Source organism: Rhodococcus sp. HM1 (assembly GCF_023218075.1).
Classification (GTDB): Bacteria; Actinomycetota; Actinomycetes; order Mycobacteriales; family Mycobacteriaceae; genus Rhodococcus.
The window spans coordinates 57,672-100,080 of record NZ_JALPTB010000019.1; the positions used below are offsets into that span (position 1 = coordinate 57,672).

General features: G+C 68.5%; 26 protein-coding genes (1 of these 26 running past the window's edge). 11 read left to right on the plus strand and 15 right to left on the minus strand.

The genetic code is table 11. The features are described 5' to 3' along the window. Nucleotides 1-9,296, minus strand: the start of a protein-coding gene (locus M1M07_RS12420) for a non-ribosomal peptide synthetase (RefSeq protein WP_248674345.1). The gene continues 9,559 nt to the left of window position 1, outside the view; the window shows 9,296 of its 18,855 coding nt (coding positions 1-9,296); it begins with the start codon at nt 9,294-9,296; the stop codon falls past the left edge of the window. A gap of 215 nt (nt 9,297-9,511) precedes the next feature. Between M1M07_RS12420 and M1M07_RS12425 the strand changes: the two genes are divergently transcribed. Continuing rightward, nucleotides 9,512-11,344: a DUF4012 domain-containing protein gene (locus M1M07_RS12425; protein ID WP_248674346.1), complete on the plus strand. Its 1,833-nt coding sequence runs from the start codon at nt 9,512-9,514 to the stop codon at nt 11,342-11,344. Nucleotides 11,345-11,462: 118 nt separating this feature from the next. Here M1M07_RS12425 and M1M07_RS12430 read toward each other — a convergent pair whose 3' ends face one another. From M1M07_RS12430 to M1M07_RS12470, 9 genes are read right to left on the minus strand one after another with little or no spacing between them, the layout of a single operon-like run. After that, nucleotides 11,463-12,611: a polysaccharide pyruvyl transferase family protein gene (locus tag M1M07_RS12430; RefSeq protein ID WP_248674347.1), complete on the minus strand. Its 1,149-nt coding sequence runs from the start codon at nt 12,609-12,611 to the stop codon at nt 11,463-11,465. Beyond that, on the minus strand, nt 12,608-13,663 hold the full coding sequence (locus tag M1M07_RS12435) for a nitroreductase family protein (protein ID WP_248674348.1): 1,056 nt from the start codon (nt 13,661-13,663) through the stop codon (nt 12,608-12,610). Before M1M07_RS12435 ends, M1M07_RS12430 begins: the two co-directional genes overlap by 4 nt. 1 nt (nt 13,664) lies before the next feature. Beyond that, nucleotides 13,665-15,047: a flippase gene (locus M1M07_RS12440; RefSeq protein WP_248674349.1), complete on the minus strand. Its 1,383-nt coding sequence runs from the start codon at nt 15,045-15,047 to the stop codon at nt 13,665-13,667. A 15-nt stretch (nt 15,048-15,062) separates the two neighbouring features. Beyond that, nucleotides 15,063-15,923, minus strand: a complete 861-nt coding sequence (locus M1M07_RS12445) for a glycosyltransferase (protein WP_248674372.1) — start codon at nt 15,921-15,923, stop codon at nt 15,063-15,065. A 2-nt stretch (nt 15,924-15,925) separates the two neighbouring features. Then, entirely contained in the window at nt 15,926-16,729 is an 804-nt protein-coding gene (locus M1M07_RS12450) for a WecB/TagA/CpsF family glycosyltransferase (protein WP_248674350.1), read from the minus strand. Beyond that, nucleotides 16,722-18,311, minus strand: coding sequence for a hypothetical protein (locus tag M1M07_RS12455; protein WP_248674351.1), 1,590 nt, complete (start codon nt 18,309-18,311; stop codon nt 16,722-16,724). Before M1M07_RS12455 ends, M1M07_RS12450 begins: the two co-directional genes overlap by 8 nt. A gap of 56 nt (nt 18,312-18,367) precedes the next feature. Next, complete coding sequence (locus tag M1M07_RS12460; protein ID WP_248674352.1) at nt 18,368-19,861, minus strand: right-handed parallel beta-helix repeat-containing protein; 1,494 nt, start codon at nt 19,859-19,861, stop codon at nt 18,368-18,370. A gap of 39 nt (nt 19,862-19,900) precedes the next feature. Then, the gene (locus M1M07_RS12465) at nt 19,901-21,250 is read right to left on the minus strand and encodes a UDP-glucose/GDP-mannose dehydrogenase family protein (protein WP_248674353.1); all 1,350 of its coding nucleotides are present in this window, start codon (nt 21,248-21,250) and stop codon (nt 19,901-19,903) included. 47 nt (nt 21,251-21,297) lie between these two features. Then, nucleotides 21,298-22,767 (minus strand): sugar transferase, encoded by a 1,470-nt coding sequence (locus M1M07_RS12470; RefSeq protein ID WP_248674354.1) that lies wholly within the window; start codon nt 22,765-22,767, stop codon nt 21,298-21,300. Between the two features lie 870 nt (nt 22,768-23,637). Between M1M07_RS12470 and M1M07_RS12475 the strand changes: the two genes are divergently transcribed. Then, complete coding sequence (locus tag M1M07_RS12475; protein WP_248674355.1) at nt 23,638-24,579, plus strand: UTP--glucose-1-phosphate uridylyltransferase; 942 nt, start codon at nt 23,638-23,640, stop codon at nt 24,577-24,579. Between the two features lie 292 nt (nt 24,580-24,871). On the opposite strand, the gene M1M07_RS12480 is transcribed toward M1M07_RS12475, so the two are convergent. Further along, entirely contained in the window at nt 24,872-25,048 is a 177-nt protein-coding gene (locus M1M07_RS12480) for a hypothetical protein (protein WP_248674356.1), read from the minus strand. Nucleotides 25,049-25,430: 382 nt separating this feature from the next. Between M1M07_RS12480 and M1M07_RS12485 the strand changes: the two genes are divergently transcribed. Continuing rightward, on the plus strand, nt 25,431-26,363 hold the full coding sequence (locus M1M07_RS12485) for a ScbA/BarX family gamma-butyrolactone biosynthesis protein (protein ID WP_248674357.1): 933 nt from the start codon (nt 25,431-25,433) through the stop codon (nt 26,361-26,363). A gap of 14 nt (nt 26,364-26,377) precedes the next feature. On the opposite strand, the gene M1M07_RS12490 is transcribed toward M1M07_RS12485, so the two are convergent. Continuing rightward, entirely contained in the window at nt 26,378-27,019 is a 642-nt protein-coding gene (locus tag M1M07_RS12490) for a ScbR family autoregulator-binding transcription factor (RefSeq protein ID WP_248674358.1), read from the minus strand. 129 nt (nt 27,020-27,148) lie between these two features. Between M1M07_RS12490 and M1M07_RS12495 the strand changes: the two genes are divergently transcribed. Continuing rightward, nucleotides 27,149-28,027, plus strand: coding sequence for an NAD(P)-dependent oxidoreductase (locus tag M1M07_RS12495; RefSeq protein WP_308200797.1), 879 nt, complete (start codon nt 27,149-27,151; stop codon nt 28,025-28,027). Nucleotides 28,028-28,110: 83 nt separating this feature from the next. Here the strand turns inward: M1M07_RS12495 and M1M07_RS12500 are convergent, their stop codons facing one another. Then, a complete protein-coding gene (locus M1M07_RS12500; RefSeq protein WP_248674359.1) occupies nt 28,111-29,643 on the minus strand; it encodes a sugar transferase in 1,533 nt (510 codons plus the stop codon). 673 nt (nt 29,644-30,316) lie between these two features. Beyond that, nucleotides 30,317-31,411 (minus strand): glycosyltransferase, encoded by a 1,095-nt coding sequence (locus M1M07_RS12505; RefSeq protein ID WP_248674360.1) that lies wholly within the window; start codon nt 31,409-31,411, stop codon nt 30,317-30,319. Between the two features lie 212 nt (nt 31,412-31,623). On the opposite strand from M1M07_RS12505, the gene M1M07_RS12510 reads away from it, so the two are divergent. From M1M07_RS12510 to M1M07_RS12535, 6 genes are read left to right on the plus strand one after another with little or no spacing between them, the layout of a single operon-like run. After that, on the plus strand, nt 31,624-33,345 hold the full coding sequence (locus tag M1M07_RS12510) for an alpha/beta hydrolase (RefSeq protein ID WP_248674361.1): 1,722 nt from the start codon (nt 31,624-31,626) through the stop codon (nt 33,343-33,345). Continuing rightward, on the plus strand, nt 33,342-34,733 hold the full coding sequence (locus tag M1M07_RS12515) for an O-antigen ligase domain-containing protein (RefSeq protein WP_248674362.1): 1,392 nt from the start codon (nt 33,342-33,344) through the stop codon (nt 34,731-34,733). Before M1M07_RS12510 ends, M1M07_RS12515 begins: the two co-directional genes overlap by 4 nt. Further along, a complete protein-coding gene (locus M1M07_RS12520) occupies nt 34,622-35,698 on the plus strand; it encodes a glycosyltransferase family 1 protein (RefSeq protein ID WP_248674363.1) in 1,077 nt (358 codons plus the stop codon). The genes M1M07_RS12515 and M1M07_RS12520 overlap by 112 nt, the downstream gene beginning before the upstream one ends. Before the next feature lie 7 nt (nt 35,699-35,705). Beyond that, the gene (locus M1M07_RS12525; protein ID WP_248674364.1) at nt 35,706-37,391 is read left to right on the plus strand and encodes a flippase; all 1,686 of its coding nucleotides are present in this window, start codon (nt 35,706-35,708) and stop codon (nt 37,389-37,391) included. Between the two features lie 5 nt (nt 37,392-37,396). Next, nucleotides 37,397-38,497 carry a glycosyltransferase family 4 protein gene (locus tag M1M07_RS12530; RefSeq protein WP_248674365.1) on the plus strand — a complete coding sequence of 367 codons (1,101 nt, stop codon included), beginning with the start codon at nt 37,397-37,399 and terminating at the stop codon, nt 38,495-38,497. After that, a complete protein-coding gene (locus M1M07_RS12535) occupies nt 38,490-39,578 on the plus strand; it encodes a cellulase family glycosylhydrolase (RefSeq protein ID WP_248674366.1) in 1,089 nt (362 codons plus the stop codon). The genes M1M07_RS12530 and M1M07_RS12535 overlap by 8 nt, the downstream gene beginning before the upstream one ends. Nucleotides 39,579-39,590: 12 nt before the next feature. Here M1M07_RS12535 and M1M07_RS12540 read toward each other — a convergent pair whose 3' ends face one another. After that, entirely contained in the window at nt 39,591-40,649 is a 1,059-nt protein-coding gene (locus M1M07_RS12540; protein ID WP_248674367.1) for a GNAT family N-acetyltransferase, read from the minus strand. A 291-nt stretch (nt 40,650-40,940) separates the two neighbouring features. Between M1M07_RS12540 and M1M07_RS12545 the strand changes: the two genes are divergently transcribed. Further along, nucleotides 40,941-42,068, plus strand: coding sequence for a cellulase family glycosylhydrolase (locus M1M07_RS12545; RefSeq protein ID WP_248674368.1), 1,128 nt, complete (start codon nt 40,941-40,943; stop codon nt 42,066-42,068). Nucleotides 42,069-42,409 lie beyond the last annotated feature (341 nt).

The following is a 42,409-nucleotide window of genomic DNA, read 5'->3' on the forward strand; positions in this document are numbered from 1 at the left end:
AACGGCAGGTTGTACGCCGCCGAAGCAGGATCGAACCGGTTGACGAACCACAGCCTCCGCTGCGCCGGTGAGAGAGGCGCCGGAGCGTCACCACCCGCAGTCATCGGGATCCGTGTGCGTCCCCGGCCGGCACGCTCGGCGACGCACTCGGCGAGACCCGCGACGGTCGGGTCGTCGAAGACGTCGCGGACGGTGACGTCGGCGTCGGCGATGCCGCTGAGGCGCCCGGCGAGACGGCTCGCGAGCAGGGAGTTGCCGCCGAGGTGGAAGAAGTTGTCGTCGGCGGCCGGGACGACCTCGGATCCGGTGTCGCGCAGCAGTTCCCGGATCACCCCTGCCACGAGTTCCTCGACCGGTCCGCGCACCGCCCGGCCGCAGGAAGAGGAAGCACCGGGTTCCGGCAGGGCCGCGCGATCGAGCTTCCCGTTTCCGGTGAGCGGCAGCGCGTCCAGCACGACCGCGGCGGACGGAACCAGGTACTCGGGCAGGGTGCGGCGGACCTCGCGCAGCGCATCGGCAGCGGATCCGCCGACCAGATAGGCGACGAGCCGATCGTCGCGCAGGATCACCGCGGCCGCCGTGACGCCCGGGCAGCGCAGCAGGGCCGCTTCGATCTCACCGGGTTCGATGCGGTAGCCGCGCAGCGTGATCTGCTGGTCGGCGCGTCCGAGGTGGTGCACGACGCTCCCGGTCCGGCGGGCCAGGTCTCCGGTCCGGTAACGGCGCGTGCCGCCGGGGCCGGCGACGAATCTGGCTGCGGTCGCTCCCGGACGGCCGCGATAGCCGCGTGCGAGCTGGTCACCGGCGATGTAGATCTCGCCGGCACTGCCGGGAAGTACCGGGCGCAGGGCCGCGTCGAGCAGGTGCATCCCGACCCCGGGCAGCGGTGCACCGACACCCGGCGTCACGGCCGGACCGCACGTGACGTGGACGGCGGTTTCGGTGATGCCGTACATGTTCACCATCACGAGTTCGGGCCGCTGCTGTTGCCAGGATCGGGGCAGCTCGGGGTCGAGCGGCTCCCCACCGAAGACGACCACGCGCAGCGATTCCGGAGGCGCGGTGGCCGCGCTCAGCTGAACGAAAGCCGTCGGTGTCTGGTTGAGCACGGTGACCCCGTGCCGCTCGAGCAGGGCCGCGAACACCGCGGGATCCCGGGCGGTGAGGTGGTCGACCACGACGAGACGTCCGCCGGTGATCAAAGCGCCCCACATCTCCCACACGGAGAAGTCGAAGGCCGGTGAGTGGAACATCGTCCACACGTCCGACTCGCCGAATCCGAAGCGGGAGATCGTCGCAGCGAACACGCTCAGCACGCTGCGGTGGGTGACGAGCACTCCCTTGGGGGCGCCGGTGGACCCGGAGGTGTAGATCAGGTAGGCGCCGTGGTCCGGATCCGCGGATGCGTCGTGGTCGCCGTCCTGCACGAGGGCGGCGGACGGGTCGAGCGTCGGAATGCCTCCGGCCGCGCGGAAATCACTGTCGCACACCACCAATTCGGGACGGGCATCGTCCAGCAGTGCGCGCAGCCGGGCGTCGGGATGGGTGACGTCGATCGGCAGGTACACCGCCCCGCACCGGGCGACCGCGACGATCGCGACGACCAGGTCGACGGTTCGGGGCAGGGCGACCGCGACCACGTCCTCCGGTCCGATGCCGCGCTCGGCGAGCAGCGCAGCCAGTGCACCGGATCGCGCCCGCAGTCGGGCGTAGGTCAGTGCGGCGCCCTCGTCCACGACCGCGACCGCCTCCGGTGTCGCGGCGGCACGGCGGAGGAAGAGTTCGGGCAGCGACCGGCCGTCCGGACGCGGAGCCCGTTCGCTCTCCGGTTCGGCGACCGGACCTCGCGGATCGACCGCTCCGACGGCCGTCGTCGGGTCCGCCGTCACGATCTCGAGGATGCACACCAACCACGCCGCCCACGCCGTGACGGTACCGGCGTCGAACAGGCCGGACGCGTAGGTGAGCGTGCCGTTCAACCCCGCGGGAGCCCCGGTCTCGGACGACGTCTCGCGCAGGGTGATCTCCACGTCCACCCGTGCGGTGTCGGGGGGGATCTCGCGCACGGTCGCGAGGCCCGGAACGGTGCGGGTTCCGGTGTCGAAGGACTCGTAGGCGAGGATCACCTGGATCAGGGGATGGTGGCCGGTCGCGGAGTGGCCGACCGTGTCGACGATGCGATCGAACGGGACGTCGGCGTGGGCGAATGCCTCCAGATCGACGCGGCGCACCTCGGTCAGCAACCCGGCGAACGTCTCCCGTGGATCGACGGTCAGCCGCAGTGGGACCGTGTTCACGAACATGCCGACGACGTCGTCGAGCGCCGCGTCGGTGCGGCCGGAGACAGGGGTGCCGACGACGACGTCGTCGGTGGCGGCGAGTGACGCCAGCAGCAGTGCCAGGGCCGCGTGCACGATCATGAAGGGCGTGACATCGTGGGCGCGAGCGAGTTTCGCCACCGCGGAATGCAATTCGAGGGGGACGTCGAATTCGATGTGGCCGGCACCGGTGTCGGCACCGATCCGAGGGCGGTCGGTGGGCAGTGGGAGCAGGGGCGGGACACCGCCGAGGATTCGCGCCCAGTAGGCGAGTTGTCGTGCGCCGAGGCCGTCCGGGTCCGTCGGTGCGCCCAGCGTCCGGTGCTGCCAGCGCGCGTAGTCGGCGTAGGTCACCGGTAGGGGCGTCCAGCCGGGGGCGACTCCCGCGCGGCGTGCCGTGTAGGCGGCGACGGCGTCGCGTCCCAGCGGTCGCAGGGACAGCCCGTCGCCGGCGATGTGGTGCAGCACCACGACCAGGCGATCCCGGGTGCCGGTGCGGTACAGGCGGATACGAACAGGCGGTTCGGTCGTCAGGTCGAAGGGGCGCCGCGCGAAGTCGGCGATCTCGTGGTCCGGGTCTGCCGCCTCCACGGGAGCGAGCTCGACCGGGATCTCGGGCAGCACGTGCATGCGCGGGCCGTCCGGTCCGTCGGGATGGACGGTCCGCAGGGTCGCGTGCCGGTCGACGACATCGGCGACGGCGGCCTGCAGGGCACCGAGGTCGACGTCGCCGTCGAGTTCGGCGACGAACGCTATGTGGTCGCCGCCGGCACCGGCTGCGGTGTCGACACGGTTGACCAGCCACATGCGTTGCTGTGCGGGGGCGAGTGGTTGTGGGGCGTCGTCGATCTCGCTGACCAGCGGGACGCGCTGTTCCGCTGCGGTGTTCGTGATCGCCTCGGCGAGGTCCGCGACGACCGGGTTCTCCAGGATCTCGCGTACTCCGATGCGCCGTCCGACGATGCCGGCGAGCCGCGCCGCCAACTGGGTCGCGATCAGCGAGTTCCCGCCGAGCGCGAAGAAGTCGTCGCCCGGTGCGACGGTCGGCACGTCGAGCACGTCCGCGACGACCGTCGCGACGAGATGCTCGGTGACCGTGCGGTATCCGTCGCCGTCGGATGTGACCGCGATGTCCGCGACCGGCAGAGCCGCGCGGTCGATCTTGCCGGTCGAGGTCAGCGGCATCGCGTCGAGGACGGTGACCGTGGTCGGCACCATGTGCCGCGGCAGCCGTGCCGCGACGTGCTTCCGGATCGCCTTCGGGTCGACGTCGCCGGAACCCGTCACGAATGCGGCGAGCCGTCCCTCGTGTGCGATCGTGACGGCTGTGGTGATCTGCGGATGCGCGGCCAGGACTGCGTCGATCTCGCCGGGTTCGATGCGGAATCCGCGGATCTTGATCTGCTGGTCGGCGCGCCCGACGAACTCCAGCACCGGTCCCGGGTCGCCGTGTGGGGACCAGCGGACGAGGTCACCGGTGCGATACATGCGTCCGCCGCCGAAGGGATCGGCCGTGAACCGTTCCGCCGTCAGGGCGGGCGCATCGAGATAGCCGCGGGCCAGGCCCGCCCCGACCAGGTACAGCTCGCCGGTGACACCGATCGGGACGGGCCGCAGACGCCGGTCCAGCACGATCGGGGTGACGCCTTCGAGCCCCGTCCCGAGGTTCAGCGGTTCACCGGGCGTCAGCGGCGGGCTGGCGGTGGCCAGCACGGTGGTCTCGGTCGGTCCGTAGACGTTCAGCACGGTGCGGCCCGGTGCCCAGCGCGCCGCGGTCTCCGTCTGCCACGCTTCGCCGCCGACGGCGAGGACCCGCAGGTCGTCGAGACCGGCCGGGTCGAGGCGGGCCGGCACGGACGGTGTCGTGAACCAGTGCGTGATCCGCTCTGCCCGAAGCAGTTCCAGGAGTTCGTCACCACCGAATACGTCGTCCGGTGCGACCACGAGGGTTCCGCCGGAGGCGAGCGCGAGAAGGTACTCGAGCACCGAGGCGTCGAATGCGGGGGCCGCGAAGTGCAGCACCCGTGCGTCCGGCGCCGGCCGGAACCGCTCGACCAGCGACCGTGCCAGCGGCGCCAGTCCGCGGTGGGTGATCACGACGCCTTTCGGCCGACCCGTGGACCCCGAGGTGTACACCAGGTAGGCGGCGTGGTCGGGATGCACGGGGCGTGTCCGGTCCGCGTCGGTGATCTCGCGCATGCATCCGTGCGTGACGAACGGGATCGATTCGATCCCCGCCGGGACCGGGGTGCCCGGGTCGCTGATCGCGTGCCGGACGCCGGAAGCGGCGAGGAGTTCGGCGATCCGCGGGGCGGGCTGGCCCGGGTCTACGGGTACGAACGCGGCACCCGTCAGCGCGATCGCGGCGATCGCGAGCACCGACTCGATCGAGCGGGGCAGCAGCACCGCCACACGGTCCTCCGGCCCGATTCCCCGGCCGAGCAGTTCCCATGCCAGCGGTCGTGCCGCGGAACGGATTTCGACCGGTACTCCACCGGGAGCTGCCACCCGCGCCGGGTTGTCGCCGAGCAGTTGCGCCAGGGTTGCGACGGGACCGGCCGGTGCGAGCACGACCGGTACGGCACCGAGGTCGATGTCGCCGACGGCCTCCGTGGGGTCGGCGGCCACTGCACTGATCACGGTGCCCAGTCGCTGCACCCATCGCGTGACCGTGTCCGGTTCGAACAAGGCGCTGTCGTACACGAGACGCCCGGCGAGCGCACCGTCGCCGGTTTCGCGGACGTCGAGTTCGATATCGAAACGTGCTCGTACGGAGGGGAATTCCTGCACTCTCACGTCGAGTCCGGGAAGCACCGGGTCGGTGTGCGGCAGACTGTCGTAGCTCAGCATCACCCCGAGCGGACCGAACCCGACACTCTCGACGACCTGATCGAACGGCACGTTCGCGTGGGTGAATGCCTCGACGTCGGTGGCACGGACATCGGCGAGCAGGGCGGTGAAGGGCGCCTCGGGGTCGACGGTGACGCGCAGGGCGACGGTACCGACGAACATCCCGACCAGACCGGCGAGGTCGGGATGATCGCGGCCGGCGACACCGGTACCGACGACGACTTCTCGCTCCCCCGTCCACGCGGACAACCACACGGCGACGGCGGCGTGCACGGCCATGAAGGTCGTCGCGTCGTACCGGGCCGCGAGCGTCCGGAGCGCGGCGACCCGGCGGGCGGGCACGGTGAACTCGACGGAGGCCGGAGCTCCGGGCGTTCCGGTACGGGGACGGTCGGTGGGCACCGAAGGCGCGGAATCGAGCCCGGCCAGAGCGTCTTTCCAGTACTCGAGTTCGCGATATGCGAGAGCGGCCGGGTCGGCGGGGTCTCCGAGCCGGTCCCGGTGCCGGCGCGCGTGGTCGTGGTAGTGCAGCGGCAACGGGGTCCACGGCGGGGCGTCACCGCAGCGCCGCGCGGAATACGCGGTGGCGAGATCCACCGTCAGGGGAAGGAACGATGCACCGTCCACCGCGACGTGGTGCGCGACGACGACGAGCACGTGCCGGTCCGGACCCGTTCGCAGCAACCGCATGCGCAGCGGCACGTCGCCGGCCAGGTCGAACGGCGCCGCGGTCCACTGCCGGACCAGCGCCTCCACGTGGTCCGGAGCCGCCTGGACCGGAACGATGCGGAAGGCGGCAAGCGCCTCGGCGATCGGCAGGACCCGCTGCACGGGCCCAGCCGACGACAGCGGCAGGACGGTGCGCAGCACCCGGTGGCGGATCACCACATCGGTCAGCGCGACCTGCAGGGCCGGGACGTCCAGATCCCCGTCGAGATGCAGAACGAACGGCAGGTGGTACGCGCCGGTGTCACCGTGTGCGCGGGCCTGCAGCCACAACCGGTACTGGGCGGGTGCGAGCGGCGCCGGCCCCGGTTCCTCGGACCGGACATCCGGATCGACCGCGCGCGGTCGCTCGGCGGCGGCCGCAGCGAGACGAGCGACGGTCGGATGGTCGAAGACGTCCCGCAACCGCACGTCGCGCCCCAGCGCGGAAGCCAGGTCCGCAGCGAGTTGTGTTGCGGTGAGCGAATGTCCGCCGACGACGAAGAAGTCGGTGTCGGCCCCCACGCCCTCGACCCCGGTGATCTCGGTGAACAACCGGGCGACGAGCGTCTCGTTCGGTCCGGCCGGGGGTCGATGTCCGATCGCGGGTTCGATGGTGGGGGCGGGCAGCGCACGCCGGTCGATCTTGCCGCCGGGCGTCAGCGGCAACGCCTCGAGGACCGTCGTCGTCGCCGGCCTGAGGTGGGCAGGCAGCCGCCGGGCGAGCCGTGCCGTCACCTCGGCCACGTCGACGACCGCCGATTCGGCAGGAACGACGTACGCGGCGAGGCGATCACCGTGCACGACGACCACTGCCGCGGTGATCTCGGCGAACGAGGTGAGCACCGCTTCGATCTCGCCGGGTTCGATCCGCCGACCGCGGATCTGCACCTGGCGATCGGCGCGTCCGAGGAAGTCGAGGCGTCGTTCGCCGGTGTCGGGGTCCCGGGTCCAGCGCACGAGGTCGCCGGTGCGGTAGACCCGCTCCCCCTGCGGTCCCGCGACGAACCGCTCGGCGGTGCGAGCCGGAGCATCCAGATAACCTCGGGCGACCCCCGGTCCCGCGACATACAGTTCGCCCACCACACCGGCAGGGACGGGGTGGAGCCTGGTGTCGAGCACGTAGGCGGCCGTGCCGGCGATCGGACGCCCGATCGGCACTCCGGAACCGGGTCGCAGCGGGTCACTGACCGTCGCCAGCACCGTGGTCTCCGTGGGGCCGTAGGCGTTGAGCAGGATCCGGCCGGGCGACCAGCGGTCGGCGACCGCCGCGGACAGGGCCTCGCCGCCCGAGTCGACGACCCGGAGGTGGGGCAGGTCCGCTTCCGGGGTGGCGGCCAGGATCGCGGGGGCCGTGATCGCGTGGGTGATCGCCTCCCGTCGGAGCAGATCTGCGAGCGCGGGACCGGCGACCGCGTCGGCCGGGCAGATCACCACGGTCGCGCCCGCGTCGAAGGCGAGCAGCAGTTCCTGCAGTGACGCGTCGACCGTGGGCGCGGCCAGGTGGAGCACGCGCGATTCGCGATCGGCGCAATACTTCTCGCGCAGGGTCGCGACGAGCGAGGCCACTCCCCTGTGGGTGACGGCGACCGCCTTCGGCACACCGGTGGACCCGGACGTGTGGATGACCCAGGCGGGATGGTCGAGGTGCAGGTCGCGGAGCCGGTCCGCCGGAGTGAAGGGAGCGGCGCGTCCGGTGGACGGCGCTACGAGGGTGACGTGCGCGGGCAGCACGACGTCCCGCCCGGCGACCACGATCTCGGCGGAACGCAGCAGTTCGTTCAGGCGCGCCCCGGGCAGATCCGGGTCGATCGGCGTATAGGCCGCGCCGGTCTTCGCAACGGCCCACAGTGCCACCACCGACTCCACCGAGCGGTGCAGGATCACCGCGACCCTGTCTTCGGGTCCGGCTCCGGCTGCGACGAGCCGTCGCGCCAGGTCGTTCGAACGGGCATCGAGCTCGCGATAGGTCAGGGACGACGTGGCATCGCGCACCGCGATCGCGTCGCTGTCGGCATGGGCTGTGAGCAGATCCGGCAGCAGTTCCGGTGCCGCTGCCTCGGGGCCGTGCGCGGGAACCAGCCCGGCCAGGTCCGCCGCATCCCCGAACGGTAGGTCGCCCAGTGCGCGATCGGGATTCGCGACGAACCGGGCCAGGTGATCGAGGAACAACCGGTGGTGCCGAGCGAGTGATTCCTCGCTGTAGAGCGCGGGATCGGCTTCGAAATCCACCCGGACGGTGCGGCCGGCGACGCCCGGATACACATTGACGGACAGATCCTCGATCGGCCCGGTGGACTGTACGTGGAAGTCGCCGACGATCTCACCGAAAGTGATCTGCGGGTGGAACATCATCAGGTTGACGACCGGGCCGAACGCGCTGCGGGTATCTCCGTGCTCCCGGCCGAGCTCTCGCAGGTCCGCGAGCATGTCCTCGTACCGGTAACGCTGGTGCCGCAGGGCTCCCGTCAGCTCCACCTGCACCCGCCGGATCAGCTCGGTGGGTGTCAGGCCGGGATCGACCTGCAGCCGCAGCGGCACGACGTTGGACAGCGTTCCACCGGACCGGCGCAGCGACGCGGTCGTCCGCGCCGAGACCGGAAGGCTCAGTACCACATCCGACGTTCCGGTGGTTCTCGCCAGATAGGCGGCGAAGGCGGAAACGACGACGGGCACATCCGTCGAGTTCACCTCGTGTGCAAGGGCGGCGACGGCCCGGGCCGTGGCGGGCTCGAGCAGTGCTCCGGTGTGCCGGCACGGCATCCGTGGCGGCGCCGATCCTTCCGGCCGAGACGACCCGTCCGCAAGCGACAGCGGATCGGGCAGATCGGCGAGTCGCTGCATCCAGTGCGCCCGGTCCCGCAGGCGCCGATCCGAAACCTCGTACGCGGCATCCATCTCGCGCAACCGGGCGACGGTGAGGCCGCGGAAAGGTGGTGGCTCGGCACCGTCGACCCAGGCCGTGTACAGCTCGGCGCTGCGCTCGAGCATCACCATGGCGCCGTGCCCGTCGAGTGCGATGTGGTGGGCGTAGCTCGACAGGAAGAACCTCTCGTCGGCCAACTGCAACAGTGTCGTTCCGATGAGCCTGTCGCGCAACGGATCGAGACGACGGGAGTACGTCCGGGTCATCCACCGGTGCGCTGCGCTCTCCGGATCCTCGGATTCGCGGAGATCGACGTAGCCGACCGAATCCGGGACGTCCGGCCGGACCGTCTGATACGTGTGGTTTCCGATTCTCTCGAGGAAGAGAAAGCCGGACTCGACGTCCCGCGCGGCCTGCTCACACGCCGTGCGGATCAGCCGTGTATCGAGATCGCCTCTCAGTTCGACATATTGGGCGATCGTGAAGGGTACTTCCGGCTGCAGTTCCTGGGCGTACCAGAGACCGCGCTGGACCGAAGACAGCAGAGTACGACGCACTGTCCTCCCCTCACATCGCCCGACAACGACAAACCACGGACGAGTGGAACACGAAGAGACCTCCCCGACCGAGATCGCGACGAAGCCTCCCAACAACGTCGACGACCGATGGTTCGCAAGTGTACTTATCGTTGGCCATCGACACCACTTGAACGACCGGCGATTCGAAACTCGGTTATGGTCTGCGACGAGAATTCTGAAGGGGTTGTGTTCGCATGAGCGATATTACCGATGGGTCACATTCACCCGGGCGACAGCGGCGCAAGGTCAGACGCAGACGCACCGAGGAGGAGATCACGCGATACCGCCGACGGCGCGCCGCGGTCCGAATCTCGTGTGGCGCAGCCGTTTGCCTCGTGGCCGGTACGGCAGCATGGCTGGGATACGAGGCACTGCAGGCCAAATCGAGCCTGGAGCAGGCGCGAGACTTCGCTGTCCGGTCCAAAGACGCTCTTCTGTCCGGCGATTCGGAAACAGCGATTCTTGCGGCGGAGGACGCGAACCGGTACGCACAGCGCGCCCGGGATGCCACGCATTCGCCACCGTGGCGGATCGCCGCCGCCGTGCCGTGGCTCGGAAGTCCGCTTTCGGCAACCGCGCAGATGTCGGAGGTCGTGACGGGCCTCACATCCGAGGTACTGCGACCGGTCGTCGACGCGGGCTCCGCCGTCTCCCCCGATCGTCTCTTTCTGGACGGCGCCCGAATCGATTTCACCGCTCTCGGAGCTGCCGCGCCGATCCTGGACGCGACATCCGAGGCGATGACGAACCTCGATGCGCAGGCCCGGAGCGTCGACGGCACCTATGTGGGGGCTGTCGATCGCGCCCGTACCCAGCTGCAGGAGCAGACGGCGGAACTGAAGGGCCTCCTGGAGAACACCGCCGTCGCGGCGCGGATCGCACCCGCGATGCTCGGCGCCGAGGGGCCCCGCAGCTATTTCCTGGGTTTTCAAACCAATGTCGAAGCGCGCGGGTCGGGCGGCCTGCTGGGAGGATTCGCGATCGTCCGCGCCGAGGACGGCCGTGTCCGCGTCGACGACGTGGCGAGCAACCGCGAGCTTCGCCCGGACTATGCACCGATCGACCTCGGCCCGGACTTCACGCGGCTCTACGGGCAGAGCCGGCCGACGCAGGACTTCCGAAACAGCAACGTCAGCTCGCATTTTCCCTACGCAGCCCGGATCTGGCAGTCGATCTGGCAGCAGGAATCGGGAGAGCTCGTCGACGGAGTGATCGCGACCGACCCCGTCGCCTTGAGTTACGTCCTCGAGGTCGTCGGCGCCGTCACGATGCCGGACGGCGAGAAGATCACCGCCGAAAACGTCGTCGAACTCACCGGATCCACCGCATACGCGCGATTCGGCGACGATCAGAAGGCCCGCAAGGAGTACCTCGAGACCGTCGCCGGGAAGGTCGTCCAGAAGCTCACCGGTGACATCGCCCGGCCGCGAGCACTGCTCCAGGCTCTCGGTCGCGCAGCCGGTGAAGGCAGACTCGCCGTGTGGAGTTCGCACGGTGCCGAACAGGACGTGCTGGCGGCTACCGCACTCGGACACACCGTGCCCGACGATCCGGCGCCGTATGCCGGTGTCGTGGTGAACAACCTGGGTGGCAACAAGCTCGACTACTACCTGGAACGGGAGATCTACTACACCGCCGGCACCTGTGACGGGAAGACCCGCACGTCGACGGTCACCGTTCGGCTGACGAACGCTCTGCCGGCCGGCGAGTACACCACCTATGTGGCAGGGATGTTCGACAATCCGATCGGCGCACCTGTCGGTACCAACCTGACCGACCTGTCGTTGCTGGCGACCCACGGTGCCCGGCTGAACAGGGTCACCGTCGACGGCAGGCCGACGTTCGCTTTCACCGGAAGCGAACTGGGACATCCCGTTTTCGGCGTCCAGGTTCCCGTCCTGCAGGGCGCGACGTCCGAGGTCGTCTACGAGCTGACCGAACCGGCCGTCGCGGGCGAAGCGAGAGTCCCCGTGCAGCCCCTCGTCGACGATCCGGCGGTGACCGTGTCGGTACCGGACTGCGGGTAGGAGCCGGCGCGATCCGAGTGTGCCCCGGCCTCGGCAAGAGACGGGGCACACTCGGCGCGCCCGGCCGGGTGCGTCCACGGCCGGTCGCAGAGCGCGGACGGTCTGCCCTCCGCCGCACTCAGAGTTCGATGCGCTTTTCGATATCGTCCCACATCTGTTCGGTCTCCGCCTTTTTCATGATTGCGAGCTCCGACACAGATTCCCTGATGCGCTGGATCTCCTCGAGCCGCCGGCTCAGGAAGGTGTCGACCGAGTTCGGGTTCTCGTACGGATCCATCACCAGCCCGGAGACATCGTATTCCTCCGAGAGCCACTTGTACTTGTGGCTCCACCCGTGGACGAGCCCGGGAACTCCTTGGCTCAAAGCACTGACGAGGGCGTGGAATCGTCCGGAGACGATGAACGGCGCCTGCCCCAGAAGCCATTTCGACTGCCGGCCGTCCAGACCCTCGATCACCGGCATCCCTCCGCACGTCCCGGCGAGCGTGTGCAGCAGGTCGGCGTCGCCGCCGCCCTCGTGGCACAGCCCGTACACCTCGTAGTCGTGCGCACGAAGCACCCGGACGATCTCCTGGAGATTGCGCATGTAGTCGTCCTTCGAGCCACCGCGCGCAGCCGCCCGTTTCGCGATGTTCCAGTTGGGAACGATCGGCACCATCCCGCGCAGATGCGAGAGACCACGCGGCTCCTCCGGTGCGAGCGCGGTCGTGAAGTCCGTTGCCACCGCGATCTTCTCGTAGGCAGACCGGGATCGAGCGGCTCCCTTCAGGAACCGGGCGGAGTCCGGGTCCCGCGCGTAGACGAGTTCGCAGGAATCCAACAGGTCGGCGACGGGCTCGGTCACCTGCTCGAGCGGGCCGAACGCCTGCGGCAGCAGTACGACCGGGACACCTCGGTCGGACCATCGGATCAGATCGTCGGCCCGGCGCCGCAGATCGAGGTGGGCCCACTCGTCGCTGAACACGAAACCGGACACGTCGAACACCGCGTCGATTTCCGACCCGACCACGAACGGCATCCGGTGCCGCAGTCCGCTCAGACGTTCGGGGTTTCCTCCCCACACGCGAATCCGCAGCTTGGGGAACTCGAGCAGTGAATCGAGCCCCACCCATCGCTTCGCACGTTCGGATCCCGTCTGCATCGCGATGACGGGCTGGGCACCCCACCTCGACCGAATCTGCTCGGCGGCGGCGCAGAGCATCAGGTAGGCACCCTGATTGGTGAAATTGCCGCCCGTGATCAGGATGTTCTTGCGTCGCTTGCTCATCGCGGATCTCCTTCGACGTTGCCCACGTACTGTCGGATCGAGTCCAGGTCCCGCTTGCCGGAACCGGGTACAACGGTGTTCGGGAGGGCGCGGCCGTAGGCGATCAGCATCACGGTCCGCTCGTAGCGCTGCAGGCCCAGGATCCGTGCGATGCGCGCGTCCGCATCCGCCGAGTCCGGCCAGTTGATGCAGCAGGTCGAGACACCCTGCGCCTGCATCGCCATGAGGAAGCCCATGGACGCCAGCGCGGAGTCGACGTAGATCAGGTGACGGTCCCGGGTGTGGGCGTACGCCGACAGGTCACCGACCACGACCACCAGCCCGACGAGGTTCTGTGCGTATCCGGCTGTACCGCCGGGAATCTCCGCGATCCTGCGGACCGTGTCGCGGTCGTCCACCACGACGAATCGGTAAGGCAGGCGGTTGCACGCGGACGGTGCCTGCATGCCCAGGGTGATCGCCCGATCGACGAGGGAACGATCCACGGTCTCCGAGTCGAACCATCGCACCGACTGGCGGGCATGTGCGAGCGAGAGCAGTTCGTCGTAGGTCGGCAGCCGCTCGGAACCGGCGCGTTCGGCATCCAGGACCGGCACGGGGCCGGCGTAGTTCCGGGAGCGCGGGCCCACGTTCAGTTGCTTGTACGTCTCGCGTGCGCGGCGTATCTCGGGTGACGGACTCTCCTCCGTCGCGGCGAAGTACGCGTCGAGCGTGTCCGCCACCCACGCGCAGGTCACGGTGTCGAGCAAATCGGCCGCCGTGCACGCTTCCACCGCGGCGACGAGATCCTCAATGTATCCGGCCGCGAAGGTCTCCCGCCGCGGAATCATCGAGATGCCCTTCTCGAGCATGTGAATGTGCCGTCGGACGTAGTAGACCTCGCGACCGGAGCGACGTGCGCTGTGGTGCTTGCGCATCCCGGCGTAGACCGCCACGATCTCGCGCGCGAAGGCGCGTCGTCCGAAGAAGTCCGCCAGTGCCACCGCGAGAAAGAAGCGCTGGGCAACGGTACGCCGGAGCGAGCGGAACACGGTCACCGATCGATCGAACATTTCAAGACTCCACTCTCTGCGAACCGGCACGGGCGAGGATGCGGCTGACCGGTGCCACCCAGGCGCGGGACATCTGGACCGCCACCGGCCAGGTCGATCGGGACAGGAAGGTGAACAGGTACACGGACATCACGTAGGACGCGGTACTCGCCCAGGCAGCACCGACGGCCCCCCACTTCGGAACGAGCAGCAGGCACAACGCGACGGTCGCCACCGCCCCGAGCCAGTGCCTCCCCACCGAGATCCAGAGGTTCCCCTCCGCGATGATCCACTTACTCAGCACCGAGGACATGAACATGAACGGCACAGCCAGCGCCTGGATCCTCAGCAATGCCGCCGCATCCTCGTACTCGGCGCCGAACGCGGTCACGACGACGACGTCCGCGAGGACGTACAGGAGCACGGCGATGGCGATGCCCGCCCACAGCGCGCCGTCGAACGAGCGCTGCAGCCTGTCCCGGTATGCGGAACCGCCACCACTGTCACGATCCTTCCGGCGCGCTTCGAGCAGGGCCGGGAAGGTCGCGGTCATATAGGCCATGGGCAGGGCCAGGCACACGTCCATCACACGCTGCGACACCGCGAACATCGCCACACCGGTCGCGCCGACGAGGATCTGGACGACGATCAGGGACGCCCGCAGGTTCACCTGCTGGGCGATACCGGAGATCAGCAGCGGAGAGGACCGCTTCCACAGGTCCACCACGTCGCGGGCACCGGGCACTGCGAACGCTCGCCCGCTGGTCACATCCCGGCGATAGCAGACCAGAACGGCGACGCTGCCGGCGAACAGTTCGGCCACGTACAGTGCCACGATCACGGTGACACCGGATCCGAGCCACAGCGCAGTACATTTCGCGGCGAAGAAGACTGCTCCCACGATGATCTTGGCGAGGGCCGGTTTCCGTGCGTTCAGCCGGGCCTGGTACCAGAGTTCGGGCGCATCGAGCACACGACCGAACACCGCCACCGCCGCCAGCGCGACGAGAAGGAACTCGTCGACACTCGTTGCGGTGCTGCCCATGAAGCCCAGCAGGGCAACGAAATAGAACGCCACCGTGGCCTCGCGCACGATGATGATCGAGCACGTGACGGTTCCGGGCTCCCGGCTTTCGCTGTACCTCTTGATCGCCAGGCCGTACAGGCCCGCGAGTCCGATCGCGATGCCGAGACCGGCCAGGGACATGGCGTAGCTGTAGACGCCGAAGTCCTCGACCGGCAGTGTCCGGGCCAGGATCACACTCAGCAATCCGACGAACAGCAGGTTGCACACCTGCTGCAACGAGGCCCAGATTCCGTTGGAGGCAGCGCCGTCCCGCAAGCGATCACGGATTCTGCGCATCTTCGTGGCGGGGTTCGCTGCCTCCGCGTCGACGGTGTTCATCTCGTCGGATGCCGTTCAGCGCACACCGGACAGACCCACGATCACGGCTGCGCCGTGCGGCGCGCCGGATCGTGCGATCACGGACAGGCTGCGGCCCACACCGCGGAGTGATCGTTCGGCCAGCGCAGCACGCAGTACGTGGGTGCACGCGAAGTCGGCCCGGGCACGACCGGACATTCCGGGACCGTGCACGTCGAGCCAGCGGAGCGAGGCACGGTGGTCGGCCTTCTTCGAGATCGACCCGCGACTGTCCTGCTGGACATGGACGAGCGCTTCCGGTACCCAGACGAATTCGCATCCGGGTATCTGCATCGCGCGGGCGATGTAGTCCCAGTCCTGATGCTTGGGCAGCGAGTCGTCCCATCGCACGCGCTCGTGCAGTTCCCGGGAGATCAGCAGACCGCTCGTCTGGAGCGCGTGGGTGCCGAACCGAAGGCGCGGCCGGGTCACCAGATACGACGCGACGTCACCTCGCCCCTCGTACGGGCGCGACGGAATTTCGGTGACCGAACCGGCACGGTGGAAATACATACCGGTGGCGACGAGTACGCGGCCTCCGGCGGCGCGGCTCCGTGCTGCCGTCAACTGCTTCTCGATCTTCTCCGGCTCCCACCAGTCATCGTCGTCCAGGTAGGCGATGTACTCGCCCCGAGAGGCATCGGCGCCGAGATTGCGCGCGGCCGATCCGCCGATGCGCCCGGGAGTTCCGATCACCGTGACACCCCTGGCGCCGACCCGTTCCGTGACGGTGTCCAACGCCGACGGGTCGTCGACGACCACCGTGACGGTGACGGGCGCGGTCTGCGCGAGAGCGCTCTCCACGGCGCGGACGACGGACTCCCGGCCGATGGTCGGTATCACCACCGAGACAGGCATGTTCACGACTTCTCCTTCTCTCCTCCGGCCACGCGATGCCGTTCGCCCGTCGCGAGCACGTTCACGACGAGGACCATCAGAAGCACGGGTTCGACGAGATAGCGGAACGCGAGGCGTCGCGGTGATCGCGCGAGCCGATACAGCCATTCCACTCCGCAGCGTCCCGTCCAGCGCGGCGCGAGATCCTGTGCCCCGGAAAGGTAGTCGATGCATCCGCCGACGTTCGCGACGACCTTGCCGGCGAACTCGTCGTTTCCGATGTTCTCGGCGATCCAGTACTCCTGGGTGGGCATACCGCGGCCGACCAGCACGACGTCGGCCTTGCGGACCGCCTCCTGCCAGGTCAGTCCCGTCGCCATCGAGCTCTGCGGCTCGAGCCGGTATCCGTCGAATCCCATCCACACCACGTTCGGGTGGTTCGCCTCGACCCGTTCGGCGGCGAACCGGGCGGATTCCGGTGACGCACCGATCGACACGATGGTGCGGCGCTCCCCCGACTCCAGCAGGACGTCGAGCCAGTCGGAGCTGCCGACGCGGCGGTCACCCCCGAGTTTCCGTCGTGAGGCGATCCGTGCCAGCTGCAGGATCGGCCAGCCGTCCACCAGGAAGACGCCGGCCTTCCGATACGCCTCGCGGAACCGAGAGTCCTTGAGATGCAGATACAGCGCATGGAGGTTGTAGTTGGCGATCCACAGCGGCTCACCCGCCCGGCTCGCCGATCCGATCAGATCCGCGACCTCGGCGGCGTTCATCGGATGCAGCCTGATCCCGAGCAGATCGATACGAACTTCCGGTGAATCAGTCATTGTTCGTCCCCGTTTCGGTCGTGCGACGGTCGTGGTGGGTATCCGCGGGTGCCGCGCCGTCGCCGGGACGGGCGGCGTCCGCTGTCATGAACAGCGCGGCGGCGACGACGACGAGCCCCGCGGTCTGAGGTCCGAAGAGCGCCTCGGCGAACATCGCCGCGCTCGTCCATGCCGAGAGCAGCACCGCCGAACGCTTGCCCAAGTACTTGCACAGACTCGCCACTGTCGCGGCGAACAGCGCGATCCCGAGGATCCCGGTCTGGTAAGCGAGTACGCCCCAACTGCTTTCGCCACCGGTGAGGATCCACCTGGAGACCGGTGCGCCGGCGATCCGCGCGAAGTTTCCCCCGTTACCGACACCCGCGCCGGCGAATTCGGTCAGCGCGTGCTTCATGCCCGCGACGAATCCGGCGAGGTGGTAGGTAGTGCTGTCGCCGCCGATGATGCCGAGCGGGTCGGCGAAGACGGACAACGCCTTACCGGGTCCCTTCGCTGCCGCGACGTAGGCCAGGACGAGGAGCACGGAGATCGACCATCCGGCGAGCAGACCGCCCCACACGCGCTTGGACCGCGCGTACGCGATCCCGCTGATCGATGCGATCAGGAGCATGAGGAACCCGCTCTTGGCCCCGCTCGAGATCAAGACCCACACGCACAGGGCGATGCACACGTACATGCCGGCTCGTACGGACCGGGGTCCCTGGATCGCGACGAGCGCGGCGATGATGACGACCGCGGCCGCGATGTATCCGGCATTCGTCGGCTCGACGACGAACCCGCCGGTGCGGTCGAACTGCAGGCCGAGGAACGACGTCACCGACGACAGCGAGTTGAGTGCGCCGTTCTTGTCCACGTTGACGATCGACCGCCAGACGGTCGATCCGACGAGGGTCTCCGCGAGCGTTCCGATCGCCAGCACCGCGGTGCTGTACCGAACGACGGCACCGAGCAGAGCGGATCGGCGTTCGTCGCTCCACTGCGCGGTCATCGCCACGATCAGCAGCACCGTGGCGAGCGGAATGAGAAAGTTCCGCAGATACGGCAGGGTGGCACCGCCGAGGGACGTCACGTGCGCGACCACCACCAGCGCGAAGAGGCCGTACCAGATCACGGGCCGCCGGTAGGTCTTCAGGTTCGTCATCGCGGTGGGGAACATCAGCGCGATGGCAGTGACGATCGCGACCGTCTTGCTCTCGCTGATGTAGACCGGCACGAGGTCGATGTGCCCGGGCACGAACATGCCGACCGCGAAGTTCTGGAAGAACGCGAGTGCGAGCCAGAAGACGACGAACAGCTCCGCCCCGACAGCCATCGTCAGCACGGTCGCCACGACGACACAGCCCACCGCGAGGCCCATCAATGCCGTCGGGCGGAACTGGCCGACGAAGGACAGGGGTACCGCGTAGACGGCGAAGGCCGCCAGCGTCACGAACAGCAGATAGGCGAGGTTCGTCGGCACGCCGGCGTCGGCCGCGCCGCCGACACGCGCACGATGGAGCGACACGAATGGGGCTGCGGCCTCGCGTGAGCGCGGGGCCGCACCGCGCCGGAGGTCGTCGCGACGACCGATCGTCGTGGTCATTGCGGCTGCCTTCCGTTCGTCGCTGTCGTTCCGGATCCGGTCCATGTCGCCGCCACTCACGAACCGACGCCGATGTGGAGCTGCATCTCGTCCGGCCCGGTGTTCGCGAGTACCACGGTCAGCTCGGCACCGGCGGCGTCGGTCCGGAACGCCACAGCGATGGCGCCGGCACGGTCGCCGAAGCAGTCACCGACCGTGTTCTCCACACCGTCCGTGATGACGACCGCATCGCCCTTCTCCCGCGCGACGAGCACAACGGCCGTTGCGGCACCCCGGGATCCGTCCTGCGGATTTCGCGCCAGCAAGGACACCGAGTGCACGCGACCGATGGCGAACTTGTCCAACGGGAGGTTCGTGAACGTCTCCGCCGCTTCCTGTCCCGCGGCCAGAGTCACCTTGCGCGGGCCGGAACCGGCACCGCTCACGAATCCGGCACGTGTCGACTTCCCCAGGTTCGCCGCCAGTTGCACACCGGAGCCGGAGGCCTGTGTGCCGTCGCCGCCCGGACCGGTGTGACCGGTCAGGTCGTTGCCGACGACGATGCCGGTCGATTCCGGATCCGCGACGAGGCACGCAGCGGGAGAGTCGTATCCCTGGCCGTCGTCGTTCGGGCCCGAGTGTGTCACGTTGCCCAGAACCAATGTTGCGGTGCCGCCGGTGGAGTGGATGTGCGTGTCGTCGCCGGCGATCCCCTCCGAGCGTGCGCCGTTGCGCCGCAGAACGTTCGCGGTCACGACCGTCCGCTCGCAACCGGACAGCCGGATCCCGGATCGGCCGTTCCGATCGATGTTGTTGCCGGACAGAATGTTGTGCTTGGCACCTTCCGCGTGGATGCCGTAGCCCAGATTCCACTCCACCTTGTTCTGCGTGACGATGTTGTCGTTCGCTCCCGGCGGCAGGTGGATTCCGCCGGTGCCGTTCACGTTGACGTAGTTGAGCGAGACGATCGAATCGACGCACCTGGCGATCCCGTATTCCGCGTTGTCGTGGACGTTGCAGCACTCGATCCGGTTGACCCCGGAATAGCCGCAGTCGATCCCGGTACGGCAGTGCAGGATGTTGACGTCGCGGACGAGGTTCCTGCCCTCCAGCACGACGCCCTCGTGCCGGGGTTCGTGCTCGGTCCCGCGGACCGCGAGGGACAGCAGGCCGGCACCCTCCCGGAGCCGCACCACGGGATCGGTGCGTCCGTCCCCGGTGGCGATGAGACGGGTTCCCTCCTGCGGCACCCCGGTGTAGGCGAACGACCAGCTTCCGGCAAGTTGCCGCCCGGCAGGCACCACGACGGTCCCCGCCACCCGGAACCGCCCCGCGGGAAGGACCAGCGAACTCGTCGAGTGCAGCGCCTCGTTGATGGCATCGGTGTCGTCGGTCTCTCCGTCCCCGGCGATACCGAGTTCGGCGATGTCGTCCGGTTCGACCGGCAGCGGGCGCACGACGGCGGCGTCGCCGTCCCGGAATGTACGAGAGCATGTCGGGACAGTCGCGATCGCGGCTACAGCAGCGGTCAGCGCTGTACCGGAGATGGCCTGCCGACGGCTCAGACGCACGGGACTTCCTTCCTTCCTTCCTTCGGATCGCGGTGACGGTCAGCCGACGACGGCTTCCGAGACGGCCCGGCCGAGTCCGCGGTACTGCCACCCCGCACGACGCCACCTGTCGACGTCGAGGCAGTTGCGGCCGTCCAGAACGACCTTTCGGCGCACCACGGACGCGACCACGTCGGGGTTCAGCTCACGGAACTCCCTCCACTCCGTGAGAACCAGCACCACGTCCGCGCCGGCACACGCCTCCATCGTGCTCGTCGCGTAGTTCAGGGTCGGGAACAAGCGTCGCGAGTTGTCCATCGCCTGCGGGTCGAACACGGTGACGGCAGCGCCCTGCAGCTGGATCTGCCCGGCGACATTGAGGGCGGGCGAATCCCGTACGTCGTCGGAATCCGGCTTGAACGCGGCGCCGAGCACCGAGATCCGTGCGCCGAGCAGCGAGCCTCCCGCCGCTTCCCGGGCGAGTTCCACCATGCGACCGCGGCGTCGCATGTTGATGTTGTCGACCTCGCGCAGGAACGTGAGGGCCTGGTCGGCTCCGAGCTCACCGGCTCGGGCCATGAAGGCTCGAATGTCCTTCGGGAGACATCCTCCACCGAAACCGATTCCCGCATTGAGGAATCGGCGCCCGATCCGGGCATCGTGCCCGATCGCGTCGGCGAGGACGGTGACGTCGGCACCGGACGCCTCGCACACCTCCGCCATCGCGTTGATGAACGAGATCTTCGTCGCCAGAAACGCATTCGCCGAAGTCTTGACCAGCTCTGCCGTCGCCAGGTCGGTAACGATGAACGGGACGTCCTCGTCCAGGAGCTGCGCGTACACCTCCTTGGCGACCTCGAGCGCCCTCCCGGGACGCGCAGCGCCGACGCCCAGGACCACGCGGTCCGGATGCAGAGTGTCCTGTACCGCATAGCCTTCCCGCAGGAACTCCGGGTTCCATGCGAGATCGACATCGTCGCCGGCCGGAGCGAGCTGACGTGCCCGCGCTCGCAGTCGTTCGGCGGTGCCGACCGGCACCGTGGACTTCCCGAAGATGACGGCCGGCTCGGTGAGCAACGGCGCCAGCTGTTCGATCACCGAATCGACATAGGTCAGATCGGCCGCGAATTCCCCCTTCTTCTGGGGTGTTCCGACACCGATGAAGTGCACGTCGGCGAACTCCGCGGCCTCGGCGTACGACGAGGTGAACCGAAGCCGCCCGGCCGCGATGTTGCGCGCGAGGACCTCCTCGAGGCCGGGTTCGTAGAACGGAACCTGACCGGCTTCGAGCTTCGCGAGCTTACCGGCGTCGACGTCGACACCCAGTACCTGGTGGCCCAATTCGGCCATGCACGCGGCGTGAGTGGCACCCAGATAGCCGGTTCCGAACACGGCGATACGACAAGTCATGGCAGATACCCGACTCTTTCTGTTTCGTTCTCGAGGGATGCGGTGGGCTAGTACGCGCCGTCGCTCGCGACGACCGCCTTGACGGTCCGCGCGATGATCAGGACATCGCTCACCATCGACCAGTTCTCGACGTAGGACAGATCCAGACGCACGGACTCGTCCCACGACAGGTCGGAGCGTCCGCTGACCTGCCACAACCCGGTGACGCCCGGCCGCACGAGAAGCCGGCGCTGGACGCGACCGTCGTAGTTCTCGACCTCTCGCCGCAAGGGCGGACGCGGACCCACGACACTCATCTCGCGTCGAACGACATTGATGAACTGCGGCAGCTCGTCGATGCTGTAGCGCCGGAGGAATTTTCCGACCCGGGTGACCCGCGGGTCCTCACGCATCTTGAACAGCAGGCCCGCGCCCTCGTTGTTCTTCATCAACGCCGCGACCTGCCGGTCGGCTCCGGTCACCATCGACCGGAACTTGATCATTCCGAACGGTTTTCCGTCGAGCCCGATCCGCTCCGAGCGATAGAAGACCGGTCCCTTGCTGTCCAGCTTCACGGCCAGCGCGACGAGCGCGAACACCGGGGCCAGCACGAGCAACGCGGTCGACGCGAAGACCAGATCGAACGCGCGCTTTCCGCTGCGCTTCGCACCGTGGTAGCTGGGCTTCTCGACGTGGATGAGCGGTAGTCCGGCGACCGGGCGCATCTCCAGCCGAGGCGCCGAGACATCCACGACTCCGGTGGCGACCACCAGGTCGGCGTCGTGCGGATCCATCTCCCACAGCAGGTCGCGAATGCCGTCCGGGCCCAGTGTCTCGGTCGCGGCGACCGCGACGGTGTCGGAACCGGACGCTCGGAGCGCGTCCACGATCGAGTGCTCGTCCCCATAGACGGGAATTCGCTTGCCCGCGACCTCCATGTGATCGCCGGCGATTCCCGAGTACCGGGGCACGCAGACACCGGCGACGTGGTACCCGTCCGTCGAGTTGCGTTCGAACGTCTCGACCATCAACCGCACCGAACGCGCGCCGCCCACGACGAGGACCGAGGTCCGGAACTCACCCCGATTGCGCTTGGCGGCGAACACCTTCCGCCACAACCAACGTCCGACGAGAAGCCCGGCGAGGCCGGTCGGGAACGCGATCGCCAGATATCCACGAGCGAGCTCGAGCCGGAACACGAGCGCGATGATGGCCACCAGCCCGAACATCCGGAACGTGGCCGAGAGAATCCGCTGGTATTCGTCGTATCCGGAACCGATCACCCGACGCGAGCGGGTCCGGAACGCAGCGAGGAACGCGAGCCACAGCGCTGCGAGGCAGATCGAAATGACGACGTAATTCCATTCGGCTGCAGTCGCATTCACGAGCATGTCGCTCTGACCGAAGCGAACGACGTGCGCCAGCGTGACCGCCAGCACGACGACGAGGCTGTCGGTGACGATCAGCCTTCGTACATAGATCCGCTGCCAGGCCCGTCGCGTGCTCGCGCCGGCGGCGTGAGTCGGCGGCTGCGCCACGCCACGAGGGCCCGACCGGACAGGCTCGAGAGCCAGTCCGGTCCGCCCTTCGGGCGGTTGTTCTACCACTGTCATTGATTTGTGTCCTCCCCGTACCGGTAAGCCGTCGCCGGTTGGGCACGAGCCCACGCAACTCGCGCGACCGCCGGACTCCGCGCAACTGTTCCTCCCCAGGAATTGCACGAAATCGACGACCGGCACCAATTGCCTTACGCAGGTAGTGAGTCTCAACTATTTGTGTGCAGATTGCATCCTCTTGCGACACGACCGGCGTTTCACGTTTTGTTGCGCAGCAGATTCCAATTTGCGAGTCGGTGGCGGCGTGGGGCCGTCGGCCCTGGTCAGCCGACGACGGACAGTTGCGCAGTTCGCTTACCGACCAGTAGTTTTCGTCGGCGGAGAATGCCGCTTATGAGATAGATCACACGGGAGGAATGGATTTCGAACGACACTTCTTGATTTGGACATTCGACCAGTTCGACTGCACTCTCCGCGGCGCGACCGAAAATCGTCCCGCCGGGCCGGACCTTCGTGGACGACGGCAGCGCCGGCAGGAGGCCCCGTCGAAGGGACCGGAGGCCGGCTACTCCACCGGACCGGGATCGGGTGGTCCGATCTGGCGAGAGATGAATGTGACTGTCGGACAGAAGCCGTCGAGGACCGACCCCGACACGCGGAGGTCGCGCGACCGCCCCGGACTCTCTATACTCCGATTCGACTCCATGCCTCCCTACGATCGCCGGTTCGATCGTCGCTTCTGCCGGAGTTTTCCAATCACCGCACGAGGACGTGCACTTCGTGCTCGGCGCAGCGCGCCGGGCATCGGGCGTTCGTCGCTCGTTCCTGCGAGTTCAGTTATGAGGTAATGCCATGGGGAGTAACTACACCCACGTCCACAACACCTTCAGGACCGCCGTCGTCCCCGCCGCCGGGATGGGCACTCGTTTCCTGCCCGCCACCAAGACGGTGCCGAAAGAGCTCCTGCCCGTGGTGGATACACCGGGAATCGAGCTCGTCGCGTCCGAGGCAGCAGGATCCGGCGCGAGCCGGCTCGTCATCGTCACCGCTCCCGGCAAGGACGGTGTGGTGTCCCACTTCGTCGACGATCTCGCACTCGAGAGCAGACTGGAGGAGAGCGGAAAGTCACATCTTCTCGAAAAAGTCCGGCGTGCACCGAATCTCATCGATGTGGAGCCGGTGGTCCAGGAACGACCCCTCGGGCTCGGACACGCCGTCGGCTGCGCCGAACAGGCCCTCGACGACGACGAGGATGCCATTGCCGTCCTGTTACCCGACGATCTGGTGCAGCCCTGCGGAATTCTCGATCTGATGTCCCGGGTGCGGGCGGAACGCGGAGGTAGCGTGCTGTGCGCGATCGACGTTCCGAAGAGTCAGGTCGGTTCGTACGGAGTCTTCCACGTCGAAGAGGTTCCGGGCGTGGCCGAACCGGATGTTCTGCGGGTGCTCGGAATGGTGGAGAAGCCCGCGCTTGCCGACGCTCCGTCCACTCTCGCTGCGGCCGGCCGGTATCTGCTGGACCGCGCCGTCTTCGATGCTCTTCGCCGCATCGAACCCGGCGCGGGTGGTGAACTCCAGCTCACCGACGCCATCGCCCTGCTCATCGACGAGGGGCACCCCGTCCACGTCGTCGTCCATCGCGGGACACGGCACGACCTCGGCAATCCGGGCGGATACCTGCGGGCGTCCGTCGACTCGGCGTTGGGCAACCCCGACTACGGTCCGGGGCTTCGCCGGTGGCTCGCCGAGCGTCTCGGGCTCGAGGATTCCGCCGACCGGGTCCGGACCGCATGACGAGCGGGTCCGGATGCACGACACGACTTCCGATCGGTGGCGTGCATCCGGACCCGAGGGTCGGGTCTTCCACGTGCACGCACGCGAAAGGAGGCCCGCAGCACGTTCTACGGACCTGTTCGTGACACCGACGGGCACCTCCGGTCGGAGTCCGCTAAACTGTCGGACGTCGCCGCAAGGTGACGGGTGCGTCTCCGTATGTCCTCCCCGACAACATGGAGTTACTGCACAGCCCCGCCCGGCTCCTCCCCTTTTGCCGGCGGGGCTTTCCCGTCTTCCGGCACCGCCGTGCTCACACGACGCCGAGCGCACTCAGCACGAATGCAACCACCCAGTCGAAGATCTCCTGGGGCCCAATGACACTCGATCCGGTGGACGGCACCCGAGGAGACTCCTCGGCCGCATGAGCGGGAGCCGCTGCCGCGGTGATGGCCGCGAGGACGACCGCGGAGACGACCGCGGTTCTCATTCGACCAGATGTCACTTCGACCTCCGTTGCATTCACTTTCGTTGTCGCCGGGGCCCGTTCGACGAACCCCGGTCTGTGACGACCGGGGTTACCCCTCGCAAGCCCGGTCGGCACAGCCCGGGAGCGGCGAGACCGACTCGGCCGGATCGTTGATCGATCCGGCCGAGGGATCCCGCCACCCTGTCCCCGACTGGGACTACCGTAGCACAAAACCGGTCAAACGGTTTTTTACCATCATGTGACATTTTTTCGGCATCTTTCGGGCTTTTCGGACACCACAAGTGTCGGCGAGCCGTAACGCCCCTGTTCGGCGGGCTGTTCTATAGTCGCCGCCGAGCGGCTTCGAAGATTCGTTCACAGGACAACAAGGGAGGCCCAGACGATGGCCGGGGGTACGCATGCGGGCGAGGCACGTCCCGTTCTGGGATTCGAGTCGACTGTGCCGCGCCGCTTCGTGCACCGCCGGTCGGTCGCGGAAGTCTTCCTCACCGACTGCGTAGCCACGGACACGGTCGATCACTTCACCCTCGGTGCGCAATGGCCACGATCGCACAGCTTCTATCGGTCGCACAACGGTCGCTACGACACGATGCTGATGGTCGAAACCCTGCGCCAAGCGACGATCTACCTGGCGCACACCAGGTATCGAGTGCCCCTCGGTCACCCGTTCGTGATGCACACCCTGCGCGTGGACGCCACACCACACGCTCTGTCGATCGACGACCGGCCGGCCGAAGTGACGATCGAGGCGCAGGTCGGCGACCACTTCTACCGGGGCAACATGCTCGCGCGCTTCTCGGTCACCTACGTCTGCCGCATCGGCGACAACGAAATCGGGCGCGGTTTCGGCACCGCGAGTGTATTCACTCCCGCTGCGTACGCCCAACTTCGTTGGGGTGGTTCGGGTCCCCGAGCAATCGGCACGCCGGTCCGTCCCGAGCCGATGTCCGGCAAGATGGTCGGGCAGTTCCGTTCGGAGGACGTGGTCCTCGGAACGGAGCACGGCCCGAACCGGTGGACACTGCGCGTGGACGACGAGCATCCCATCCTCTTCGACCACCCGAGCGACCACATTCCGGGCATGCTCGTTCTCGAAGCTTTCCGGCAGGGGGCTCGCGCGGCGCTCGCCCTGCCGCACGCGGACATCGAGTCCGTCGAGGTCACGTACCACCGATTCGCCGAGAACGACGCGAACGCCACGGTGTCCGCCGAGCCCGATCCGGATGACCCTTACACAGTTCGCATTTCGGTCGAGCAGTGGGGACAGCACATCGCCAGCGGCCGGGTGCGCCTCCTATCGGACGGTTTCCGGTGACGGCACGATCGTCGTCACGACGCGGCTGCGGACCACCGTGCGTTGCGGATGGTTGCGATCTTCCAGTGCCGGTCGGCCGGCATGAGGCCCGGCAGCATCAGCGACCACATCTCGTCCAGTCGCTGCTCGAGGTCCTCCCGCCCGGTCAGGACGTTCGAGACCAGCTGCACTCCGGTGAACGCACCGATTCCGAAACGTGCGAGAACGTCGGGCTCGATGGTGTCGAGAAGGTCACCTTCGGCGCGGGCTCGGTCGGAAAGTCCCTCGTACGCTCTGATCCAACCGAGATACGGCTCTGCCGGTCCGGCGACCGCACTCAGTTCCAGGGTCAGCCGGATACCGGCTCGCACGATGGGGTCGTGCACCATCTGATGCCCGAATTCGTAGCTGAGCATGACCATCTGCTCGAGGGCGGAACTACCGGTTGCAGCGATCGCGTCGACGGAGGCGATGGAGATGCGGTGCTGTTCTCCGATGATGGCCTGCGCCAACTCTTCTTTCGACTTGAAGTGGAAGTAGAGGGCGCCCTTGGTGGTGCCGGCGATCTCGACGATTGTGCCCAGCGTCGATCCTTCGAAGCCTTTCTGTTCGAAAGCCTTTGCCGCGCCCATCAGGATCTGTTGTCTGGTTGCCTTCGCCCGAGCCTGCCTGACCACGTTCGCTCTGCCCCTAACCGACAAGTGAGATGAATAGTGACGGAATTTGCTGACAACCCCGCTTCCGACCGGTCACAGAACACCATAGCCCGATCCGACCCCCCCGGATCGGTACCGCCTGCGCCGCGAATCGTACTCTTCGGCGCGACCGGATTCATCGGGAGCGCAGTACTCGAGGCCCTGACCAGTGCGGGGGCAGACTTTACCGCAGTGGCACGGCGGCCGGACGCGGTTGCCGAGTCGGCTCCGCGTGTCGTCGCGGCGGATCTCACCGATCCGGCGAGCCTGCCGGGCGCGTTGACCAGCGCGGATGTGGTCGTGCACGCCGTCTCCTATACCGGTGGCGACCCCGAACAGGCCGACGCGGTCAACCGGATCGGCACCGAGCACCTGGTCGCCGCCGCCCGCGAGCGCCGCGTGCCGCTGATCTACGTCAGCACGGTCGGCGTGTACGGATCCGGACCGCACCGCGGGATCGTCGAGGGCACTCTGGACCCGAACCCGGTATCCGTTCTCAGTATCAGCCGGCTCGCTGCCGAGAAGGCCGTGCTCGACTACGGGGGGACGGTGGTCCGGGTCGGTTTCGTGTACGGACCCGGCGACCGCTGGTTCGCCCCCGGCCTGGCGTACATCCTCGCCCGTCTCGGTGCGTGGGTCGACGAGGGCCGGTCGGTGCTCTCGCTCATCGGCGTCGGCGACCTCGGCCGACTGCTCGCGGCACTCGCGCGGCAGGCACCGCCGCTCCGGCCCGGCGGCACCGTGCTGCACGCGGCGTATCCCGAGCCGCGGCCGGTGCGGGAGATCGCGGCCGAACTCGCGGCCGGCGGTGCGTTCCCCCTACCGGAGGCGAGCCTGACTTTCGACGAGGCCGTCGCACGCGCACCCGAACTCGGACTGTCCGAACGCAACATCGATCTGGCCGGGCACGACCACCACTACGACTCGACTCGCATCTGGGAGACGACCGGGCTCCCCGTTCCGGACGAACGTCCCCGGCTGAGCTTCTGACGGACGCCGCCCCTCCCGCCCCGTGCGCGATTTTGGTAGCGGCCGCTACCGAAATCGCGCACGGGAGGGGGCTGCGGCGCCGGTCAGTACGCGCCGTCGCTCGCGAGGACCGCCTTGACGGTCTTCCCCACGATCAGCAGATCCTGCACCATCGACCAGTTCGACACGTAGAACAGATCGAGCCGGATCCGGTCGGTCTCGGACAGGTCGGATCGTCCCGAGACCTGCCACAACCCGGTGATGCCGGGGCGGACGAGCATCCGGCGTTCGACGAAGCCCGGCACGTCACCGCCCTCGCCGGGTGTCAGTGGGCGGGGACCGACCATGCTCATCTCGCGCCGGAGGACGTTGAACAGCTGCGGCAGCTCGTCGAGGCTGGTACGGCGGATGAAGCGTCCGACACGGGTGATCCGGGGATCGGCCGAGGACTTGAAGAAGGTCGCGTCGTCCTGGCCGACGTCCGCGCGGATCTCGTCCTGCAGCCGGTCCGCGCCGACCACCATCGAACGGAACTTCCACATCCCGAACATCTCTCCGTTCAGGCCCACCCGCTGCTGACGGTAGAAGACGGGACCGCCGTCGCCGAGTTTGATCGCCACCGCCACGGCCAGCATGACCGGTGAGAACACGAGGAGCGCGATCGTCGCGGACACGAGGTCGAACACCGTCTTCGCAGCCCGGTTGGAACCACGGAACTGCGGTTCCTCGACGTGCATCAGGGGAAGACCGCCGACAGGCTTGATCGCCAGACGCGGCGCGGCGACGTCCATCACCGCCGGCGCGACCGCAAGGTCGACGCCGTAGGGCTCGAGTTCCCACGCGAGGTCGCCGAGATCGGCGCTGCCCCACTGGCCGCTCGCCGCGACCGCGACGGTGTCCGCGCCGGTGAGTTTGACCGCGCGGAGGACTTCGGTTTCGTCGCCGAGCAGCGGGATCTCGCGGCCCCCGATGGTGACCGTCTGGCCGTGCTCTCCGGAGTAGCCGGGAGTGCACACACCGACGACGCGGTAGCCGGCGTCGGCGTCACGGTCGAAGGACTCCACCATGGCCTGCGCGGCGCGCTCGCAACCGACCACCAGGACCGAACTCTGGAACCGGCCGCGCTCGCGCAGCCGCTCGAGGTGCTGCCGCCACCACCAACGGGAGGCCAGCAGTCCGAACAGGCCCACAGGCAGGGCGACCGCGAGATAGGCACGTACCAGGTCGAGTTCGACGAGAAGCGCGAGGATTGCGAGACCACCGAAGAACTGCATCGTGGCGTAGGTGACGAGGCGGTACTCCTCGAGGCCACTACCGGTCACGTTCTGGTCGCGGGTGCGGTGGAACGACAGGGCGAGAAGCCAGATCGCTGCAACCGCGACGGACAGGATGGTCTCGTCGAGGACTTCGGACGCCGTGAACGACGTCCGAAAATCCGAGTTCCCGAATCGAATCCATTGCGCCAGTGCGACCACCGCGATGACGACGCCGACGTCGGACAGTCGCAGCCATCTCGCGTAGGCCACCTTCCACTGGCGCCGGTTGCTTCGCCAGCCGGGGTCCGATGCCTCCGCGGTCGGTCGGATCGCGATCGGATCCGTCAGTTCACCGGGACCGGCGTCATTCGTAACGTCCATCTTCGGTTATTCCCCCACGCACTCCCCTTCAGGCCCCCGACGCGATCGAACAGAACAGTTGCCGCACCCTCGGTGCGGCGGGCGGTCGCTCTTCCGAGCCACCGCGGCACGAATGCTTGCATGCTGAGGTGCACGAAAAACCGTACAGTGCAGGAGATCACACGCTCTCGCTGCCGATCACCCCGGTTTTCACCCCCTATTCCCATGCAGGACGCCCATCCGCTCCCCACGCGCCCCGGGTGAATTCACCCTCGAATCACCCTTGACACCCCGCATTTTCGACCGCCGATTCGGACGAGGACACGCCGGAGCAGGCGTCGAACTACGACGCGATAGAGAATCGAGATCCGTCGGTACCGGGCGTCGGAGATGCGGAACGACCGGGAGAAAACTAGGTGTGGTGTCGAAATTCCTTGCTCGCCAAGGGTACCGGGATCATCCGAGCGCGAGCATCAACACTCGAACCGGACGCTCCCGATACCCCGGCTGCCATCCCCCAGACCCATCGGCGTGCGTGCGATCCACCAGAAGAGGAGAACCTGCACAAATCCGCACCCCCGGACTCACCCCATCACCAATGGGACGAAGCTACCCCACCAACTGTGTGCAATCAAGGTGCAAAAACATCGACAATCGTGACCCACGTCACCGATGATTCGGCGGGTGTTCGTCGTCAGTTTCCGACCCATGCAACGATTTCGGCGCGGAACCGTTCCGACGAGAGGTCCGCGGTCGAACCTGCCGACGGGCGCGGAACCCGATCGATCTCCAGAATGCAGTCGGCAACCGCCTCCCAGCGGTCCTCGCGGAAGCACAGGCCGTCGACTCCCTCGGTCAACCACTCCGACGCACCCCCGAGGCTGTTCACGATCACCCGGGCGCCGGCGGCGCGGGCCTCGACCGGCATGATCCCGAAGTCTTCGATCGCCGGGAAGACGTACACGAGCGCCCGTTGATACAGGGTGTACAGCAACGCATCCGACGGACGGCGCAGCACCCGTACCGGAACCCGCGCCGATTCGGCGAGCTCGCGCAGCCGTGCTTCCTCCGGCCCCGATCCGGCGATCACCGCGGGCAGCCCGGCCCGCTCCGCGGCACGGATCACCCAATCCAGTCGCTTGTACGGAACGAACCGGGACGCTCCGAGGACGAACGAGTCCGGCAAGCTCGCCACCAGCGCCGATTCCTCGTCGTCGAGTTCCGTACGCCAATCCGCGACGGCGGTGATCCGCCGCGTGTCCACCGGCGGGAACACGACCCGCGCGTCCACGTCCCACGCCTTCTCGATCCGGCGGCGCACGAAGTCGCTGTTCGCCGCGAAACGCGCACCTTCACGGGCACGGCGTCGATCGATCCCACGGAGGACCGGTGATGCCAGCCGCGCCGCGGGCGACGTGCCACGTTCGTCGAGTTCCGGGGTCCACAGGTAGCGCGCCGGCGTGTGAACGTAGACGTACTTGCGGAATTCGGCGGGCGGCGTGCGGAACGAGACGTGGTGCGCGAAACAGTGCGAGCTGACCAGGGCGAAGTCGTAGTCGCCCGGACGGCCGCGCCACACGAACGGCATGGCCGGCAGCGCCAGGGCCTTGCTCCGCCGCAGCGGGGTGCGCGCGAGCGCGCTCTCGACGACGGTGCGGCCCGGGTATCGGTCGGCGTTGTCCCACAGGCACAGCACGTCCGCGTCGGGGAAGCAGCGAACGAACTCGTCCAGAACCTTCTCCGAACCGCCGTCGCGCTCGATCCATTCGTGTACCAGAACTCCAGGCATGGCAAATCCCTTCGGAGCCGACGACATCCCTTCGGGGCCGACGACACGGCCACGGCCGGTTACCTTAGGCCGAGACAACCCCGATCCGGTAACGCCGGAGGTCCCGGGCCCGATCGAATGCATCGTGAGATCAACAGGATTCGACCCGACGCCGCGATCGGGCATGGAGATTTCACCCCCAGAATCACCCTCGGAGGACTTGGAGAATCACCATGGGCGTGCAATATCCGACCTGGTTCGGTCCGGACGATCTGCCTCTGCTGGGGACCGTCCACGTTCCGGACTCGGGCCGTGCACGTGCCGCGGTGGTGCTGTGCCCACCGCTCGGGAAGGAACACGTCGACACCTACCGCGGCATCAAGGCCCTCGCCGAGTCCCTCGCCGACCGCGGTCTGCTCGCGGTACGGTTCGACTACGCCGGAGCCGGTGACTCGGCGGGTGCACAGGACGACCCGGACGCGGTCACGGGGTGGCTGCGCAGTGTCGTCGAAGCGGTCGGGTCGGCCCGTGCCACCGGTGCCTCGTCGATATGCCTCGTCGGGTTGCGGTCCGGGGCGTTGATCGCCGCCGCAGCAACTGCGACGGAGGCGATCGACTCGATGGTGCTGTGGGACCCGATCCTGTCCGGCCGCAGCTACCTGCGTGAGCAGCGTGCCCAGTACACGTTGAGCATCGGCGCGGACGATCCGTCCGATCCGCGGGTGTCGATCCTCGGTGGTGTTCTCGACCCGGCCGCCGTGTCCGCGCTCGGCGCGCTGAAGATCGACCCGGCGCGCCTCGCCGGCGTCCGCACGCTGCTGGCGGTTCGTACCGCCGTGGCCGACACTCCGGCCGTGCGCTCGCTCGCCGGCGCCCTCGACGGTGACGAGGTCACCCTCGTCGACCACGAGGCGTTCACCACCCCGGCCAGCTTCCATGTCGCGCTGCCCACCGGGCACATCCGTGAGATCGCGGATTGGATCGCCGCGGGTGCCCCCGCCGCCGACACCGAGGTCCGGCTGAAGGTGCGCGACCGGGCGCAGGTCGCGTCGGCCCCCGACGGCCGCCCTGTCGTCGAGACCCTCGAGGAACTGGGGCCGAACGGACTCTTCGCGATCCGCACGCACGCTACCGGTGGAGACGGGTCGACGCATCCCACCCTCCTGTTCCACGCGACCGCGTACGAGCATCGCGTCGGGCCGGGCAGGTTGTGGGTCGAGATCGCGCGGTCGCTCGCCGCGGACGGGGTGTCGTCGGTGCGGTACGACCGGCGCGGCACGGGCAACACCGGCGTCGTCGACCCCGACCATCCCGTGGCCCTGTACTCCGACGACTCGGACCGGGACGCCCGCGACGCCGCCGGCGCGGCGGTCGCCGACCCGCGCGATCTGGTGATGACCGGGTTGTGTTCCGGCGCCTGGTATTCCGCGGCCGTCGCGTTGCGGGTGCGGCCGCGCGCGGTGATCCTCACCGACCTGATCCTGTGGTCGGTGTATCGGCGGCGGTCGCTGCGCGAACAGCTGGCTCCGGGGATGCCCGCGGGCGACGGGGCCGGTGGCGACGCGTCGGCGCGGGCGCGGATCAAGGCGCTGCTGCAGCGGCACCTGCCGTACCCGGCGTGGCGGCTGCTCGGCCGGTTCGGCGTCACGCAGGTCCCGGAGGTGCTGCTCGAGGCGCTGCGCAAGGCGGGGGTTCCGACCACTGTGATCCTGTCCGCCGAGGACCACGCGTGGTTCGTCGGCCAGCGCGGCGAGGAGGGCCTGCGGCGGCTGCGGCGGCGCGGCGGCGATCCGGAGATCCACGCCGTCGGGTTCGGCGACCATCCCGCGCTCCACCGCGACCTGCGCGAGCGGATCCGGACGGTGACCACCGAGACGGTGCTGCGCCGCTTCGGGATCCCCGTGGACACCGAACGCACCGCGGACACCGGACGCACCGCGGAGGCACTCCGGTGATCGGTCTGCTCGCCGTCGGGATTCCCGCCGCGGCGGTGCTGTTCGCGCTGCTGTACCGGCGGCCGCAGAACGGGCTGTTGCTCGTCGCCGCGTTGACGCCGCTGCACGGCCTGCTGACGATCCTGCCCGGTGGACCGTCCCTGACGGGATGGAAGGAGGGTGTGCTCGTCCTGACGCTGCTCGCCACGTTCGTCACCCCGAACCGCGACCGGACGATGCCGCCGTCGATGCCGTGGTGGCCTGCCGCGGTCGTGTGGGTGGCGATCGGAACACTGTCGGCGCTGCTCGTGTCCGGTCCGGCCGCCGTCACCGCGCTGAAGGTCACCTACTTCTACCTGATCATCCCGATCATCCTGTGGCGCGCACCCTTCGACGCCCGCGACCGCGACCGGCTCGTCACGATCCTGATGGGCACGGCGGCGGTCGGCGCGGTCGTCGGCCTCGCGCAGCAGGTCGTCGGGGCGGACCGGCTGGTCGCGCTCGGCTACTCGTACGACGAGCACATCCGCACGACCGGGGGCATCCTGCGCAGCTTCGGCACGTTCACCGGACCGTTCGCGTTGGGGCTGTTCGTGATGATCGGCCTCATCGTGGGCGGCGCGGTCGCGCTCGCGGATCCGCGGCGGCTGCGCAACTCCCTGTTCCTGTGGGCGACGCCGGTGATGTTGCTCGGCATGGGTGTGACGATCGTGCGCGCCTCCTACATCGGGTTGGCGGCGGCGTTGCTGTGGCTGGCGATTCATCGCCACCGAGTGTTGTTGGTGCTCTTCGGTGCCGGTGCCGTCGCGCTTCCGGTCGCGCTGCTGTTCGTGCCGGGTTCGGTGACGTCCGCGTTGTTCTCGTCGTCGAGCCTGGGTGAGCGCGGGGACGGCTGGGCCGACACCGTCTCGTCCTTGTTCGTGCATCCCTTCGGGCAGGGTCTGGGTGCCACCGGGGCCGCCGCGGACAAGGCCGCCGAACTCGCCGATCCGCTGTATTCGACGCTGTCGCTCGACGCGGCGATCGCGCTCGGCCGGATCCCGTACCAGCCGGACAACTACTACATGAAGCTCATGGTCGAACTCGGGCCGGTCGGGCTGTGGATCTTCGGTCTGCTGCTGGTGTCCGCGGCCGTGTCGACGCTGCGGGCCTCGCGACTGCTGCGCGGCCAGGACTCGGCGCTGGCACTGGGCGTCAGCGCGTCGGTGATCGCTGCCGCGGTGGCGTCGACCGTGTCGACCTATTTCGAAATCTTCCCGCTGGACGTCTACTTCTGGCTACTTCTAGGAATCGTCGGATGCGCTCTCACACAACAACTCTCGCCTCGAACGGAACCCGGATCGGATTCGGGGCCCTCGCGCTGCGCCCCGGCGGCAGCGGGGTCCAGACCTACGCTCGCGAGCTCTTGAACGCGCTCGCCCCGAAGCTCGGGGCGGCCGGCCTGCGGGCGGTGGTGCAGAGCGATGCCCGCGCCGAGCTGCCCCGGCAGGTCACGCCCGTCGAACGCCCGGTGTGCGACGGGGCGCAGCGTGTCGCCTGGGGTCTGGTCCCGCTGCGCGACGTCGATTTGTTCCACGCGCTCGACGTCGATCTTCCGCTCGCCCAGCGCGGCCCGACCGTGTCGACGTTCCACGACCTGTCCGTCTTCGACGTGCCGTGGGCGTTCGGCCGCGGACGCGCCGCCGGGGAGCGGCGTCTGCTGCGCCGGGCGATGCGTCGCGCCGACGTCCTCGTCGCCGTCTCCGAGTTCACCGCGGATCGGCTGCGCGCCCACTGCGGACGCGAAGCCCACGTCACTCCCCTCGCGCCCGCGCCCTGGGCGGTCCCGCCCGGTGCCGCGGAGGTCGCCGAGGTCCGCACGCGGTTCGGGTTGCCCGAGCGGTTCGTGCTGCAGGTCGGCACCGTCGAACCCCGCAAGGACGTCGCGCTGGTCGCCGCCGCGTGCCGGCGGCTCGACGTGCCCTTCGTGCTCGCCGGTTCCGGATCGACCGGGCCCGGCAAGCCCGCCGGCGCACACGGTCTCGGCTACGTCGCCACCACCGACCTGCCCGCGCTGTACGCGGCGGCGACCGCCGTCACCTACGCCTCCACGTACGAGGGGTTCGGGTTGCCACCGCTCGAGGCGATGGCGTGCGGAGGCGCCGTCGTCGCGAGTGCCGTCGGCGGGTTGCCGCAGGCTGCACGCGACGGCGCGGTGCTGGTCACCGAACACAGCGAGGACGCGTGGGTCCGGGGCCTGCGCGAGGTTCTCCTCGATCGCGACACCCGCCACGCGCTGCGCAGCCGGGCGGTCGTCACCGCCGCGACCTCGACCTGGGACCGCACCGCGGAGCTGACCCTCGACGCCTACCGCCACGCCGGGCTGCGGATCTGAGGTAGCGATGGGCAGGCACACACGACCGGACGACCTCGGCGAGCCCGGGGTCGCGCAGAGCTTCGCGACAGAGTCGGGTGTCGGACGCCATGCCCGGCTCTGGGACACCGCATCGTGGTCCGCGCTGGGCAGCCCCAGCTACGGGACCGGCCAGGGCAGTGTCCGCGGCGACGTCGCCGCCGAGACGGTCGTGCTGCAGCGGATCGCCGCGAAGATTCGCGAGGACACGATCCACGAACCGCAGACCCCCGAACTCGACGCGCGCGACGCCCGCCGCAACACGATCACGATGCTGGGCAGCCGCGTCGCGGTCGCCGCGATGGGCTGGACCGGATCGATGATCGTCGCCCGCGCGCTGTCACCCGACGACTTCGGCAAGTTCTCGTTCGTCTTCGGTCTGCTCGGCCTGCTGTCGGTCGTCACCGATCTCGGTGTCGGCCGCGTGGTCCTCGCGAAGCTCGTCGAGTGCAACCCGTGGGAAGTGTCCTACGTGACGACGGCGTTCATCGCGCTGCGCGCCGCGCTGGGCATGCTCGGTCACCTGCTCGCGATCGCCTACGTGCTGGTGATGGGTTATCCGTCGGATGTGGTGTGGGCGACCGTGGTCGCCGGTCTCGTCGTCGTGGTCGCGACACCCAGTCACGCGCTGACGGTGATGTACCAGAGCCGATTACGGATGGCGTACGTCGCGGTTGCCGAGACACTCGGCCAGCTCGTGCAGCTCGTCTGCACCGTCGCCGCCGTACTGTTCGCCCCCGTGCTGCTGGTGCTCGTCGTGCCGGCGGTGATCAACGAGATCGTCGCGATCGTCGTCAAGATCCGCGGCGTGCGAAACGGTATCGCCGGTCCTGTACCCGCGGCCCGCGCCCAGTTGTGGCGATGGCGCGAGATGCTCGCCGAGGCCGTGCCGCTGAGTATCGGCTTCGCGCTCATCACGATCTTGTCGAAGATCGACGTGCTGATGCTCGGCCGCATGGACTCGTTCGACGCCGTGGGGCTCTACACCGTCGGCTACAAGTTCGCCGACCTCCTCGGGATCGTCGCCTCGACCGTCGTCGGTCCCGTCACCACCCTGCTCGTCGCGACGTGGCCCGGGGACACCGAGCGATTCCGCGGCCGCACCCGCGAGGCGGCGATCCTCCTCACCGTGCTCGGTGCGGTCGCCGTCGCCGCGTTCTGGCCTGTTGCACCGGCATTGATGGATCTGCTCTACGGTTCCCGTTTCGCCGAAGCCGCCGACGCCGGCCGGTTCCTCGTGCTCGGCAGCGCCCTGTCCATGCTCACCGAACTCGGATTGATGGTGCTCGTCTCCACGTCCCGCCACCGCGTCTATCCGTGGGTCGCGCTCGCCGGCCTGGCCGCGAACGTGGCGCTCAATCTGGTCATGATCCCGCGGTGGTCGTACTTCGGGGCGTCGATCGCGACACTCGTCACCGATCTGGTTCTACTGGCCGCCATCTGGATCGTCGTCGCCCGCACGGTCCCGGTCCGTCGGCTGTTCCCGGCCGGTGCGGTCGTCGGTGTCGCGATCCTCGGCTTCGCGGTGACCGTGTGGGCGACGCTGCTGACCGACCGCTTCCACATCCCGTGGATCGTGACCGCCGCGGTCGCGCCCACGCTCGTCCTCGCGGGCATGCAGTTCCTGCCCGTTGCCGGAAGAATCCGGCTCGTCCATCTCCTGAAGTCCAGGTAGCACTCGTGAATTACCGACCCACTTCCACGCGACGCCGCGTCGTCTTCGTCACCCACACCGCCCAGGTGTCCGGGGCCGAACTGGTCATGCTGCAACTGGTGCGGTGCGCCCTCGACGAGGGTCGCCCGGTCGCCGTCGCCTGCCCCGACGGGCCGCTGCGGTCGCGACTGCCGGCCGAGGTCGACATCCTGGCGATCCCCCTGCTCGGACCGCAGGGCGAACGCGGACTCGCCAAGGCCGCAACGGTCGCCCGGATCGCTGCCGGGTGGCTGCAGACCGGCCGGATCCTCCGGGCGGCACTGCGCGGACGGGAGGACACGGTGATCGTGAACTCGCTGTTCGCGTTGCCCGCCGTCGCGGTCGCGCGGATACCCGGCGTGGTGTGGCTCGTGCACGACACCCTGTCGAGTGCCGAGCAACGAGGGATCGTGCGGTTGTCGCGCCGCGGAATCGCCCGCGCTGTCGCGGTTTCGGAGCCGACGGCCCGGCCGCCCCGGCAGTTGGGAATCCCCGTGACGGTCGCGCATCTCGGTGTCGAGGTTCCCGACTTCAGGGTCTCCCCGGACGTCGCGGCGACCCCGGTGATCGGCATGATGGGTGCGCTGACCCCGTGGAAGGGACACCGGGTGCTGCTCGACGCGGTGTCCCGCATGCCGGGGGTCCGGCTCGAGATCGCCGGCGAACCCTTTCCCGGCGACGAACCGTACGCCGAGGAACTTCGCAGGCGTGCGAGCGAACCCGACCTCGACGGCCGCGTCGCCTTCCTCGGCCGCGTCGAACCCCTTCCGACACTGCGTACCTGGGACGTCGCCGTGTCCGCCAGCATCTCCCCCGAAGCGGGCCCGCTGGTGGCGCTCGAGGCGATGAGCGTGGGCGTGCCGATGGTCGGCACCGATCACGGCGGCACGTCGGTGTTGCTGGGGGGCGGTGCGGGACTTCTGGTTCCACCCGGTGATCCGGATGCGCTCGCCGCGGCGCTCCACCGGATACTCACCGACGACGGCCTGCGCCGGTCGGTCACGGAGACGGCCCGCCGCCGGGTCGAGGAGAACTACGACCGCACGACCACCGTCCCCCGGATGCTCGAGGAGTTGCTGCGTGCCTGAGTCGTTCCCCCGCCGCGCCGTCGCCGGGACGATCGCCGCTCTGACCACGGTGGTGCTCACCGCGACGGCCTGCTCCCCGGACCCGCTGCCGTGCGACCCGTCGGTCACCGCCGACAGTCTCGGGATCGCCACCGGGTCCGGCCTCGACGCGATGCCCGCCGACCGTCTCGAGCGGTATCTCGACCTCGTCGAGGCGTCCGGCGCCCGCTGGATCCGCTTCGACGTGGACTGGTCGACGATCGAACCGGAACGCGGCCGGAGCGATTGGAACGGTGTCGATCGGGTCGTGGCCGCGGCCACCGAACGCGGATTGCAGGTGCTCGGTCTGATCACCAACACCCCCGCGTGGGCACGCGTCGACGAGGCGGGGGATGACTCGCACGGCCGTCCCTCCGATCCCGCCGAGTTCGGCCGCTTCGCCGGGGATGCCGCGGTCCGGTACGCGGGTACGGTGCGCCACTGGGAGATCTGGAACGAGCCGAACCTGACGCAGTTCTTCACGCCCGCACCGGATGTCGAACAGTACGCGATGCTACTTTCCGCCGCGGCGGCCACGATCCGGGCCGCAGCACCGGAGGCGGTGGTCGTCACCGGCGGGTTGTCCCCCGCCACCGACGACGGTACCGACATCAGCCCCACGACCTTTCTCGACGAGCTGTACGGCCTGGGCGTCGAAGACGACTTCGATGCCGTGGGCATGCATCCGTACAGCTATCCGGCACTGCCCTCCGACGCCGGGACGCGGCGCTGGAACGCCTACTACCGCATGCGGAACCTGCACGCCGTCATGGCGGATCACGACGACGGGGACACCCGGATCTGGGCCACCGAGTTCGGGGCGCCGACCGGTTCGGGCGAGGACAGCGTGTCCCCCGACGAGCAGGCCGAGATCCTGCGCGACGGCATCAACGAGCAGCGGCGGCTGCCGTTCGTCGACAAACTGTTCGTCTACAGTCTCGTCGATCGCGGGACCGATGCCGCCGACCGCGAGCAGAACTTCGGCATCGTCGACCACGATCTCGATCCGAAACCCGCGATGGCCGTGGTGCAGCGCGCCGCATCGACCCCGGGATGCATCTGAAGCCGTTGGCGGTCAGTGTATTTCGATTACGGATCGAAGCGGGCGGATCCGGTCGGCGGCGCGGTCGGCGACGTCGAGCGTCCACCGGTGCAACGGCCGGCCCCGCGGGGTGGCGGTGACCGTGACCGCGTCGTATCCCCCGTTGGCCCAACGGGATTTGAATTCCGAGGTTCCGAGCAGGTAGTCGAATCGGGTGATGCCCAGGTCGTCGTGGTGATCGGCGAGCCACCGATGCAGCAGGTGTCCGGGTCGCAGGTGCGCAACGTCGGGATCGAACCGGGCCATCCACATCTCCGCGGTGCTGCCGGTGCGGAACATGATCTCGTGCGCGACCCAGCGGTCGCCGACGATCAGACCCGCGACGAGCAGCGACCCGGCGCGCGCTTCGGCCTCCAGGAACGGCCGGGTGAACGCTGCGATCGGCGGGGCACAGAAGTCGACGCGGCCGCTGTCGGCGTCGGCGCGGGCGGCGACGCCGGCGATGTCCGGCCATCGCCGGGCAAGATCCGCCGGTTCCGTGACGACCTCGACGGACGCCGGGGTGCCGGCCTTCTCCAGCGATCGTTCGATGCGCCGGAGCGACTTGAGGGTTTTCTTTCCGCGCAACGCAGCCGCAGTCTGTCCGGGTTCGAGATCGATGGTCAGGCAGTGATCGTCGATGTATGCGTCGACGTGCCAGCAGTTCGATCTGCGGAGGGCCACGATGAGGGGGTCCGTCGATTCCAGATGTGTCAGTTGCAGCGGAATCCGCCGGGCGGCGAGGGCATCGACCAATTCGTTCAGCGCGTCGTCGTCCTCGGCGAGCACCCCACCGATGGTCGCGAGACCGTGCCCGAGAACCCGGTACGCACGGACACCGAGACGACTCCGGCTGTGCAGCGGTGCCACCGCGACGAGACGTCCGTGGCGGCGGACGGCGCACACCGCGAGGCGTCCGCGGCCGAGGGCGCGGAACCACGTCAATGCGTAGGACGGACGGGTCGCCACCCGGTGCGGGATGCGCGCGGTCAGGTCGTGCCAGTCGTCCAGGATCGTCTCGATCGTGGACTCGTCGTGGATCGCGAACGTCATCGAATCATCCCGACGAGGGTCGCTGCACTGCCGCCGGTTCGCGTCTGCCGACAGCCGTGTACGAAAATCGTCGGCAAATACCGGCGGCACGGCCCCTCATGTCGATACATTCTTCCCGATGGCTCTGTTACTGCTGTTACCACTGTGACGGGTGGTAACCGTTGTCACCGATGCCCTCGCCGGGGTATCGGTCCGGGACGCTCGTAGGTTACAGGCCGCGGCTCGTGCCTGCGCACGCCCGGGTACCGCCAGACGTCCGAACACCGGACGTGACCGGAAGAAGGTATCGCCGTGCGACATTCACGCCTGTTCCGATCCGCAGTGCCGGTGCTCGTCGCCGGATTCCTCGCCGCCACCGTCGCCTGCGCTCCGCCCGCACCGCCTCCACCGACCGGCTGCACCACCTCCGACCTCGGCATTTCCGGTGGCGCACCCATGCTGGGTCTCTCGGATGCCGACCTCAGCCGGGAACTCGACACCATGTGGAACACGGGAATCCGCTGGCTGAGATTCGACATCGACTGGTCCGTCGTGGAAGCCACCCGAGGACAACAGAACTGGTCTGCGATCGATCGGCTCGTCGACCGGGCCCGTGCCCGCGGACTGAATCTGCTCGGCATCATCACCTACACCCCGGCCTGGGCCCGGGTGGCAGGCACCTCCGATTCGCACGGCCGGCCCGCGGATCCGGCGGCTTTCGCGACCTTCGCGAAGCAGGCCGCGGAGCGCTACAACGGCAGGATCGCCACGTGGGAGATCTGGAACGAACCGAATCTGGTGAACTTCTTCCGGCCCGCCCCGAACCCGGATGCCTACGTGCAGTTGCTGTCCGCCGCAGCGCAGGCCATCCGTTCGGTGCAGCCCGGCGCGATGATCCTCAACGGAGGCCTCGCACCGGCGGTCGACGACGGCACGAACATCGCGCCCACCACCTATGTGCAGCAGCTCTATCAGCGTGGAGCACAACAATATTTCGACGCACTGTCCGTCCACCCCTACAGCTGGCCGGCGCTACCGTCCGAGGCGAGCACCCAGAGTTGGAACACCTTCTACCGCATGCGGTTCATGCGGGACACGATGGTGCAGTACGGCGACTCGGCCACCGAGATCTGGGCGACCGAATTCGGCGCACCGACGGGCCGGGCGAGCGACGCGGTGAGCGCACAACGGCAGGCGGACATCATCCGCGACGGCATCGCGGAGGCACGCCGGCTCGGGTACGTCGACAAGGTGTTCGTGTACACGCTGCGCAACCACGGCACCAACCTGTCCGACCGCGAACAGAACTTCGGTTTGCTCGAGTACAACTTCACCGCGAAACCGTCTCTGGCTGTGGTGCAATCGGCCGCAACCGCATGCACCGGGGTTTCTGACATCCTCGACTCGGAGCCCACGACGCCACCCCCGGTCGCGTCGTAACCGTCAGCGGCCCCACGAATCCGGGGGCGTACCCGGTCCGCGCGGATCGTCGTGCACGATCTGTGCACCGAGTTCGGCCCTGTCCTGCTGTGTAGGGTGTCCGTTGCCCTGACCCGGGTACGGCATCGGAACCTGCTGACCGTAGGGCGCAGGGGCCCTCCAGGTCTCGGGAGGTCGGGACGTGCGCCAGACCTGTTCGACGCTCGCGGGCGTGCTCGGCGGACGGCTCTCTGCCCAACCCGGTGCGGCCGGCGCCACGGGGGAAGCCGGGACGTTCCGTGCCGCCGGTTCCGCCGGGGTCGGGGTCGGGGTCGGAACCGGCGGCACGGAACGTCCCGGCT

Bases quoted from the DNA above. Each gene is read 5' to 3' on its own strand.
- M1M07_RS12425 (WP_248674346.1), top strand. From the start codon at position 9,512: ATGAGCGATATTACCGATGGGTCACATTCACCCGGGCGACAGCGGCGC.
- M1M07_RS12430 (WP_248674347.1), bottom strand. From the start codon at position 12,611: ATGAGCAAGCGACGCAAGAACATCCTGATCACGGGCGGCAATTTCACC.
- M1M07_RS12435 (WP_248674348.1), bottom strand. From the start codon at position 13,663: ATGTTCGATCGATCGGTGACCGTGTTCCGCTCGCTCCGGCGTACCGTT.
- M1M07_RS12440 (WP_248674349.1), bottom strand. From the start codon at position 15,047: ATGAACACCGTCGACGCGGAGGCAGCGAACCCCGCCACGAAGATGCGC.
- M1M07_RS12445 (WP_248674372.1), bottom strand. From the start codon at position 15,923: ATGCCTGTCTCGGTGGTGATACCGACCATCGGCCGGGAGTCCGTCGTC.
- M1M07_RS12450 (WP_248674350.1), bottom strand. From the start codon at position 16,729: ATGACTGATTCACCGGAAGTTCGTATCGATCTGCTCGGGATCAGGCTG.
- M1M07_RS12455 (WP_248674351.1), bottom strand. From the start codon at position 18,311: ATGACCACGACGATCGGTCGTCGCGACGACCTCCGGCGCGGTGCGGCC.
- M1M07_RS12465 (WP_248674353.1), bottom strand. From the start codon at position 21,250: ATGACTTGTCGTATCGCCGTGTTCGGAACCGGCTATCTGGGTGCCACT.
- M1M07_RS12475 (WP_248674355.1), top strand. From the start codon at position 23,638: ATGGGGAGTAACTACACCCACGTCCACAACACCTTCAGGACCGCCGTC.
- M1M07_RS12480 (WP_248674356.1), bottom strand. From the start codon at position 25,048: ATGAGAACCGCGGTCGTCTCCGCGGTCGTCCTCGCGGCCATCACCGCG.
- M1M07_RS12485 (WP_248674357.1), top strand. From the start codon at position 25,431: ATGGCCGGGGGTACGCATGCGGGCGAGGCACGTCCCGTTCTGGGATTC.
- M1M07_RS12500 (WP_248674359.1), bottom strand. From the start codon at position 29,643: ATGGACGTTACGAATGACGCCGGTCCCGGTGAACTGACGGATCCGATC.
- M1M07_RS12505 (WP_248674360.1), bottom strand. From the start codon at position 31,411: ATGCCTGGAGTTCTGGTACACGAATGGATCGAGCGCGACGGCGGTTCG.
- M1M07_RS12510 (WP_248674361.1), top strand. From the start codon at position 31,624: ATGGGCGTGCAATATCCGACCTGGTTCGGTCCGGACGATCTGCCTCTG.
- M1M07_RS12520 (WP_248674363.1), top strand. From the start codon at position 34,622: ATGCGCTCTCACACAACAACTCTCGCCTCGAACGGAACCCGGATCGGA.
- M1M07_RS12525 (WP_248674364.1), top strand. From the start codon at position 35,706: ATGGGCAGGCACACACGACCGGACGACCTCGGCGAGCCCGGGGTCGCG.
- M1M07_RS12540 (WP_248674367.1), bottom strand. From the start codon at position 40,649: ATGACGTTCGCGATCCACGACGAGTCCACGATCGAGACGATCCTGGAC.